We start from the raw sequence: 56,827 nt of genomic DNA, 5'->3' as shown, positions 1-56,827 counted from the left end.
CGTTTGTTCAAGCTATTATATCATAGTGATTTCTATTCTGTCTCGTACGTTTTCAGGTAGGTCTCCGCATTCCAAAGTGCCTCAGCTTCCGTCACATCGTCCAGCTTGATCTTCACCAGCCAGCCCGCTTCATAGGGAGACTGGTTGATCTGTTCCGGCTTGGACAGCAGAGATTCATTCACTTCCACGATGGTCCCGGACATCGGCGCATACAGCTCCGACACTGTCTTCACCGATTCCAGACTGCCAAGCGGCTCGCCGGTCTTCACGCTTGCTCCCGTTTTTGGCAGTTCCACAAACACAATCTCTCCAAGCTCATGCTCGGCAAATTCCGTAATGCCGATCGTTGCTGTATGATCTTGTCTATCTATCCAGAGATGTTCTTCACTGTACTTCAGGTTCTTGGGTGCATTCATGCAAGCACACTCCCGTCACATATTTGTACCGCCGTCTTCTCCTAGTCATGAGAAAAGAACCCTCGCCCCTGCTTTCGCAGCCAAGAGGAGGGTTCCGGTCCATATTGATGTCTGTGTTTTATTGTGCAGTCAGGTTCTTGTCGCCTGGCTTCCAGTTCATCGGGCACAGTCCACCAGACTGAAGGGCTTGCAGAACGCGAAGGGTTTCTTCTACACTGCGGCCTACGTCATTGTGGTTCACAACCTGATATTTCAATTCGCCTTCTGGATCAATGATGAACAATCCACGAAGCGCGATTCCTTCTTCTTCAATCAAGACGCCATAGTCTTTGGCAACGGATTTCGTGATGTCAGCTGCCAACGGGAAGCTCAACTCACCCAGACCATTTTGATCCTTTGGTGTGTTGATCCATGCACGGTGCGTATGGATGCTGTCGATGCTCACACCGAGAATTTCTGTATTCAGCGATTTGAATTGCTCCGCTGCATCACTCAGTGCTGTAATTTCAGTCGGGCACACAAATGTAAAATCCAATGGATAAAAGAACAGTACGAGCCATTTTCCTTTGTAATCAGCCAAGGAAGCTTGTCCGAAGTCCTTTCCGTTTCCTAGTGCGGTCTCCATTGAAAAATCAGGTGCCTGTTTGCCTACTAAACGCTCTGCCATGATTCCATACCTCCTTGATATTATGAACCGCAGTCAGACTGCAGCTGTTCATTGCGCCATACACAGCGACTTTCACGATGTAAATGGTAGCATTATGAAATCTGAAAGTCAATGATTAGACTTATTACTTATTTATAATCATTACATTTAAGATTATAGCACAGCCTTCTTTGTCAGACAAGGCCTTTTCGGAGATACCTGCTGTATTCATTTCTGCAATGAAAGTACGAAAAAAGCGAAAAAAAATAGCATCCTGCCTCCGTCCGGTTCGGTACGAATTCAGGGTGCTCCCTTACAATTTTGCACGGTTGACTTTCTTCACGCTTTTCGGTCTGTTCACTGTTTTCAGGCGAATGTCGGTTTATGATAATGAGCTTTCCGCTCATATACGACCGTTCCGACGGCTTCCTTGCCTTCTGTCGTGATGACGATGACCTTTTGCCTGCTGTTCCATTTCCCCTTCCTGGATGCTGCCGATGCATAGAGGGGAGAGCGGCGTGCGGCACTGCGTCTCAATGAACGTTTCATATGACATCTCCTCCAAAAAGGTAATGAATGGTGCTGATCAATTTATGATTTTCTTCCAGTTGTGCTTCAATGTGATCTCGGGACATCTCATGTTTGCCAGTCAGATGGATGACGACGAGGATATCCTTACCTACAGGATAGCATATCAAATACGTCTTCACAATGCCATTGTTGAGCAGTACAAGGCGTTCCAGGCTCTTCTGGTAGGCGTCCATAATATGAATTCTCGGCTGACTGTCGTCCGGATGGTCATTGACGGAAAACGGGTAGAATTGATTTCGCCCGACATTGCCTGCGACCTGTTCGAGTCCTTCTGAACCTTTGGCCCGCCATACCGCTGCTCCGGCCACCCGGTATCCTTCAATCGCCCGATAGGCGCCTCGCATGGCATCATATAAATATTCATATTTCCGTTTCGGGTCTCTCATGAGGTCTTTCACAAAATGCAGAAAAAAATGATGCAAAGACTCGTCCCTCTCCATCTCTGCCTGTGCCTTCTTCCAGGCTTCAAGCGGATCAGGAAATGCACCCTTCTCCTGGATGATCGCTCCGATCTTCATGCACGCGACACTGACCGCAGCATTGACATTGTGGTCTGAACGGCGATGCTCATAGCTGAGTGTCGTAAGGCCCTGCATGTCAGACAACAGATGAAAATCGGTCACGGTCTCGTCATTCCACGTCCGTTCAGCTGCATCCGGCACCAGAAAGAATACCCGTCCCCTACGCAGACGTCCCCAGAACAGTCCCATTTCAAATACGGTGTTATCTCTGGGTGCGACGACCAGTCTGCCTCTGTGAAGCACGATATCATCCGGTGAAAAAATGAAGACGGCAAAATCACTGGCATTCAGCCTTTCTTCCAGATCATCCATGGTATCGTTCATCGGCTGAAACGTGCCTGCGTACCAAGGTGATACTTCTGCAAAATGAACGAGCGCCTCATGAACGGCTGCGGCAATCTGGATCGATTCCCTGGCAGAACCAATAAATAATCGCGGCTTCGGTAATTTCATATATCGCTGAGCCCCCATGAAAAGATGTGCTCATCCAAATATACCATATTTTACATGATAGTGCGCTCTGAATTCATCCTCGCCCTCAGTAAGTCACCTAAAAAGGAGCCCTGATCTGATGATCAAGACTCCTCGAAAATGTCATACCTATATAAACGGCTTAGGATGAAGCCATCGCTGCGATAATCAGGTCGCCCATTTCCGTTGTCCCAATCGCTTTCGAAGGGTCAACAGCAATGTCACCGGTACGGTGTCCGGCATCCAGCACCTGCTTCACTGCCTGCTCAATGCGATCCGCTGCTTCATGATAGCCAAACGTCAGACGATACATGAGCGCGACAGACAAAATCGTCGCAATCGGATTGGCAATGCCTTTGCCTGCGATATCCGGAGCAGAACCGTGTACGGGCTCGTACAGGCCATAGCTGCCTTCACCGAGTGACGCAGAGGACAGCATACCGATGGAACCGGTCAGCATCGCGGCTTCATCACTCAGGATATCTCCAAACATATTTTCTGTTACGATCACATCGAAACTGGAAGGTCTTCTCAAGAGCTGCATCGCACAGTTGTCCACGAGCACATGCTCGAGTTCCACTTCCGGGTATTCCGGCGCGATACGATTGACGGTTTCTCTCCACAGTCTGGACGTTTCCAGCACATTCGCCTTGTCTACAGAAGCAAGACGCTTGCTGCGAGTCATGGCCACTTCAAATGCCTGTCTCACAATGCGCTCCACTTCGGTAACGTTGTATACGCACGTATCAACGGCTTCCTCGCCTGCTTCTCCCTGTCTGCGGAATTTCTCTCCGAAGTAGATTCCTCCGGTCAATTCCCGCACCACGATCAGATCCGTTCCCTCCAGCACTTCCGGCTTCAGGGTGGAAGCTTCCATCAGACAGTCAAATACAACCGCCGGACGAATGTTGGAGAACAGTCCGAGCTCCTTGCGAATCCCGAGCAGGCCGGTTTCCGGACGAAGCTCCTTGGAGTTGTTGTCCCACTTCGGACCGCCTACTGCTCCAAGCAGTACCGCGTCTGCCCGTTTGCACATGTCCAGCGTGTCAGCCGGAAGCGGCGTACCTTTCTCATCAATCGCAATACCGCCAAACAAGCCTTCTTCAAATTCAAAACGAAGTCCAAACAGTTCCTCCGTTTTCTTCATTACCTTTATCGCTTCGTTCACGACCTCGGGTCCGATTCCGTCACCGGCGATGACGGCAATTTTCTTTACTTCAGTCAATGCATTCACTCTCCTGTCCATTCTACTAACTTCTGTTATAGCATGTTTGGACTTGTAATTCAAAGATATAAAATCTATTGAACTTATAGGAGATAGCTATCACCATCCGATACGTGCGATTTAGATCGGTACAGCGTGAATGGATGTGACCGAGAGAAGGTGTATATTTCTCCACTTACACGGACGATTCAGCCCTCAAGCTCAAGGTCAACATACTCGTGCTTGGTAAAGCAAAGAAAGCTTGGTATTCTATTAAGTAATTAGTTCCATTATTCGGTACAGTTGCTACAAAAGAACAAGTTCAGGCTAATTACAAACGATTAGTAGGTGATATTGATTACAGAAACTCAGAAATAGAGAGAGCGCAAAAGGTCATTGAGTACAACAAGACATATGGTTATGACTATTCCAATCAACAGATATATTTAGATAAAATCAATAAAATTAATGAGCAATACGGAGTTGGTTCTTCGGCTACAAAACAAACCGCTCAGCAAAATCAACAAAAGTTGTCTCAAGATTCCAGCTATCGCAACTCGGAATATCAACGAACTCAAGAAGTCATCCAAAATAGATCTGCAGCGGGCTTAGACACTTCAAAACAAGAAGCCTATCTTAACAAAATCACAAGCGTTGGAAGCACAATTGGTTACGGGACTGTAGCCACAGTAGAGGAAGCCAAGCAAAATCAGGAACGACTAAACAGTGACGATGCATATAAACAATCAGAAATTGAACGAGCAAGACAAGTCATTGAAAATAGAAAAACACAAGGACTCGATATTTCATCTCAAGAGGCTTACTTGAAAAAATTAGTCAATTAAGGAGACGACATTATGACAGAAAAAATAACATGGATACTCTCCCACCCCCCGGTTTCTGAAAATGAAATTCAAAAAGTCGAAGAAAAGCTGAAAGTAAAACTACCTAGCGATTATGTGACCTGCGTCAAAATCAACAACGGTGGAACACCACAGGATAAGGAAATCTTGGATTTCGCTGAAAAAGAAGGCGCTGTGTTTAATCGCTTACTAAGCTATCATCCTGAAAAAAGTACATATATTTTAGAAACTTATGAGGACATTCTAGACCGATTGGTGCCACATGTGTTCCCCTTCGCATCCGATCCGTTTGGAAACTTCTATTGCTTCGATTACAGACAAAATCCAAGCGGCAATCAACCCACCATCGTTTATTGGGATCACGAGATGACGTTCATTGATCCCTTTTATGCCCTCATCCCGGTATGCAGCTCCTTTACTGAGCTGCTCAGTATGCTGTACAGTGACTGAACTAATCAAGTAGCATGACTAAATCAAACACAGGATAAAGTAAATCCAATTTAAACTCTATCCTGTGTTTTTTCAAATCACATTTTTGACTCCGCGCACATACAAACAGGCAGGCCCCTGAATAAAAGGGCCTGCCTGTTTCACTTTTTACATTCGTTGCATGTTGTTAACGGCGCTAAAGAGGGCTTTCACCGAGGAATTCATGATGTCGACGTCGACGCCACAGCCCCAATGCACGACACCCTTTTCATCGGTAATGCCGATATACGAAATGGCTTGTGATTTGGAACCAAGCTCCAGGGCATGCTCTTTGTACACCAGATTGGAATAGGTGATGCCAGCATGCTCTTGCAGCGCATTGCTGATCGCATCCAATCGGCCGTTGCCCGTACCTGTCAATTCCTTCACTTCTCCATTCATCTGAATGGTCACCGAAGTCTGGAAGTCTTCCTGATTCAACAGGCGGAAATGTTCAAAGGCAATCGGGGTCTGTACGTTGACGTACCCTTCCTTGAAGATGTCATAGATTTCTTCAGGCTGCAATTCCTTCTGTTTCCGGTCAGAGACACCCTTCACGAGGTAACCCAAATTCTCGCGCATGGCCATAGGCAAATCGAGACCATACTGCTGCTGCAGGATATATCCAATCCCGCCTTTCCCGGACTGACTGTTAATTCGGATGATATCTCCTTCATACTGTCTGCCAATATCCAGCGGATCAATCAGCAGATAAGGAACATTCCAATGTTGCGGTGTCTCTTCCTCGCGCCATTTCATGCCTTTGGCAATGGCATCCTGGTGGGAACCCGAGAAGGCCGTAAATACGAGCTCTCCGCCGTACGGATGGCGCTCGCTCACCTTCATCTTCGTGAGACGCTCGTAGACACTCAGAATTTCCGGGATATTCGTAAAGTTCAGCTTCGGGTCCACCCCATGAGCGTACATGTTCAGAGCTAGGGTGATGATATCCACATTTCCGGTACGCTCTCCGTTGCCAAACAGCGTACCTTCTACACGCTGTCCGCCTGCCAGCACGCCGAGCTCCGCATCCGCGACGCCGGTACCCCGATCGTTGTGCGGGTGCAAGGAAACGATCACATGATCCCGATAGTTCAGGTTCTCGCTCATGTATTCGATCTGGCTGGCATACACGTGCGGCATGGACATCGAGACGGTGGCTGGCAAATTGATGATGACTGGCTGGTCTGCGGTTGGTCGCCATACATCCAGTACGCGGTTGCAAATATCCAGCGCGAATTCGATTTCTGTGCCCGTGAAGCTTTCAGGCGAATACTGGAACTGGAAGTTCCCTTCGGTTTCCGCCGCACATTCCATCAGCAGCTTGGCTCCGTTCACCGCAATGGCAATGATTTCTTCCTTCGATTTGCGGAATACCTGTTCACGCTGGGCCACAGAGGTGGAGTTGTACAGGTGCACCACTGCTTTTTTGGCGCCTTTGAGCGATTCGAAAGTTTTGCGAATAATATGTTCCCGCGACTGGGTCAGAACCTGGATGGTCACATCGTCGGGGATGAGATTTTGCTCAATCAGCGTTCGCAAAAAGGTGAATTCCGTCTCTGACGCTGCCGGGAAGCCCACCTCAATTTCCTTGAAGCCGATCTCCACCAGCATTTGAAAATATTCCAGCTTCTCTTCCAGATTCATCGGAACGATCAGGGCCTGGTTGCCGTCTCTCAGATCGACGCTGCACCAGGTTGGCGGCTCAGTAATGTATTCCTTTTGTGCCCACTTCATGCTGGACACCGGTGGCATAAAATAGCCTCTTGCGTACTTGTCTACGTTCTTCATTGTGCCATCCTTCCTTTCGTTGTCCATCGTTGTCCATTCAACAAAAAAGCCTTCCGTCTCCATGAATTCATAGAGACGAAAGACTTGTGTATCTTACGCGGTACCACTCCAGTTCATATCACGTATGATATGCGCTTAGCGGACAGGGACGGGCAGGCTGCCAAATGATGCACCTGTATCATCCTCGTATCCTCCTGTACATAACGGTCAGGGGCCGGCTCTGCTTACTGGTTCATTTCAGCGAGCTACTCCAAGGTGAGTTCAGATGATCCTCGCGGCTGCTTCACACCGGCCAGCAGCTCTCTGGGCACTTGGAACGTCCTACTAGTCCTCTTCCACGTATTTGAAGTTTGCAGTTTAAAGCATTGGATTACTTACAATTCTACTGTACATCCCGCTACTTCGCAAGTGGTCATGCTGAAGTCGGGATCATGAACAGCAGCGCTGCTTACTTCTTGATCCAGTGCATCAGCTCACGAAGCTGGGAGCCTACTTGCTCAATCGGATGGTTCGCTTCATTGCGGCGAGTGGCCGTCATGAAGGCATTTCCGGACTGGTTCTCAAGGATAAAGTCACGAGCAAATTTACCTTGCTGAATGTCTGTAAGCACTTCTTTCATCGCTTTTTTGGTTTCTTCTGTAACCACGCGAGGTCCTGTCACATAGTCACCATACTCAGCGGTGTTGCTGATGGAGTCTCTCATCGTAGCCAGACCGCCTTCATACATCAGGTCTACAATCAGCTTCAGCTCATGCAAACACTCGAAGTAAGCCATTTCAGGCGCATATCCTGCTTCTGTCAACGTTTCAAAACCAGCTTTGACGATAGCGCTCATGCCGCCGCACAAGACAGCCTGCTCACCGAACAGGTCGGTTTCCGTTTCTTCTTTAAAGGAGGTTTCGATGACGCCAGCGCGTGTACAGCCGATTCCTTTTGCATACGCCAAACCAATGGCATGTGCATTACCTGTCGCATCTTGCTCGATCGCGATCAGTCCCGGTACACCGAAGCCTTCCACGTATGTGCGGCGAACCATGTGTCCTGGGGATTTAGGCGCGACGAGGAAAACGTCTGTTTCGCTGTCCGCTACGATTTGACCAAAATGCACGTTAAAGCCGTGGGAGAACATCAGCGCTGCACCTTTTTTCATGTTTGGCGCGATTTGCTCCTTGTAGACTTTTGCCTGAATCTCATCCGGCATCAGGATTTGAATGACGTCTGCGCGACGTGCTGCTTCGTCAACGGTCAACACTTCGAAGCCGTCATTTACCGCTGTGTCCCAGGATTTACCCTGACGCAATCCGATTACGACATTTACACCGCTGTCACGCAGGTTTTGTGCCTGTGCGTGACCTTGGCTTCCATAGCCGATGATCGCGATTGTCTTTCCTGAGAGTACGCTTAAGTCTGCATCTTGTTCATAGTACATTTTAACTGCCATTGTATTGTTTCTCCTCCTTTAATGTAACCCCTTTTGGCATGGGTACGAAAGCCAACAAAGCACGCGCCTCATTCCCTCTCGTACCCACCCAAAAGCGGGCAAGTACACGTGCTATGCAATCGAGTGTAAATGATGAATGTTCTGACAATGAGTAGCAAGATCAGATTTTAGGCTGCAGGCCTCTGATCATCGCGGTGACACCCGTTCGGGAAAGCTCTTTGACACCATAAGGCTTGAGCAATTCCACCATGGCATCGATTTTGGCCGAGTCACCGACAACCTGTACGATCATGGTATTCATGCCTACATCGACGACCGCGGCACGGAACGTTTCGACCACGCCCAGAATCTCGGAACGCTCTGAGGCATTGGCTCCGACTTTAATCAGTGCGAGCTCGCGAGCGACCATCGGATTGGAACTGAGATCAATTACCTTGATGACATCGATCAGCTTATACAGCTGTTTCTCAATCTGTTCCAGGGTGTGTTCGTCACCGCTCGTCACGATGATCATGCGGGACAAGCCCTTCTCCTCGGATTCGCCTACCGTGATGCTCTCAATGTTGTAGCCTCTTCTCCCGAACATACCGGCGACTCTCTGCAGAACACCCGGCTGATTGTTGACCAGGACGGATATCGTATGCTTTTGTTCTCTCATTCCGAATCCCCCATTAGCATCGTATCGATGGTATTTCCTTGCGTCACCATTGGATACACATTTTCGCCTTTATGAACGACAAAATCAATCAGAACCGGCCCGTCTGTTTCCATCGCTTCCTTCCAGACTTTCTGTGCCTCTTCCTTGTTGGTGGCCCGCAAACCTTTTACGCCGTAGGCTTCTGCCAGCTTGACGAAATCGGGGCTGCCCGCCAGGTCGATATGGCTGTAGCGGTTGTCATAGATGATCTCCTGCCACTGACGAACCATGCCCAGTACCTGATTGTTGATGACTACAATTTTGACCGGAATGTTGTGAATCGCACAGATGGCCAGTTCCTGCGAGCACATCTGCATGCCGCCATCGCCGTTTACGGAGATAACCAGACGATCTTCATTCCCCATTTGTGCCCCGATAGCGGACGGGAATCCGTATCCCATCGTACCAAGTCCACCTGAGGTGATCCAGGAGCGAGGCTGGTTGAATTTATAATATTGGGCGGTCCACATTTGATGCTGGCCGACATCGGTCGTCACAATGGCTTCCCCATTTGTCGTCTCATTCAGCATTTCGATAACGTATTGTGGCTTGAGCCCTTCTTCACTGTCCTGGTAACCAAGCGGGTAATCTTTTTTCATCTGGGTGATTTTCGCTACCCACTCGTCATTGTTCGCTTTTTTCGCTTTCTTGTTGACGGCTTTCAGCACTTCCTTCACATCACCTACACACGGGATGGAGGTAGGCACGGTTTTGCCGATTTCAGCCGGGTCCACATCAATGTGAGCGATTCTGGCATTCGGCGCAAATCCCTGTACCTTCATCGTTACGCGATCATCGAAGCGTGCTCCGACCCCTATCAGGAGGTCACAGCCCTGAAGCGCCTTGTTCGAGGTATAGGTGCCGTGCATGCCCGGCATACCCATCCACAGCTCGTGTGCGCTCGGGAAACCGCCGAGGCCAAGCAGCGTCGTGGTAACCGGGATATGGGTCTTGTTGACGAATTCCAGCAGTTCCTCATGAGCACCAGATGCGACGACGCCTGCGCCTGCGAGGATAACCGGACGCTCGGCCTGTTCAATCGCTTCGAGCAATCGTTCGACCTGCAGCTTGTTCGGTTTGACTGTTGGATTGTATCCGCGAATATGAACATCTTTCGGATAATAGAAGGAAGTGACTTGTGCGGACACATCCTTCGGAATGTCAATGAGAACCGGACCCTTCCGTCCTGTATTGGCAATGTGGAAGGCCTCATGGATGATTCTCGGCAAATCTTCTACGTTGCGTACCAGATAGCTGTGCTTGGTAATCGGCATCGTGATACCTGTAATATCTGCCTCCTGGAATGCATCGGTTCCAATCGCGGTCGTCGCGACGTTGCCTGTAATGATGACTAAGGGTACGGAATCCATGTAAGCTGTGGCAATACCGGTTACCAGATTGGTTGCTCCCGGACCGGATGTGGCAATACACACCCCGACCTTTCCCGTGGAGCGGGCATAGCCATCTGCTGCATGAATAGCACCCTGCTCATGGCGGGTCAGCAAATGATTGAAATGCGGATTGCTGTGCATGGCATCATAGATATACAGGACAGCGCCACCCGGATAGCCAAATACACATTCTACCCCTTCAAGAAGCAGGGAGCGAAGCAAAATTTCTGACCCGTTGATGTTGTCTGGCTGCATGAGCTCTTTGCGCAGTTCCTCTGTCAGTACACCGGACTTTTGCGTTTCTGTCTGAGCAGTCACATCATTTCCTCCTCTCAATTTTCCCTTGCAATGATTGAGACCTCGATCTGTTTATCGTTATCGAACCCCGGACAAATCAAAAAACCCCTCTCATCCCGCAATCTGGTTGCGTTCGGGACGAAAGGGGTTGAGCTTCCGTGGTACCACCCATGTTTGCTGAAATCTCACGATAACAGCCTTAGAAGGTAGAGCAGTTGTGTCTACCTTCGCACGATAACGAGTGCGAACCGATTTTCCCTAATAGACTTCAGCGCTTCCAATCTGTGTGGCACTAAAGTTTTTCAGGAAAACAGCTCCGAGGTGAGCTCGTCAAGTAAGGGTTATGACGATGGTTTCAGCAGCTCCATCGCTCTCTGTCCATAATTGCCTTAATGACTTCGTCCTCATCATAGCCGATGTCAAATTAGTGAATTAGTTAAAATGTATTATATCGGCTGGAGCCGTAATAGTCAATGGGCTTGTTGAAATTGGCACTCAATTTCACAAACATTTCTGTTCAAGATTGCCAGGTATGCTGTTCTAGACATTTTCATTATTTTTCTGATTCAGAGAATTTTTCAATCTCAGGTTCTAATCCTAGCTCTTTAATCAGACGAATGAATTCATCTGCGTCTTCAAGCTTTTCCAATTCTTCTTGGCTTTTCAATTTCAATATGTGTTCAAACTGATTTTTTAGTTCCGTATATCTCTTATAGGCTAAAGTCGAAATAGAATCATTACGTACCTGATTTTTCGTTAAGTTTGCATATAGTTTAAAGTATTCCGCCTCATTAAATTCCCCCTGTACTAAAAAATATCTATTCAGATTTTGCAAATATGCATAAAGAAAAACGAGATCGCTCTGCATATTTTTTGACGTTCCATCCCAATCCGCATTTAGTAATCGGTCATCCAGTACGTGATACACACTGATGAGATCTCCCATCACATAATGTGTGTACTTGTCATGAATGGACTGATTCCTGTACCCAAAAAAACATACCGCTAAAAGAATCGCTAGCATTAAGGGTATGATTATGCTTCGAAGCTTTTTCAATCTATCCATTCCCTTCTTCTGATTCGCCAGACCCAACACTTTCCTAGTCTAACCATAAAATAATATGATGACCTAATGGTAACAGTCAACAGAACGGACTTGAATACGGATTCTTTCATTGAGATCGATATGTACCTGGAGACATGCAAAAAATCGCCATTCTGAATGTGATACACACATCAAAATGGCGATTTTTTTATAATCATGAAGAACGTTATTACGCGTTCAGTTTTTGCTTCGCTACACCTGCAAGATCAGCAAATGCTTTCTCGTCAGTGACAGCAAGATCAGCCAGCATTTTGCGGTTGATCTCTACACCAGCCAATTTCAGGCCGTGCATCATTTTGCTGTACGTCAGGCCATTGATGCGAGCCGCTGCGTTGATCCGAACGATCCACAGCTTGCGGAAGTCGCGCTTGCGCTGACGACGGTCGCGATATGCGTACAGCAGGGATTTCATAACCTGCTCTTTTGCTGTTTTAAATAATCTATGCTTGGAACCGAAATATCCTCTAGCAAGCTTTAATACTTTTTTACGACGACGACGTGTAATAGTACCGCCTTTTACTCTTGCCATTACGTTCTACCTCCCAGATTTCCTTCTTATTTCACGTAAGTAATAAGTTGTGCAATGCGCTTCGCGTCTCCGCTGGCCACGAGGGTGCCTTTGCGAAGTTTACGTTTTACAGATGGAGATTTCTTCTCCAGAATGTGTCTTTTGAATGCATGGTTTCTTTTGATTTTTCCAGTACCGGTCTTTTTAAAACGCTTTGCAGCGCCGCGGTGTGTCTTCATTTTTGGCATCAGACTGATCCTCCTAATAAAATTAAACTTAACCTTTTGGTCCCAAGATCATAATCATGCTTCGGCCTTCCAGCTTCGGTCTGCGCTCCATAACAGCATGTTCTTCCACTTCTTTAGCCACACGAATAAGCACCTTTTCCCCAATCGAAGCATGGGTAATCTCACGACCACGAAAACGGATGGAACATTTGACTTTGTCCCCACTGTTCAGGAACTTAATCACATTACGAAGCTTCGTTTGCAGGTCATGTTCTTCAATCGTAGCGCTGAAGCGTACTTCTTTCAGGTCCACGATTTTTTGATTTTTACGGGCTTCCTTGTCCTTTTTCTGCATCTCATAACGGTACTTGCCGTAGTCCATAATGCGGCACACCGGCGGTTTTGCAGTGGGTGCCACCGCAACGAGATCAAGATTGGACTCTGAAGCTAACTGAAGGGCTTCACGAATCGGCTTAATGCCAAGCTGATCCCCATTCGCGTTAATCAAACGAACTTCTCTCGCACGAATATCTCCATTTACCAAATGATCCTTACTGATAACTTGCCACCTCCAGGAATTAAAAAATGCATGTACGTAAACGCAAAAAAATGTGAGCGTCACCGCCCACATTTCTACACACAGGATTATACAGACAGTATCTGTCACTGTCATGTATCATTCGTTTCCTTTACCGTGTCAGAACCAGCCAACGTTTGTCGGTCAGGTGAGAAGCGGGCGCTTCTACTTGCGATTTGTATGATGCATACCGATACATCATATCATCAGTTTGCATGGATGTCAACAAAATCCGTTGGCACTTGATCTCTGTTGGCAATCACTTCGCGGTAGCTCTTGAGCAGACGCTCAAAAATGGCGTCCCAGCTCTGCTCCATGGCGTAAGCTCTGGCCTCTGCAGACATAAGCTCACGAAGCGTCACATCCCGGTACAACTCCTCAACCGAGGCCGCAAACTGCTCCGCTTGCTCCGGCGGGCACAACATGCCGGTTTTGCGGTGCTGTATATTGTCCTTGACGCCTCCTGCATGGGCGCCGATAACCGGTGTTCCGCACGCCATTGCCTCCAGTACCACATTGCCGAACGTTTCGGTCGCAGACGGGAACAGGAATACATCCGCCGCCGCATAGAGCTTGCTGAGCGGTTCCCCCTTCACAAAGCCAAGGAGCTTGACATTGGGATCATGCTCATATTGCTCCAGCAACTCCTTGTACAGCGGTCCGTCTCCTGCCAGTACGAGCTGTGAATTGGCCCGAATGTCTTCAGGCAACTTGGCGAACGCATCGAAGAGCACATCGATCCCCTTCTCCGGTGCGAGACGTCCCACAAAAAGAATCATAAATTTATCCGGATCCACGCCGTGTGCCCGCAGCACGTCCTGACGATCAACGTAAGGATTGAATTGCTTGGAATCAATGCCTCGGGACCAGATCTCCAGATGCTCAAAGCCGCGCTCCTCCAGGTACGTTTGCGTCGATCTGGAAGGCACGTAGATTTTTTCGCAATCCTGATGAAACCACGTCATATATTTCCAAAGGATGCTCTCCACCCAGTTAATCTTGTAATAACCGAGATACTGATCAAAATGCGTATGATAGGAGGCTACAAGTGGAATGCCATGTCTCTTGGCATAGCGTTGTCCGTACAGTCCCATGTTGAACGGGGTTGCGACATGGATAATATCTGGCTGCAGCTCTTTTAATGTACGTCGAATATGAATCGGGTTAGGTATTCCCAATCGGCACTCCGGATATAATAGAAAAGGAATACTATGGAATCGCTCGACGATATTTTGGTCGATCCCGTCGTTTGTCATTTCATGGGAAGGCGCAAATACCTTGCAGGATATCCCCTTGTCATCGAGAAAATCCACCCATCTCCCCAGTGTCTTGGCAACTCCATTCACATCGGGTATATATGTATCCGTAAACAGAGCTACTTTCATACAACAACCTCCCCGCAGTATTCCTGTTGATCTCTTCTCCGATCCGATTGGGTACAGGAAGGAGACCAGCATGAAATTTGGATTGCTTATCTACATTATAGCTTTATCATATCCGGTGTATGTTATCTTAGCGTAATCTTATCATTAATTTTTTGGTGAACAAAATTTTATGCAGGATTAACATTGTTCTTACAATCCTATGTTAAAATAAAGATAAGGATAGATTCCATCTATCAATCATGCATGCAGCGCATACAAATGGAGGGATGGCGATGAGCCGAGTTGTCAACTGGCTACAATTCCATGATCAACGACTCTTTTTCTGGTTTAATCATAAACTCCAGCACACCATTATGGACCGCATTATGCATGTCATCACTCATTTGGGTGGTGCAACATCTACCATTGCGATTTCCCTTGCTCTTATCTTGTTAAGTCCTGCTCCCTATCATCTCGTCGGATTGCAATGCCTGGCCGCGCTCGCAGTCAGTCATATTCCGGTTGCGATTTTAAAACGAAAATACCCGCGACTCAGACCCTATTTGGTCTTACCCAAAACCAATATATGCCGAAACCCGCTCAAGGACCATTCTTTTCCGTCTGGTCATACGACGGCGATCTTTTCGATTACCATCCCGCTGATGTGGGCATATCCGAGTCTGATTTTCATCCTGCTTCCGATTACCGTCATCGTGGCCGCATCCCGTATGATATTGGGACTGCACTATCCGTCCGATGTGATTGCAGGTGCGTTTGTCGGAACCGTGGCGGCCGCTGCAGCGATTCAATTCATTTCCTGATCTGCCAAAGTTTTTCGATGGTTTTGAAGGTTGTTCGATGTTTGACGAAATTTGTGAGAAATAAGGAACCGGCTGCCTGCTTGCAGCTGGTTCTTTTTTATGACGTTTCGACTTCGGACTGAACGGACTGAAGACGTTTCTCATGATCCAGCAACGCTTTTTTGCCCATTAGCACTTCACATTGATGAATCCGAACGCCCTGCTCTACAAACTTGCGCTCATACTCTGTATACACATGTTCTTCCGGCTCTCCTTCACGATGTAGATCCAGGTGAATATTGCGCATGCGAAGGCCGCAATCCGCAAAGGAATTCAGGGAGAATTCAAAGAGGGTAACGGAATCCGTTCGGAGCTGCAAAATGCCGTCGTCATTCAGCACCTCCGCATATTTGCGCAAAAATCCTTCGTGCGTCAGTCTTCTTGGCGCATGCCGTTTCTTCGGCCACGGATCGCTGAAATTAAGGAAAATCTTCGCAATTTCATTTTCAGCAAAGATGTCTGTGAGTTGCTGCACATTGACCAGCAGCAGAGCAAGATTGGGGATCTGCTCTTCTTCTGCCTTGCCGTGCACTTCCCTTGCTTTTTCGCTCGCCTTACGAATTAACTCATCATACATATCAACGCCGATAAAATTGATCTCCGGAAATTTTGCACTCATTTCACTGATAAAATTTCCCTTCCCCATACCCAATTCCACGTAGGTGGGGCGGTCATTGCCAAAGAAAGCATGCCAGTTTCCTTTATGTTCCTCGGGCCTGAGCTGTACAAGCCCTGTCTCATTCTCCAAGTATTGCCTAGTGTCACGACGTCTTCGTAGTCGCATAGATGTATATCCTCCAACTGTTATATTAACGGTTTGTTCGTTCCGTAAATCTCCATCTATTTTGCCCCGATTTCGTTTTTTTGTAAAGACGGTCCTAAACAAACAAAAAGGCGCCTGTCTCAGACAGACACCTCAGTGACATCCTTGCGTGCATCCCTGCTCCGCAAAAGGACATCCTATATCAGGGTCATTTTCCATTCCTGTCGTCTCATTTAGTGCAAGGCTTCATTTACATCCTTGATCTGATTCATCAACTTCTTGCGCGCTCCCAGCTTAATATGCGGCTCTCCGTTGAAGCGAATTCCCGTCAGTGCGATAGCTTCCTTCACAGTTAGTTCCACCATGATCTTTTCTTCGCCCTTTGGAACCTTTACTTGAGAATCCATATCTGATCACCTCTTTCATATCGTTCATTCTTTCCTACTTTCACTTTAACCAACTTTGCAGTGAATCATGCGTATGGAAACAGAAACGAATAGATGCGTCATGTTCTACACTTATAATATAACAGTTTATGTGAGGTATTTCAATAGATTTTTTCGTAAACTTGCATGGTTTTATGATCTTTTTTTCTGCTTTTTCCTGCGGAATCTTGTATAATGTATTTCAATATGATCATATATTTTATTTAGCAAAGCTAACTATAAGAGGTGACCCATTATATGCATGCTGAACCACAGGAGATTCCGTCCTCCACGACCTGGATGGATGCCTTTTTTCACGTTAACACCTGGCTGAACAAGAGGCTGGAGGAAGATCTGGCGAAAGCGGACTTTCCCCTTACGTCTGCGCAATTTCATCTCGCTCGTCTCCTGCACTTGCACGGCCCCCTTACCATCGGGGAGATCGCAGACATGCTCTCCTGCACCGCGCCAACAGCTTCGGGCATTGTGGATCGGCTGGAAAAACAGAACCTGGCCTTTCGTGCCCGGCTAAGCAAGGACAAGCGGATCGTATACGTGTTGCTGAGTGAGCAAGGCAGCGCGGATCTGTCTGCTTTCATGCAGCGATGGACAAAGCAGATGGAAGCTGATATCACGACATGGACGAATGAAGAAACGCATCTTGCATGGAAGCAGGCTCTGCTCGCGATTCATCAGAAACAGTCCGCTCCTCTATCAGCAGACCACGATTGACATGAGCGGCTAAAGGGCCGCAGACTCCCTGCGCGTTCCATTCCACAATAAATGAAAAGTCTGATACAATGTATAGCAGTTCAGACACAAATCGTGCACGTGGACAAGACAACAAGCTGCATGGCATCCGTCCGTTGCCATTAGCCATATAGTTGGCAGGCTTCATCCGCTGAGGTTCATCCGTGTTCACGAATCGAATATATTTTTGTTTTCTCAACCACAATCACTTGTCATAACAAAACTAACAAATTAAAATAAGGTGAGGAGTTTCCTTTTTATGCATACCGAACAGGCCTCTTCAGAACCATTGCTCTGGGGAGACAAGCGGTTCCATACGTGGAACACAGAAATGAAAGCCCAATTTGGCGAAAAAGTATTCAAGGTGATGCTGGATGCAGGCTTCACCTGTCCGAATCGGGATGGCACGATTGCATCAGGAGGCTGCACGTTTTGCAGCGCGCGGGGGTCAGGTGACTTTGCGGGAAGCCGTCGAAACGATCTGGTCACCCAGTTTAATGAAGTCCGGGACCGACAGCATCAGAAATGGCCCAATGCCAAGTATATTGGCTATTTCCAGGCTTACACCAATACGTACGCGCCGGTCGAGACACTGCGGGAGTATTTCGAGGTGATTCTGGAACAGCCGGGCGTCGTGGGGTTATCCATTGCGACCCGTCCGGATTGTTTGCCGGACGATGTGGTGGAATACCTGGCTGAACTCAATGAACGAACGTATCTATGGGTCGAAATGGGGCTGCAGACGGTGCATGAATCCACCTCCACGCTGATCAATCGCGCCCATGATACCCAGTGTTACCTGGAAGCCGTCGAGAAGCTGAGAAAGCACAACATTCGTGTGTGCGCCCACATTATATATGGCCTGCCGGGAGAGACCGAGGACATGATGCTGGAAACCGGAAAGGCAGTCGCCCAAATGGATGTACAGGGGATCAAAATCCATCTGCTGCATCTGATGCGCAAAACCCCAATGGTCAGACAATGGAAAGAAGGGCTGGTGGAATTCCTCGATCAGGATACGTATATCAAGCTGGTCGTGGATACGCTGGAACAATTGCCACCCGAGATGATTGTCCATCGCGTCACAGGAGATGCGCCGCGAGATTTGCTTATCGGTCCAACCTGGAGCTTGAAGAAGTGGGAAGTGCTTAACGAGATTGACCGCCAGTTCAGGGAGCGCCACACCTGGCAAGGCAGACTGTGGAAGGGGTAAGCTGACCATGGGATTCGTATCCGTACTCAGCTATGCCCAGCAGCTCGTGGCCCGAAAGGTGCAACCCGGACATGTCGTCATTGACGGTACAGCAGGCAACGGCCATGACACGATTCACTTGGCCAAGCTGGCCGGTCGCACAGGTCATGTCTATGCCTTCGATATCCAGGAACAGGCCCTCGCATCAACGAGGCAGAATCTGTCTGCTCACCAGGGGTTGTCTGATCGGGTTACGCTGCTGCAAGCGAGTCATAGTGAAATGTCGCTGCATATTCCCTCGAAGTGGCATCAGCAGGTTCAGGCCGTCATGTTCAACTTCGGCTTTCTGCCTGGCTCCAATCAGCAGATCGTAACCTTGACGGAAACGTCCATTGCCGCATTGGAGGACGCTTTCTCATTGCTGAAAAAGGGCGGCATCCTGACTGCCGTACTCTATCCAGGACATGCCGGAGGAGACGAAGAGGCACATGCCATCGAAAAGTGGGCGACGGCATTATCCTCCTCTGTGGCCCAGGTCCTGAGCTATCGCATGATTAACTCACAAGGCAACCCGCCCTATTTGATCGCTGTCGAGAAGAGAATCGCCTCCAGTAGGGATGACTAATCGAAATGAAAGGGAGAGAGAAATGAAGCCATATCCGTTAAAGTTTGAACCGGAATTCAAAGAAAGAGTCTGGGGAGGTCGCGGACTTGAAGCATTTGGATTTGATTTGCCTGAGGGTGCCATCGGAGAAGCATGGGTCATTGGAGATCATGCCAATGGCACAACCGCTGCAGCCAATGGCCCACTCGCGGGCAAAGGACTCGACGAGATTCGCAAGGCATTTGGAGAAGAATGGTTGGGTGAAAATGGAGCCAAGAGTAAAAACGGCCGATTCCCGCTCCTGATCAAATGGCTGGACTGTCAAGATGATCTGTCCATTCAGGTTCACCCAAATGACCACTATGAAAATTTGGCAGAAGGGGAGCTTGGCAAAACGGAAATGTGGTACATCGTCCATGCGGAGCCCGGTGCCAAGATCATTTACGGATTGCAGCCAGAAGTCGATCGGGACACCTTCGCTAAAGCCATTGCCGAAGATCGTATCCTGGATACGTTACAAGAAGTTGAAGTACAGACCGGCGACACGTTCTATATCCCGGCTGGAACCGTACATGCCCTTAAAGCAGGCGTCATTGTCGCAGAAATTCAGCAAAACTCGGATACAACCTACCGTCTGTACGATTACAATCGTCCTGGACTGGATGGCAAACCGAGAGAACTGCACATTGGGGACTCCCTGAATGTCACCGCTTATGGGGATTCCGGTGCTACACGCAAACAGACTGATCTGTCAAAAGCACATGAATGGCTAAACCTCGCCGTTTCTCCCTATTTTGTGACCAACAAGGGACTTGTCGACGGAGCGTGGACAATTGAGCAAGTGAGCGGGACGTTCCAGATCATCATGGTCTGTGAAGGCAACGGCCAGATTGCATGGAGCGGACAAGATGATGCGGATTCACTGGACCTGCAACCTGGAGATGCCCTGCTCATCCCGGCCAATCTGGAAAGCTATACACTGTCTGGCAACATGACCGTCCTGCAAAGCCATCTGCCGACGTCTTAATCCATCGTCCTGATTCATTTATTAAAATACTAAAAACCAAAAAACCGTTCCCTGATCGATACAGACATTGAAGGCTGATTGGCTCGCCTTGCTGATCGATCGGGAACGGTTTTTTTATCGTTCTCGTTCATTGCATATAGGTGATTGAATCTGAATGTGAATCGTCACTTCTCAAGCTCTCATCTCGACGATTCACTTCCGGGAATTAACTGACGGTGTGTGAACCCCTCTTCTCCCTGATGATCTCATACGTGGGCAGATCGCCCCCTACCTGATACAGGACGAGCAGGATATCGGAAGTCGAGACATCGATCACTCTGTCCTGCTGCCAGGCGGACCAGTTAAATCCAAGCTGCTCTACTATCGCATGCTTGTGCAGTTCCTTCTCATTGAATCCGCGGGCGACAAAATCGGCAGACACACGTGCAGGATGCTCCGCAATACGCTTCATCCACTCAGCTTGCTCCGACTTGTCCATGCTGCGGTCCCACCACATTTTGCGAGGCTTGTATTTATGGTTAAGCAAGTAATCGAGTTTCATCATTCCTTCGATCACTTCCAATTGCGTAGTGTCCCGGCTTCTGAGGAATTCCCTCAGTCTGGTGAACAAATCTTCCAGCTGGTGCCCGATACGCTGCCAACCCCGATACTCCCAGTAATCGCCAAATTCCTGAAAGAAATCAAAGGGAGACGGAAACACCTGTTCAATCAAATAGATGAGCGTGTGGTCCATACGGTGGGCATTCCAGTATTTCTCCAGTACATCCTCTACCCGCTTGATCCGCACAATATCCGAGAATGGCAAGACATCATTGCTCAACATTTCATACGGCGGCTGATCCATATACACATAGCCATGGTCGCCTGCCCGCTCTCTCAGACCCGTACCCCGCAGCATTTTCAGAAAGCCCAGCTGCAATTCCTCCGGACGCAGTGCAAATACTTCATTGAACGTTTGCTTGAACGATGCATAATCCTCTTCCGGCAATCCGGCGATGAGATCAAGATGCTGATCAATTTTTCCGCTCTCCTTGATCTTGGTGACCGTACGGCTCAGCTTGGCAAAGTTCTGACGTCGCTGGATGATCTCGTTCGTCGCCTCGTTCGTAGACTGGACGCCGATCTCAAACCGGAAAATACCAGGTGGTGCATGCTCGGCCAGATAATCCAGCACTTCCGGACGCATAATATCTGCGGTGATCTCAAACTGGAACACACAGCCCTGATGATGGGCGATGAGAAATTCAAAGACCTCCAGCGCATAATCCCGCTTGATATTAAATGTTCGGTCAACGAACTTGATCAGTTTGGCGCCGGATTCAATCAAATACAGCAAATCTGCCTTTGTACGGGCCATGTCAAAATAACGAACCCCGACCTCGATACTAGACAGGCAAAACTGGCAACTGAACGGGCAGCCCCGACTCGTCTCGAAATAGACCACCCGTTTGCCGAGCTCGTCCACATCACTGGCAAAGCGATACGGAGAGGGAATGTCATTCAGGTTCAGCTTCGGTCTGCCCGGGTTAACGATAATCTCATCCTGCTTGCGATAGGCCAGACCATAGACGAAGTGGTACTTCTGCGTCGTTGTCAGCTCCTGGAGAAAATGATGGAACGTCTCCTCTCCTTCTCCTGCCACGATAAAATCGACTTCCGGCAGCTTTTCCATCCACTCTGCCGTATCATAAGAAACTTCCGGGCCGCCAAGCACGATCTGCAGGGATGGCTTGATCTTCTTCATCATACGAATGACCCGAATCGTCTCTTCGATATTCCAGATATAGCAGGAGAAACCGAGCACATCCGGCTCTTTCTCGAACAAGTCCGATACGATATTCATCGCAGGGTCCTTGATGGTATATTCGGCCATTTCCACTTGAAAATCTGCCTCACAAAAGGCCTTCAAATAACGAATCGCCAGATTCATATGAATGTATTTGGCGTTTAACGATGCTACGATTACGTTCATTGCTTACCCCATCTCTCTTCATTCACGTATCCACTTTCGGTACATTGCCCACCAGCATGGTGGTGACAATGCCTCCATTTTACCACAGACACGGGAAGGGCTACATGAAAACATCCTCCTGGCAACATAAAGAAAAACTCCCCTGCCTACATGAGCGGGGAGTTCAAACCTTCTTTCCAGCTTTCTGTTTCTTTGATCATCTGCATATCGAATTGGGCCATTTCGTCCTGCACACCTTCATGGTCCACATTCTGTTGGGTTAAGTGACGTGCCAGTTGCTTTCTTTCTTCCGCCCACTTCGCGGTTCGGTACAAAATCATGCTTTCGATTCCCTCCTGATTTTCATCTTCCTTCATCATACAAGCAAATTATTATATGACGATAAACAAGTTGTTAATGCTTGGTTAAATTTATTCTTTCCGAAAAAGGCCAATTTATTTCTACCCAAAACGAAAACAGCTGAATCATCCGCCCACATATTTGTTTTTCAGCCCTGTCATGATATAGTTCAAGGTAACCATATACGGCGCAAAATCGATGACGAACATCCCGAAGAACTGAACTGGAAAGGCTTGAATACTGATGAACAAGCAACACAACCGATTCGAAAAAAGAAAAAATCATAAACAGCGTCCCGCCTCCAAACGGCCTGCTTTCGCTCCGCGAGATTCAAACTCGCAAGTCTCACAGTCCAAATTGTCCAGCCCTCGTATAGCGGAGCAATTACAGACTGGCGACCGCATCACCGTCGAGGTGAAGAAGATTGGAATCAACGGCGAAGGGGTGGGCTACTATGAACGCAAAGCTGTCTTCATTCCCGGCGCGCTCCCCGGCGAACTCGTTCAAGCGCAAGTTGAAAAAGCCTTGCCCAACTACATTCAGGCCAAGCTGCTTTCCCATAAGCGAACTTCTGCAGAACGCGTCACCCCACCCTGTCCGGTCTATGAGGCTTGCGGTGGATGCTCCATGCAGCACACCCGATACGAAGAACAGCTTCGCGCCAAGGAAAACGTGGTACGGGACGCGTTCTCCCGCTACACCAAACTGACGGACCTTCCGCTACGGCCGATCATCGGGATGAACGATCCCTGGGCCTATCGGAACAAGGCACAGATGCAGGTTGGCTTCCACCAGGGAGCCGTACAGACGGGCTTGTATGCACCTGGCAGCCATCAACTGGTGGATCTTAGCGGATGTCCTGTGCAGCATCCGGATATCAACGCCCTCATTCAGCGAGTAAAAGAATGGCTGAAAGCCTATCAGGTATCCATCTATCAGGAACGCAAACGAAAAGGCCTGCTGAGAAACCTGGTCGTTCGCATCGCCTACACCACCGGGGAAATGCAGCTTACGTTCGTGACCAGTGAAGCACATTTCCCGCAAGCCAAATCTCTCGTTGCGGCGATACGCCGAGAGTTTCCGAAGGTTGTGGGCATCGCCCAAAATATCAATCCGAAGAAAACTTCGATTATTTTCGGAGATCAAACTACGCTGCTGTGGGGCAAAGAGACGTTGCAGGAAAAGCTCGGAGATTTGAAGTATGAGTTGTCGCCGCGTGCTTTCTTCCAGCTTAATCCGGCGCAGACGCTTCATCTGTACCGAGCTGCAGAAGAAGCCGCGCAGTTAACAGGCACGGAAGAAGTGCTTGATCTGTACTGCGGCACTGGCACGATTTCCCTGTGGCTGGCCAGATCCGCGAAGAAGGTAACCGGCATCGAACTGGTGAAGGAAGCGATCGAGGATGCGAAGGCAAACGCCAGGCTGAACCATATCGACAATGCGGTATTTATAACAGGAAAAGCAGAGGAATGGCTGCCCTCTCAAGTGGCAAAGGGCTATAAACCCGATGTGATTGTGGTCGATCCTCCGCGCACAGGCTGTGACGATGCCCTGCTGAAAGCCATCATTCAAGCCAAGCCCAAACGAATGGTCTATGTTTCCTGCAACCCTTCCACCCTGGCAAAGGATTGTGCGGTCCTGTTGAAGAACGGTTTCCAACTGGAATGGCTCCAGCCAGTCGACATGTTCCCGCAGACCGCGCATGTGGAGTGTCTAATATTGATGGTTCGAAAATGAGATGTGACAGGTTGGCTCAAAACCTTCAAATTGTAAATCTGCTTTATGGGTTGCCAAACGAAATAAGTTCGTAACAAGTTATTTACACCTTTTTCCAATTTATTGGTTGCGGTGCAATCCCGCACTTCCTCGAAGCGATAACTGTACTTTTGGGTGGGAAACTGTGGTTTGTTGGTTGTCTGCTAGCAGGCTTACATTCCTCCAACATCTCTACTGTACTGATTTTCATTAAGATGAATTCAGAGGTGGCTTGGATGCTACTCAACTCTGTGCCGATAGTTGTTTTAGCCCTCGTTGTTTTCGCGGGGAAGAAATAGTTAACCGAGTTTGGGTTTGAAGACACGAGGGTCATCAATAACATGTGTTGCTATGAGGAACATCTGAAATAAAGAAGCCTGCCGAGTGGCAGGCTTTTGACGTTTTCACAATTATGAGAAAGCAGAAAGTGGAATTAAGTGCTGATGATGCGATGCTAAATCTGCAGATTAGCTCTTAATTATGTGCCTGATAACATATCTTAAAATATTGCTTAGGAAGGAGATAGAATTATCGCTTTCCTCTCTAACTATTTCGCAGGATTTTGTAACATTTTGGAGAATTGGTAAGAGATCACTTTATGAACTAGGAGGTTATCCCGCATGGACATTACAATGATGATAATAAGTTTGATATCGATGATAGCAACGGTGATTTCTTGTGTCGTTGCAGTAAAAGCTAAAAATGAAGTAAAACGAATTAGTTTGATGGTGAATACAGGACAAGTACATGAAAGTAAGGTAGACAACAAAGGTGATATTGAGATTAGCAATACTGGTCAAAATACTGGAGTAATGGCAGGGATAACTACTGGAGGCATCAAAAATAATGCTAAATAGAAAGCCAGCAACTTCGGTAGATAACGATGGCATCAATCATGGAATAATGGCAGGGACTGTTAATGGTTCAGTTGATAATAGTAGTAACTTTATTGTTATGCTACCTGAGAGACAGAAGAAACTGCCTTCGATAATTCCCAAAATCATAGAAGTACTTTCTGAGATAACAGTCCTATCTGATGAAGAACTCGATCAACGCTATAAAGTTAGCGAAGAAGATTTAAGACCCTTCAACATCCCAGATAAAATAACCCATAATAATTTGATTAAATATAGAGGAGTAATTATTGAATATAGTTATTATGGTCGAATATGTGAAGAGGCTTTTAACATCACCGATAATCACGTTATGGGATCAAAAAGTAAGATATTAAAAGACATTAAGCATCTATATAATGAGTATAAGGGGCAATTGTTGGTTGAGCATCAGGAAGATGAGTTAGATGATCTTGAGATTATCAGAAGGAATGCCGATTACATAATTGATATGGTTAAAGGTGACTTAAAGCAGAGGATACTAGCAGACGATAATACTGCTATTGTATATGAAGATATTGAGGATGGATTAATTAGAGTACTATGTTATGCATTTGTTGAGTGTAAAATTCTTGAAAAGCCATAGGTGATATTTGTGATTATAAACGTGGATAGAGAACCTAAATTTTCATTATACTACATTGGCGCTGTTATATTAGAAGAACTGAAATTAAACGGTAATATGCTTACAATTGACTATTTATTTGAAATTATTCGCTCAAAAGTAGATAGAAATCTACATGTAGATTTTTTGTATTACTCTCTTGATTGGTTATTTTTGCTTTCATTAATTCGTCTAGAAGAGGATAGGGTTGTGTTATGTTAATAGAAAAACTTATCGTTAGAAAAACTGCACCGCAAAAAGAGATGATTCGGGAGATTCCCTTTAATCTAAAGGGATTAAGCTTGATTCTAGATAATACAAGTGATCGCTCTCAAGACAGCGGTAATAATGTAGGTAAAACTACAGCAATTAAGATTATCGATTTATGTTTAGGGGCGAAGTCAGTTAGTTCACTATATTACGATCCGGACACGAGAAGTGAAAACTTAGCAATTAAAGAACTCCTAAATGAAAGTAAGGTCGAAGCAGAATTAGTGCTACGAAAGCAAAATAAAAGAATTAGGATAATAAGACAACTTTTTAATAGAGGTAAAAGGATAATTGATGGTAAGGAATATACTCAGGATGAGTTTTGGGAAGAATTAAAAATCATTATGTTTAACTTGAAAGAACCATATCCAACACTTAGGCAGTTAATACCCAAATTTGTAAGAGTAAATGATTCTACTGATGAAAGTATCATTAAGTTTTTGACTGCAACTTCAAATGATACATACGATACGATATATTTATTTTTGTTGAAAATTTTAAGGAATGACCTATTAAGTGAAAAGGATATGCTTTCAGTTAGACTTAAAGAATGTGAAAATAAGCATAAAATGCTAGAAAAGGATGTTCATATTACATCACTAGATAGCTTGAAGCAGAAAAATGAACTGGTTGAAAAAGAGCTTGCGGAACTATTATTAAAAAGAAAACAGCTCAACTATATGGACACATATAAAGATGAGTTAGAAAAACGTAGATTGCTTACAGCTCAGATTAATGTACTAGAAGAAAAGTCACAGTTAATAGAATTTGAAGTAACCTCGATTAAGAAAAACATTTCTAAGTTAGAGGGGGAAAAAAACAATGTTGATTTAAAACAGTTGAGGTATTTATACAACGAAGCAAAGGAGTATATGGGGGAATTAGCAAAAACGTATGACAAAGTAGTGAGTTTTCACAATGCTATGATCCAAAATAGAATCAATTTTATTATAATGCAGCTTGAGTTAAAAGAATCTGAGTTAGTAGAGGTACTGACGAAAAGAGATGCTTTACTTGAGGAAAAGAAAAAATTAACAATAGATATGTTAGATGAAGGATTGCTAGAAGAACTAAATCTTTTGAATACTAAGATAGAGAAACTAAATGTTGAAAAGGGCGAGATAAACCAATCTATCAAAATACTTGAGGGTGTTGATAGCGAAATTAAAGATATATCAGTTAAAATGAAGGAGATTAACGATCAATTAGATCCAGATAGCATTAACAAAAAAGTTAGTATTTTTAACAAATATTTTTCCGCTTACTGTGAAAAACTCTATGGTGAAAAGTATTGGTTTGTTTACAACAGCAATTGGAAAGAGCAAAAGAAGTTTCCTGTATCACTTGATTCGTTTAAAGGCAGAGTTGGAACTGGGATGAAGAAGGGTGTAATTGTAGCATTCGACTTAGCTTATATGAAATATGCAGAAGAGATGGATATAAGTGCCCCTCAATTTGTAATTCACGATAAACTAGAGAATACTCATATAAACCAGTTGAAGACAATATTTGATCTCTGTAATGAAATAGATGGTCAATACATTATTCCTATTCTGAGAGAACGTGTCGGTAAAGTGGATGTGGAATTTATTGAAAAAGTTAAAGTTTTGGAATTAAGTTCGGATGATAGATTTTTTAGATTGAATTAATTAAAATATTCCTCATATGAGGGGTATCTTTTTTATAGTTTCTTATAGAATATAATATCAATTCTGCTTGCTCAACTGAGTGTCGCTCATTGGGAAATAGTATATCGATGCCATATTACCTACTCAGGGTTGTCATCGCTCGAGCTTTTGTCAGAGTTTATAAAGTTCGAGATATCTATTTCAATTTGCTTTCCTTTAGAGGAAGTCATTGGTAAAATAGTTGTGTAGAAAGGGGGGGAGAAGAAATGACTTATGATGAATTTATGAATATTATCTCCGAATCTGATATTATGGATTGGATTTATGATGATTCTGATGGTAGGTATGTTTATAAAAATGGCATTGCAATAACAATGCAACGTGATAGAGAAGATCAGACTGATTTTGAAGAGGCTTGGGTTGAAAGATTTATTCATCATCCAACAGCTACAAGACAAATGGTTTATCTTCGTTATATGGGAACTACTATTGATATTTTTTATACAGCATCAGTTGATGAAGCAAGAATGAATATTCCATATCCAACTCTGGATGATATGACAATCTCAAGACAGCAATACAATATTGGAAGAATTGTTAATCTGATAGAATGTCAAGTTATTGACAGATATGATGAATATTTGCGGATTGCAGGAATTACAGTCAGAGAATAAAATCGTTGATCTTATCTCGCTCAACATTAAACTTGAGAAATTTCACCTCCAAGGTAACATGATACAAACTTGTTCCTTGGGAGGTTTTTCATGTGATTATGGTTTCTCAGGCTTGCCATGATGTACGCGAATCGTATAGCAATTCACTCGTCGGCATCGAATTGGACGATACCCAGACCCAAATGTTCCTTTCTATAGCTCGTAAGCATTGCAAGCTCGCTCTTGAGCATAGTCAAGCAAGCACGACTCGGAAGCGGCGGCAGGAAATCATCGAAGAAATTAAGAGCTTACGATCAATTCGCGACGATCTAATCGCGAAATGGCGAAAACAGTCAATTTGATTTGCGTAACTGGTGATCAATCGAGTGAACCGAAACTGGATATTGAAAACCATCCCCTTCTACGGTAAGATCAGCAACAATTTACCTTGGGAGGGGATTTATTATGGAGCAGCCTTTACCAGAATGGCTCAGAATAGCGTTTGAGGCACGATTTTTTGAACAAGCTAGATTAGCTGGAAACTCGCCTGTAATCGAACCATTGCGGCTAAGGCAAATCGAACTGGAGAAGCAACTGAAAGCTGAATTAGATCCACGGCTGTATCAACTTATCCTCGAATGAGTGGAGACTCTAAACCATCGTCATGCACTCGAAAAAGAATTGATGTATAATGCTGGGGTTGAAGATGGACGTTCCATTTGGCAGCATCTCCTGAACAACGTCCCAAACTGACTCAATCATCGAGTAGAGCCACTATCTTTAGTTTTGAAGGCTCTACTGTTTCTTCTCTTTAATCAGATCATTTCCGTTAATGCCAAGAAGTTCGTAAGCTTCCTGAATCATAACTCTGTCTTTATCAAATAACTGATGGGATTTATCATGAATTCCGCTTTCCAATGTTACATGCTTTATGTTTTGTACCATAAATTCGAAATTGCAGAGAACAGCAATTTTATTGGCACTCCTTAATAACTTTTGCTGAAATAGAACAGCCTTCTCAGCAACTTCAGGCGAGTATACAACAGGTTCTCCATCAGCAGCTAGCACGTCACGGTGATCCACTCATTGCGCACTAATGATGAATTGCGCTGAGTTTGTCCTGATGCCATTGTCAGTTTGATTTTCCTTCATGACTTTGTTACCCCACACATACATTCCTTGTACATTTCACATCGCTGAAATCCCTGCCGTTGCTTTTCCCGACTTGATAAAAAATGCCGGATCATCCATCGCATTCATGTTGATGTCATGATAGAGAAGTTTTTATTGTTCAATTCGACATTTAATTCACATATCACACAAAAAGAGGTATAATGCGGAAGGAAATGATCAAATTTTTCTTCCAGGAGCTGATGAAATGAAATCGATTTATCGCAAGCGCAATACAGTGGCCTTTACAGCTATATCCTACTTTGCACTGGCTGCCGGATTCGCCCTCTTCGGCATCGGCGTGTTCAATGCGGATTGGGCACTGAACGTAAAAGGCTACTATATTCTATGTATTGTGCTCATTACGATGTGCTGTATCGTCGTGCAGAAGGTGGCGCGCGACAATGTGGAGGACAAGGAGCTGCAGCTTGAAAATCCTCGACACCGGAAAAGAAATACACCCGCTTTCACCGGCATGTCCTACGCAGGTCTGGCCATCGGCTACGGCATGTTTTTCATCGGAATGTATAATGCCGATTTTGAACTGAATGTAAAAGGTTATTACATAGCCGTCGTTCTCCTGATCTCCTACAGTGCAATCGGGGTGCAGAAGGTCGTTCGGGACAACGCGGAAGATCAGGACATCCTGAATGAGCAATCGAGCAGCAGCAACCTGCAGCAGGATACTGCCAGCTAACACATACGGTTCAAACAAGGTGTTACCGTCATCCTTCTCTTCTACCCCTTCCTTTACACAACCTGACACACCATGTATAATTCATATTGTTTTTGGCTATATCCTTATCATTTACATTGGGAAGTGGGAGATGAACGTTGGGAACGCAAACAACACAAGTTCTGAATGAGAAATCTGTACTTACTGCCTTAGAGCAATCGCTTGCCATGATTGAATTCAACACAAACGGAGAAGTGCTGTGGGCGAATGAACTTTTCGCTCAGGCGCTTGGCTATACCATAACGGAATTGACGGGGGTACATCATCGGCAATTCTGTCTGGAGGAATATGCCAGCAGCGCGGAGTATGAAGCGCTGTGGAAGGATCTGCGTGCCGGAAAAATGTTTCAGGAGAAGATCACTCGAGTGACGAAAGACAACCGAGTGCTGATTCTGGAAGCAACCTATATGCCCGTTCGGGATGAGCAGGAACAGGTCGTGGCAGTGCTAAAGGTTGCCACAGATATCACAGAGCGGGAAGCGGCCAAAGCCCGTGTATCCGATGAACTCAAAGAAATGGCCAAGGTACTGCTTGCGCGAACGGACGAAGGGATCGTACATAATCAGCGGGTAGCTGCCGCGATCTCTCAATTAGTCGAAGACAATGAAGCGAGCCTTTCCTCTCTGCATGATCTGGAACAGCAAAATATTGCGGTGCGACATATCGTACAAACCATCCGGGAATTTGCTTCCCAAACCAATCTGCTTGCCTTGAATGCAGCTATTGAGGCGGCCCATGCCGGAGAATATGGACGGGGATTCGATGTGGTCGCCACCGAAGTGCGAAAACTGGCTAATCAAGTTCATGTTGCGGCAGAAGAAATTCAGGCTACCGTCGAGGGCATAGCCAAGCATGTGGCCAGAGTCAGCAAGGGAATCAAAGCGTCGCAAGGCACCATTGAGCAAAGTCAGACCCAGATTCAGCAAGTCGTAGAGGAGTTTTCCGGTATCGGGGAATCCGCCAGCAAGCTTGATGCCCAGACCAAAACACTGGGCGAGATCATCTAACCACAACAGGATCAGTCTGGATTGACGAAAAAAGAGAGGGACTTATCGTACAGCGCATACGATGTCCCTCTCTTCCTGTCTTTACCCTACCTTACCTGTACACTTATACGAGACGGTCACCCAATACATAGACTTCCGTTTGCGGTTCTCCATCAAGAAGCTGAGCCAAATGCCCGGACTGTTCCTTGAAAAAATCCGTACTGCCATGCTTGTCCAGCGTTTCCTTGCTGGCCCACTTCTCTACAAACATAAACTCGTTGGACGCCAGACTAATCTCCGTCAGTTCATAACTGACATAGCCCTCTTCCTTGACCGTGTTGTCCACCAGCTTTTGAGCAAGCTCCAGCAACGCTTCCCGTTTATCCGTCTTTACCTTGAATCGAACCATGACAAGCAGCATCTGCTTATCCCTCCTGTCACTTTCATGTTGTTGTACAATGCCAGCATACCGATTTCTCAGCAGCGAAGCAAATCGCTGCCGATCTTTCTTTTATCTTCTGCATAGGCAAGAAAAGAGGAACGCCCATGGTATATACCGTCATACTCCTGGTTATTCTGTCCGGATTTCTTCATGCGTTGTGGAATTTGTTTACGAAAAAAAGCACCAACAAGTTTGCTTTTTTATGGCATGCCCAGCTTGTGGCGATGATCGTCTTTTTACCATGGGCGCTAATGGTGGGCACCCAGGAGTCCTACACCCTGGTCAGTGTTTCTCTGCTGCTTCTATCCATGCTGGTGCATGCAATATATACCGGCTTGCTCGCCTATGCCTACACCATTGGCGACATGTCCCAAGTCTACCCGATCATGAGAGGCACCAGTCCGTTGCTCGTACCTGTCATCGGGGTCACCGTACTACATGAACAGCTTTCCCTGTTCGGTTGGCTTGGCGTGCTTCTCATTGTGATGGGGATGTTCTTGCTAAGTGATCTGACATATTGGAAGCGCCCACGACTCCGCCGTCAAGCAAGCAAGGCGCCGCTTGTCGCACTGGCGGTAGGCATCTGCATCACAGCAAATCTCGTGATAAACAAGATCACGCTGCTTTATTTTCATCCCGTTGTCTTGAATGGAGCCACTCACCTGGGCAATTTCATCGTACTCAGCTGGGTACTCTATCGATTGCGCACTCCGCATATCAAAGCTGAGTTTCGACTCCATTGGCGAACCATCCTGCTAGGTGGAGTCATTGCGCCAGGCGGGTACTTGTTGTTTCTCTACGCCCTTTCACTGGCTCCCGTCTCTCAGCTCGCTCCGATGAGAGAGATCGGTACCGTGTTTGGTACGATCATGGGCATCTGGATATTGGGAGAACGACAGGGCAGCAAACGAATCATCTCTTCCATATGGGTCACGTCCGGTGTTCTCTTATTAGGCCTGTGGGGATCTTGAGCTCAGGTCTCTTGCTCCATCCAGTCTGCGACCTGCATGGAAGAAGGATCGCCAGCTTGTCGAAGTCCGGCAATCGTTCGTTGTTTGCGCTCGCTGGTATGATGCTGATTCAGCTTGAAGTTGCCTTCCAGCCGATGTACCTGAATTCGAAATCCCATGACCATCTCCATCAAACGCTCATTTTCTTCACTAGATAAATCCGTACGCCACGGGGAGGCGAATCGGCTTTCATTTTGCTCAATGGATGCCTCCAGGATGGCAATCAGCTCATCCCGATTATCCACACATTCAAAACGTCCGTAAGCATGAACCGCCGTATAATTCCATGTCGGGGCGGTCTGCTTTTCTCCGTACCAGGTGGGAGAAATATAGGCATGTGGCCCCTGAAACACTACCAGTATCTCCTCCCTGATCTTGGACCAGTGGGGATTCACTTTGGCCATGTGGCCCAAAAGTTCCAGGGTATGGTTCTCCCCTCGCTTCACAACAAAAGGCAGATGGGTGGCCCACGGACCCTCCTCCGTTTGTGAAAACAGAATGCCAAAACTGTATGTGGTTATAAAGTCAGCCAATTTTTCCGGATCGTTCACCTGATTGACTGCTGGTATGTACATAGCGCACCCTCTCCTCTATTCCTTGTAAATGATTTTTTCCATTCTATCCCGCCATTCGTTTTCGCTGTTTATCCTTTTTCTATCATACCGCAAATTGGGCTGTGCAATCATTTCGCCAATTCGGAAGTACGATCATCCATTAATTTGGGATGAATAGATGATTCATCTTTGCTTCATCTACCGATGAGCGCATCGGTTTAACTGCCATTTTATGTTATGCTATTCCAAAATGGAACTCGCGGAAAGGGGGTGACGGACGATGAGAAGCGAAGCAGATATGTATAGACTCATGCTTGGCGTAGCCAGTCAGGATGAACGGATACGAGCCGTGTACATGAATGGTTCCCCTACCGATGCGCTTGCACCTAGAGATCACTTTCAGTAGCCTAAAACCATGAAAAAGATGAAGACGATGATCGAAGCCTAATCCGGCAGGAAACCTTCTCTGCTAAGCAAAATCTGATCCTCCGTAAAATCACCTTGAAACAGCGGATACACCTTTTCATGCATGCCTTTGCCGTACCACTGCTCCAGACCCATCTCTTCATATATCTGACGGATCTTCAATTGTTCGGTGCGCTTGCCTCCACTGCCATCCCCAGCGTAGAAATCATCAATGCAAACCCGATCCACGATCTCTGCAAGTTTCTTCGGAAAAGATGGACTGAAGGGCAACAGCGGGGCAAGGGTGGCCTGTGCGGGAAGACCCGATTCTGAGATTTGCTCCAATGCCCGCAGTCTCGCAGGAATCGGTGGGGCGGCGGGACTAAAGGCTTTGCGAACACGCTCCAGATCGGTTTCGATCGTCATGCTGATACGGATACGATCTTGTAGTTGCTGAAATAAATCGATGTCACGGGTAACGAGGGGACTGCGCGTCTGCACAAACAAAAAGTCCGGCTTTTCCTCTACCAGCACTTCCAGCAAGGACCGTGTAATCCTCGCCTGGTATTCCACAGGCTGATAGGGATCGGTACTGGAAGACATGAAGATCGTCACCTTGCCCTTTTTTCTCGCCTTGCGCATGTCGATTCGCAATTGCTCCGCCGCCTCTTCCTTCACCTGCACCCACGTGCCCCAGGGCTGACCACGAAACAGGCCCACAGGCATCCGGCGTACATAGCAATATGAGCAGGCGAATGCGCATCCCGCATATGGATTCAGCGAGTGCGTGTACCCTTCAAGAAATCCGCCCGTTACGGTCAAAATTTGTTTCGGCTGCTTATAGCTGATATCCACCTTCATCTGCCCACGGCTCCTTTATACCTCTTATGCATGTCATCCTGGTCATGGAGGTCATGCTTATCGTACAGATTAACCCTGTTATCTTATGTATGCGTCTATTGACCTACCCTACAGAATTCGTACCAAACTTCGGTTACTGACCGTTCTTTCAAAATTGGGACTTTTCAGACCGTAAGGTCTCTTAGGCCAAAAGGTCTCTTAGGTGCATCCAAATACCAGCTTTCAAAAGGAGAAATGAGATATGGAAGCTTCTCTATTAGCAAAAGCAAAAACAGCAGCCAGCGATGCTGCCGTAGCAGCGGGTCAGATAGCCAGACAACATTTTGGTCATGAAATAATCAGCACGGAGAAAGACAAGTTTGGAGATCTTGTCACCCACGTGGATCATTTGGCTGAACAGAAAATATTGACCATCCTCATGCAGCAATTCCCGGATCATCACTTGTACAGTGAAGAATCCGGTCATGTGGGTCCAGACAGCGAATGGATGTGGCTCATCGATCCGCTTGACGGGACCCATAATTATGCCGTTGGCCTTCCCTTATACGGGGTGGTGATCACGCTGCTCTATCAACAACAGCCACGGCTGGGTGTCATCTATGATTCCGTCCTCGATCGCCTGTATATCGGAGAACAGGGGCACGGCACAACATGCAACGGGGCCCCGATTCCATTGAAACCTCTTCATTATCACAACAGACTGAAAGCCCCTACGGCGGGATGGGTACAAGGGTATCAGGTTCAGCAGGACCCCATTGCCAAACGAATACGACATCAGATGGAAAAGCAATGCAAACGTGTACTCAATCTTTGGGCTCCCTCCCTGCTGTGGGTCATGCTCGCTCGGGGAGACCTGGATGCCATTGTGGTCTATCAGACAGAAGAAGAAGACTTGTACGCGGGGGTTCTAATCGCACAGGAAGCGGGAGCCGTGATCACCGATTTCCAAGGAAATTCCTTTACGGGGATGCTGGATGAGCCCTGCCTGGTAGCCGCCCTGCCTGATCAGCATGAGCACATTCTTCATCTCGTACAAGCTGTTTTAGGATCAGCCTAATCCAGATGAAGGGAAAACAGGAGTCAGATAAGAACAGCAGAAAGGAGCAGGGATGCTGTATTCACGCATCCCCTGCTCCTTTTGCTTCGATCTATTTACAATCTCCTCTTGCTTTCTCTCTCTGATATTCGGTCATTTCTGCTTGTCACTTTCACGCTGCCTGGTGGCAACTAACGAGCCCATCGGTTAAACACGGGCTTCGCTCGGCAAATCCCTTACAGCTCAAACTTGTTGACAGCTTCCTTCAGGTCGCCCGCCATGCTGGACAGCATGAGAATAGCCGCATTCATCTCCTGAACGGATGCACTTTGCTGTTGTGCAATCGCTGCCACTTGTTCTGCTCCCGCAGCCTGTTCCTGTGTCACACTGGAGATTTGCTGCATGGAACCTGATATACCGGTAAACGAGTCTCTCGTCTGCTGCATCGCTGACATGAGTACCTCTGTTTTCTTCGCAAACTCCTTGATGCCCTTAAAAATGACGTTCAGATGCTCATATGTATCCTGAATGGAATGGTGGCCCTGGTTCACCATATGATGACTGCGCTCAATATGCTGCACCACTTCCTGGCTGTCTGCTTTCGTATTCAGGATTCGTTCCGAAATGGATTGGGCCGCCCTGGACGATTGCTCCGCCAGCTTCTTCACCTCGCCCGCTACCACGGCAAAGCCCTTGCCATGCTCACCGACCCTGGCTGCTTCAATCGACGCATTCAAGGCCAGCAAATTGGTCTGCTGCGAGATCCCTACAATCAGGTCGATGATTTCCACAATTTCCTCGGAGCGCTGGTCAAGACGGGAAGCGGTCTGCTGCGACTGCTGCATCGTACGCTTGATGTCATCCATTTGTGAGATGGTTGACTCCAGTAGGGTTTGACCCGTTTCCGCGCTGCGGGCGACGTGACTTGCGATCGTCACCATTTCCGCGGATTCGTTCGTGACCGTCTGCAGCTCCTGATCCATATTCATGACCGTATCGGTACTGAAGGAAACGGAAGTGACGACTTCATTGATGCCCTGATTGATCTGGGTCATCGAATCGGCTACCTGCTCGGCTCCCCGCTGTGTTTCCCCTGCCGAACCTCTCAGCTTCTGACTGGATTCTGCAATTTGAATAGAGGAACTGGACATGTGAGAAAGCAAGGTGCGCAAGCTTTGCCGCATCGTGGTAAATGCTTCTGCCAGCTTTCCGAATTCATCACTTCTGCGGTTCTCAACATTGTATGTAAAGTTGCCTGATGCCATATATTGCGACGCTTTTACCAGTTCATTCAGCGGCTTGATGACCAGCCGACTAATGAACAGCGCAATCAGGATGCCTACGACCAGAACAGAAATGGTGATAGTTACCGTCAGCGTTGTCGCCTGCTCGGTCGTTTGCGGAATGACGGTCGCATCCAGATCAATGCCCGCAATCGCGGTCACCGTCCCGTCGCTTGCTTCGAGTGGAATAAACACAGATTTATGAATGCCGTATTCATCTTCATAAATATCACTGATCATGATCGTCTTCTCACTGACTGCCTGATTCATTTCTTCCGTAAACGGGTATATAAGCATATAGTCATCTGGAACGCCTGTCAGCAAAATGATACGGTCCGTATCCGACTGCTTTTCCAAAATGTACACATTTTCCAACTCATATTCAGCTTGCAGCTGATCCAGTTTGCCTTTGAGGACTTGGTAAGGCTCATCCCCGATGCCCTGAATCTCATCATAGCGGTACGGCAGCTCTGCAAGTTCTGAGGACAGGATCTGAATATTGGTATGCAACCGTTTGTCAAACTCCTCTACCAGCTTGTCCGCCAAGCGATTGTTGGTCACATAGGCGGTAATGGAAAAAGCGAGCGACGTGAGAATCAGCAATCCAATCAAGCTCAAAATCATTTTGACCGCCATGCGGCTGCGAATCGGGTGGAACAATTTTCGAATGGTGTTCATGCATTACACAGCTCCTCTCATATACATCAGTTGCTCCCAATTCTTAAACGTTTCTGCTACCCTCTCCTTTACATATTGAATGATATCCGGTACGTCCTTGCGTTCCGTATAAGGAGAGATGATAAAAACCTTGCTGGCATATAAAGACAACGTTTCCCCTTCTGCACTTCTCACATTCAGATGCTTTTTGGTATCCCCAAAAAACATCTCATTTCGTCGTTCCCCGAGACGTTCAAACAGCATCTCGTTCAGCATATTGTTGCGCTTCAGATCGTAAATCGAACACGTTCCCGAGATTTCCTGCTGATATCTCGGCGCACCTTCGGGATAGATTCGGAACAGTGTTGTAATGCCCGGATTATCTGGATTCACAACCTCCACGCCTGGAATTTGTGCTAACCCCTCCCGGACGGCGCAGCTCACTTCAACAAACTGTCCCAGAAGACGTTGATACCCCTCAATGCCAAAAGCCGTCAACGCCGCCATCATCGATACCGCACTGGCCATACGCGAGCATTCCAGTGTATATCCCGTATGATATTGACCGTAGCCACGGTGACCCACATAAGGCGTTTCCTCCGGCGCCAGATCCATCGGTTCAAGATCAGCGGCATCCTTCACGAGAAACAGGCTGGTCACATAGGGGGTCTGTCCGAGTTTCTGGAAATCAAAACAGAGAGAGTCGGCCAACGCCAGCTTATTCAGCTTGCCTGAGATTTGCTCTAGTGCTTGCAGCGCCTGCGGCGTGAAGCCAAGCGGATTATGTTCAAAGTCATAGGTATTGAAGAAAGCGAAGAAGCCACCCAGAGCGGAATCCGCATGAATGTGCGGACGTCTGAGACCATGTGCATTTGCTATTTTTTCTGAAGTCTCATAAACCTCAGCGAGATCGTCTATGCCCATCGCGTCGGTCGTGCCAGTTGTTGCCACGATGTAAATCGGCACCCCACCGAGTTCGATCACACGTTTCATTTTTTCTTTCAAATCCTCCATGTTCATGGAAGAATCCGTATTGCAGGCAACCTTGACTAGCTTGTCACGTCCCATTCCAACCGCTTCTACTGACTTCAGCAGACTATAATGGGCAGCCTCACTCGTAAACGCATACAAATGATTGGGAATCCCTCTCTCCATCGCATAAGGGGCAAACTTGGCAATGGCAGCTCGAAGCCCCGTGAACACGGCACCCTGTCCTCCCCATGTCGTATATCCACCGCTCTTCGTGTGATCATAGCCAATGAGCTTGGACATCATGCTGATGACACTGACCTCTGCTTCTGCGCCTGCCGGACCGTAGACGTCCCACAGATTGTTCCCGTTCAGGAGCATCGCAGCCATCATGCCGACAATGCCGGGTGTACTGGCCATCGGTAAAATATTGGTTATAAAACGTTTGGTATGAAAAGGATGATCCTTCATCAGATCAATCAGTTTCTCGTTAACCTGTTCCATGGAGCCTGAACGATATGGAATATGGCTGTTCTCAATCAGATTCTGATAGAATTGCTCGCCCCGCTGCTTGTCTCCCTTCAAGTGCACGCGATCCGGATCTTTTAATGCATCCATGCCTGACAGTAATTGTTCGATCCATGAAACGATTTGTTGCCGGTCCTCCACGTTTCCATCGGTACTCGGAAAATAACGCTGCATGCTAGTTTGTTCCATTGTTTCCATCATCTCGACTCCTTTCTGATTGTCAAATCTCTCTAAATTAAATAAACTATAGCTAGAGAGACAGCTATAGTTCACCTGCAAACGAATGCAACTGGCTGACATGCCTGTTCAGGCTAAGTCCCTATAGCTTTGCGTCCCTGCTTTTCAACAGGTTTGCCTAATACCATATTCGATTGTATGTTGTCAAATAAAATTATGTAGTATTTCACAATCGTGAAAAGCATCTTGACAGCGCCGAGTAAGTATATTCTACTATGTTTCATTTCATTTTTCTAGTACATTTTTCTCGATTTTGTTTATTTCGTATGCCAAATTTGAAATTTTTGCGAAAGGGGTTTCATTTGTGATCCATTCGATTGCACTAACAACGCAAAAGCGCGATCAGATGCTGGATATTACGCGTGATGTCCAACATCTCCTCGACAAAGAAAAAATTTCAGACGGTGTCTGTATCGTCTATTCGCCCCACACAACAGCAGGGATATGCATCAATGAGAATGCAGATCCCGATGTAGTCCGCGATGTATTGATGCGTCTCGATGAGGTTTTCCCTTGGGAACATCCGAAATATCGACACGCTGAAGGCAATACAGCTTCCCATCTCAAGGCGATCACTACGGGCACCTCGCAAACTATCCTTGTCCAAAACGGGAAATTGGTCCTGGGTACCTGGCAGGGAATTTACTTTTGTGAATTTGACGGGCCACGAAACCGAACTTGTCTGATTCGGATCGCTGCGGACGCCTGAGCCAGCCTTTCCCTATTTCGATCAAAAAAAAGCCACCGCATCTGCTTCTCTTCCCTGATCCGGGAGTGAAGACAGACGGTGGCTCTTTATGTATATCGGATTCACGCATGAGGTGACCGTCTTGAAATCTGTACCTCAGCGCTGAACCGTTTCGATATCCGCCAAATTTTTTAATAGATTATTGCATAAGAACGTAATATGATCGTTTGCCAGCTTTTGAACTTCGTCATAGGTTTGATCGAAGCGATTGCAGTAGGTGACGAATCCGTGCAGAGACATAAACAGGCTCCACGGCAGCGAAAACAGGCTGATTTCAATCGAAGCGGTTTCTTCCAGCGCCGCATTAACGGCACGTGAGAACAAATCAAAGCACTTGGCCTGTTCGGTTCTGGAATAGCGACGCAGGTCATTGTCCTGAATGAGAAACATGATCTCGTACTGGAATTTGTTTTGCAGACCAAACTGGATAAATTCCTCCATCATGATCTTCAGCCGTTCCATGGCACTGTGCTTGCCATCATTCAATATTTTCATCTGCCGATTAAACAAATGGGTAAAATCATCGACGACCAGGTTATAGAACAGTTCTGCCTTGTCCTGAAAATGATAGTAAAGCGATCCATGGCTATACCCTAATTTTTTGGCAATTGCGCGCATCGAGACCGATTGATATCCTTTCGTTGCAAAAAGCTCTCTCGCTACCTCTACAATGATTTCACGATTCAATTCTTGCTCTACAGCTTTTCTCGCCACTTTCCCACCTCACCCTTTATTTATTCACAAAGCTTCAAGGGCCACATTGCGATCATGATCCAGGTATATGGATGCGGATGATGCAATCATACCCTGTCCTTGCGTCAAATCTGTCATCCAGGCCACAAAGGCCTCCGCCTGTTCCGCCAAAGGATAACAAGTCAGCGTCACCTTGTCTGTGAACTTTGTCTCTCCCATGTGCATCTGACGGTTGCGCAGTTCATTCTCCACCTTGCCATGCCAGGTGTAGTCAATGCAGATCTCAACAGGTGTATGCAGCACCCGGTAAATGTGCCCCGCAGACTCCAGGGCGGCGACAGCTCCGTCCGTATAGGCTCTGATAAGCCCCCCAGCTCCCAGCATGATGCCTCCGAAATAGCGGGTCACAACGATCGCGACATTTTTCATTTGCTGATTCTTGATGACTTCCAGAATGGGCTTTCCTGCGGTACCACTGGGCTCCCCATCATCTGACTGCTTCTGCACTTCATCCCGCTCACCCAGGCAGTAAGCAAAACAGTTGTGGGTGGCAGACCCGTGTTCCTTGCGAATCTCTTCTATAAATCGGACGGCTTCTTCTTCGCTCTCCACTGGCTTGGCGTGGCCGATGAATCTCGACTTCTTGATGACCACTTCTTTAAAGCCTTGATGCTTCACAGTTCTAAAGTACGGCAGCGTCATAAGCTAAGTCCTCCTTAAAGGTTGAAAAAGCGGCAGCTCACAGAAGTGAACTGCCGAGATGACTATTCGTTTTGGGCCAAACGAGCTTCCAGCTCTGCTTTTTCTGCTTCAAAGCCCGGCTTGCCCAGCAAGGCAAACATGTTCTTCTTGTAAGCTTCTACGCCCGGCTGGTCAAATGGATTTACTCCGAGCAAGTATCCGCTGATGCCGCATGCTTTCTCGAAGAAATAAGCCAGATAGCCGAACCAGTAAGGTGTTTGCTCTGGAATGGTGACGACCATGTTCGGGACCTGACCATCCACGTGCGCCAACAGTGTGCCCTGGAAGGCCTTCTTGTTCACGAAATCCATGGATTTGCCTGCAAGGAAGTTCAGGCCATCGAGATTGTCCTTGTCTTCTCCGATGATGATTTCCTCTGCAACCTGATCCACCTGAATAACGGTCTCAAACAGATTGCGTGCGCCTTCCTGAACGAATTGTCCCATGGAATGCAGATCAGTAGAGAAATCAACGGAAGCCGGATAGATCCCTTTGTGGTCCTTCCCTTCGCTCTCCCCATACAGCTGTTTCCACCACTCGGATACGAAGTGCAGGGAAGGCTCATAGTTGACCAGGATTTCAATTGCTTTGCCTTTGCGATACAGTGCGTTACGAACAGCCGCATACTGATACGCAAGGTTCTCGGACAGGTTCGGATTGGCAAACTCTGTGGCCGCATCCGCTGCCCCTTTCATCATTTCCTCGATGTTAATGCCCGCTGCAGCGATCGGCAGCAAGCCCACCGCAGTCAGAACGGAATAGCGTCCGCCTACATCGTCTGGAATGATAAAGGACTCGTAGCCTTCTTCATTTGCCAGCTTTTTGAGCGCACCTTTCTCCCGATCAGTTGTGGCATAGATGCGAGCGCGTGCTTCTTCCTTGCCGTATTTCTGCTCCAGCACTTCACGGAAAATGCGGAATGCAATCGCCGGCTCTGTCGTCGTACCGGATTTGGAAATGACGTTGACGGAGAAATCACGATCCCCGATCAGTCCCAGCAAATGCTTCACATAGGTCGAGCTGATATTGTTGCCTGCGAAGTAGATTTCCGGCGTGTTGCGCTGCTCCTTCGGCAAATAGTTGTAGAAGTTGTGGCTCAGCATTTCAATGGCCGCTCTCGCACCAAGGTACGAACCGCCAATTCCGATCACCACGAGCACTTCGGAATCGCTTTGAATCTTCGCTGCGCTTTTCTGGATGCGTGCGAATTCCTCTTTATCATACTGGTGTGGAAGATCGATCCACCCCAAATAATCGGAACCTGCACCTGTCCCCTGATGAAGCTGTTCATGCGCCAATCGAACAGGCTCCGCTAAGTAATCCACTTCATGCTGATTCACAAAATTCAGCACATTTCTGTAGTCAAATGTAAACTGGCTCAATCCATTCTCCTCCGTTTCAGCAAAATCTTCATCTGTTTTCATTTTTCAATCGTGTATGCTCGGATCTCTTACTTAAAATCATACTTGATGCCCTGCGCAAATTGCAAGTGAACTGCGTCACAGACACCCTGTTTTCTTCCTTTGTTGAAAAAGAAGCGAGCACACAATTCGCAGGCTCGCTTCTCTTCTCTCTATGGAACCATTACAGCATTTCTTTTACGCGGCGCACGGCCTCTTCGACCGTAAAGCCGTATTCTTCGATCACTTTATTGCCTGGAGCAGAAGCGCCGAAGGTCGAGATGCCCATGATGTCCCCTCGATCACCCACATATTTTTCCCATCCGAGCGGGTAAGCCATTTCGATCGCCAGTCTGGCAGGTACATCCGGCAAAATAACCGAATCCTTGTATGCCTTCGACTGCTTCTCGAACAGTTCCCAGCTCGGCATGCTGACCACGCGGACATGGATATTTTCTTCTGCCAGCTTTTGCTGCGCTTTCACTGCCAGCTGCACTTCAGAGCCAGTAGCGAGAATCTGCGCCTGAGGCTGTCCATTGGCTGCGTCGGAGAGGACATAAGCTCCTTTGGCCATTCCGTCCTTGGCCAGCTCCGCTGATCCTTCGAGAATCGGCAGACCTTGACGCGTGAGCACCAATGCGACCGGACCATCGTTGTTTTCAACGGCATATTTCCACGCATAGGAGGTCTCATTGCCGTCAGCCGGGCGAATGACCTTCATGTCCGGAATAATGCGAAGAGCAGGAAGCTGTTCAATCGGCTCATGGGTAGGTCCATCTTCCCCAACGCCAATGCTGTCATGGGTCAGAACGTAGACAACCGGAAGCTTCATCAGTGCAGCCAGTCGGATAGACGGACGCAGATAGTCAGAGAATACGAAGAACGTACCGCCATACGGACGAACGCCACCATGCAGCATCATTCCGTTCACCGCTGCACCCATGGCAAATTCTCTTACGCCAAAGTAAACATTGCGGCCCTCATAGCTGTCCGGACGGAATACACCCAGTCCCTTCATGTGGGTATTGGTGGAGGATTCCAGATCGGCAGATCCACCCACAATCGTCGGTACCCGATTCGCCAATGCATTCAGCGCACTTCCAGAAGCCGCACGCGTCGCCATAGCTTTGTCTTCCGGGCTGTAGATAGGCAGATCCGCATCCCATCCCTCTGGAAGCTCATTGTTTATCGCTTGTTCGAACTGCTTGGCCAGCTCCGGATAAGCGGCTTGATACTTGGCAAACATCTCTTTCCAAGCTTTCTCTGCCTCTTCCCCTTGCTGTTTCACTTCCGCAAAATGGGCGCGCACTTCATCCGGTACGTAAAAGTCTTCTTCGCTCTCCCAGCCATAGAATTGCTTGGTCAGGACGGTTTCATCCTTGCCGAGCGGTGATCCGTGAGGACCAGCATGTCCACCTTTTCCGCCTTTGTTCGGGCTGCCGTAACCGATCACCGTTTTCACTTCGATCAGGGTCGGCTTTTCTGTTTCAGCCTGCGCCTCTTTGACCGCCGCATGAATCGCAGCCAGATCATTTCCGTCCTCAACACGCAGAACCTGCCAGCCATGACCCTCGAAACGCTGTGCGACATTCTCGGAATAGGAGAGGTTCAATTCGCCGTCCAGGGAGATGTCATTGGAATCATAAAGTACAATCAGCTTACCCAGCTTCATGTGTCCAGCCATGGAAGCAGACTCACTGGAAATCCCCTCCATGAGATCGCCGTCGCCACAGATGGAATACGTAAAGTGGTCAATCACTTTGTAATCCTCTTTGTTGTATGTAGCAGCCAGGTGTGCTTCTGCGATTGCCATCCCCACTGCCATCGCAATCCCTTGTCCGAGCGGACCGGTCGTCGCGTCTACCCCTGCGGTATGACCAAACTCCGGATGACCAGGCGTCTTGCTTCCCCACTGACGGAAGTTTTTGAGATCCTCTATGCTCAGGTCATAGCCGCTCAGGTGAAGCAGGCTGTACAGCAGCATAGAGCCGTGTCCGGCTGACAAAACAAAACGGTCCCGATCAATCCAGGATGGATTTGCCGGATTGTGTTTCATGAATTGCGTGAACAGCTCATAAGCCATTGGCGCCGAACCCATCGGCATACCAGGATGCCCGGAATTGGCCTTTTCGATGGCGTCAATCGCGAGTGTCCGAATCGTTGTCACTGCTAGTTGTTGCACATTTTGGTTCGCTGACATGTATAAATTCCTCCTCCAATTTTCGCTTGCACTATTGTATCATTTGCCGTGAGGCATTGCCACATCATGCGCTGAAATGCTGAAAAGTCCAACATTTTTGCCAATCATTTTATCGTACTCTCTGCTACGTGAACATGCACTGTTTGCACCTTTTCATGCATTATTGTACATAGATATGCATTTGTTGCACTAGATGAACACGATCGTTTTGTTCTCATGCACGAGGATGCGATCCTCCACATGCCACGATACCGCACGCGCCAGGACGATCCGCTCGATATGGCGACCGATTCGCTTCAGATCGTCCACATTGTCCCGGTGGCTCACCCGCTCCACGTCCTGCTCAATAATCGGGCCTCCGTCCAGTTCCTCTGTCACATAATGGGCCGTCGCGCCGATCAGCTTCACGCCGCGGTTGTGGGCCTGTGCATATGGCTTGCCCCCTACGAAGGCCGGAAGGAAGGAGTGATGGATATTAATAATCCGGTTCGGATAATGCTTCAGAAACTGCGGGGAGACAATCTGCATATACCGCGCCAATATAAGGGTATCGACATCTTCATCAATGATCTCCAGATGCTTGCGCTCCGCTTCTGCCTTTGTATCCGCCGTGACGGGGATGTAATGGTACGGAATCTCAAACGACTCCACCAGCTCACGCATGTCCTCGTGATTGCTGATGACCATGGCAATATCGGCATACAGATCCCCGGCGTGCCACTGCCACAGCAGCTCCAGCAGACAGTGATCTTCCTTGGAAACGAAGATCGCCAGCCGTTTCTTTTGTCCGGCCAGATGCACACTCCAGTTCATTTGAAACTGGTCTGCAACGGCCTGGAAGTCTTGCTTAAGCTTCTCGATGTGAGAAAGGATGTCTGGCAAATCGAATTCAATCCGTATAAAAAACATGCCGCCCTCAGGGTCCATCGTATATTGATCGGACTGGACGATGTTCGCACCCTGTTCAGACAGAAAGCGGGATACCGCCGCCACGATACCCGGGCCGTCCGGACAGGAGATCAGCATGCGAGCGCGATTTTTTTTGATTTCGTCTGTTTTGCTTGCTTTTGCAGGAATCGGCTTCATTCTGCTCCTCCTTTTTCAGCGAACCAGGCCGTCAGTCGATGGTTGATTTGTTCCTCAGTCAGAGACGGGAAAAGGTCTTCCTCCACCAACTGGTCATACAGCCGCTCCATCGGCTCTCTCGGGTCCGCCTTTCTCGCCTTCGCATCCTCCTTCAGCCATGCCCACGTGTCGAGCACGAATTTGCGTGGATGGATGTCTTTTTTCGTAAAGAAATGGTGGATTCGCTCTACATCTTCGAAGAATTCCGCGCCAAAGCGCTGCTCGGCTTCTCCGCGCAGCAACGCGATCTCTGCCTCATACATCGGTCTGGAGGTCGCGCTGTCCTTGCCAATCCACGGCGTCTCCAGAATCATCGGCAAATGTTGGAGCGAAGGATGGTCCACAATGTTCTTCATCGCCTGGAAACCGATCATGCCAGAACCCAGAGTGGCATGTCGGTCTTTGCCTGCGCCACGCATGTTTTTGCTGTCATTCAGATGCAGGACGGCCAAACGGTTCAGCCCGACCACATCGTCAAACTGTTTCAGCACCCCGTCCAAATCATTCACTACATCGTAACCGGCATCATGGATGTGACACGTATCCATGCATACCGTTAATCGCTCATGATGGGTCACTTTCTCTATAATCTGCGCAAGCTCCTCGAAGCTGCGGCCTATTTCCGTTCCTTTACCCGCCATCGTTTCCAGCGCAATGTTGACATCCGTTTCCCGAATGCCTTCCAGCACTTCATTCAGCCCTTCCGCAATTCGCTGCACGCCGAACTCGGCATCCTTGTCTGTGAAAGCGCCCGGATGGAGGACGATGTTCTTCACACCGATATAGTGTGTGCGATGAATTTCCTGCTGCAGGAAATCCACAGCCAGCTGGTATGTGTTGCTCTTGTAGGAGCCCAGGTTGATAATATAAGGCGCATGGACGACGATCTCTTCCATGCCGTGCTCCTTCATCAGCGCCTTGCCTTCTTCAATATATTGGTCTTCAATCGGTTTTCTTCTCGTATTCTGCGGAGCTCCTGTATAGATCATGAAGGAGCTGGATCCGTAACTTGCGGCTTCTTCCGCTGCGTTCAGCAGACCTTTGGCGGAAAAAGACACATGTGAGCCAATCTTCAACATCGTGCATGTCTCCTTTTCAATTCACTATGTTCTATTGTACTAAGATTAGGAAACAGTAGCAATGAACAAAGACGAATGCTACAATATTTGAGGAATATACGGTTTCGACATGGGAAAAAGAGGGGTTGAGACAGCATGCCGGAATGGTTTGCATGGTTTATTTTTTTCTGGGTATTTGTATTAGTGGGATTCATGGCCATCGGTGGCTATTTCATGTTCCGCAAATTTCTGAAAGTATTGCCTCAGGACGACGGAAAATCCAAGCTGGACTGGCAAAATTATTATGTAGAACAAAGCCGGGAACTGTGGACAGAGGATAGCAAAGAGTTCCTTGAATTGCTGGTCTCTCCTGTTCCCGGTCCGTTTCGAGATATTGCAAGGCATTCCATTGCCGCCCGGATCGGGCAGGTCGCACTCGAGCGCAACGCCGACGCTGTTACACGGGACGATTGCATAGAAGGCTATATACTGGCTACGCCGAAGCGGGATTACAAGAGTCTGACCAGCTTTCTCGACAAGCGTCAGATCGACTACACCCGATTTCGCCATCTGCTGAAATAACCCGTACCGTGGCTGTTTCCCCATCAGCACGGTCTCTGATTCACAGACTCCCCTTGATGCGAGCTGACTTCACCTGAAGCAGTCGCATCAAGGGGATTTTTATTTGTACTTGCCATTCCCGATAACCGGCCACATAAGAACACAAGAGGCATCAAACGGAATCAGATGAGCCCGAAGCAGCCCATTTCCTTGCTTGGAAGGCCAGATGGCGGGATGCGCATTACGGTTTCTTGTACGCCATAACCGTCCGGTACATGGCCCGATTTTTCAGCTTCAGGAACAAGCTGACCGCCGGAGAAAAGTTGGCTTCAATGATCCAGATTCGCCCGGACTGGTCAAACGCCATATCAAAACCGACGATGCGCAGACCCGGATAGTGAACCCCCAGCCGGTTAGCTGCACGAACGGCCAGCAGGTTGATGCGCTTCTCATAGCTTCTCAGGGCGGCCGTCTGAAGATGGGGCGACCTGCTGATGACCGTGCCAAGAGGAACGACATGGCCGCTGCTTCTTCTCACATTGGTGATCTTGTAGCCTTGCCCTGCAACCTTGGCCAGCTTGCCGGTTACGACCCAGTTTCCCCCTCGCTTGCGCTGCACCATGACGCGCAGGTCAAACAGCCTTCTGTTCACGGAGGCGAGCGGAATCGCTTTCTGAATAATCTGATGCCTCGACTGCCTGGCCACGAATGCATATCCATGGTCTACCGTACGCAGTACCCGTCTGGATCTTCCAGACTGGATCAGACACGCTCTTCCCCGTCGAGAGACAAAGAGCACCCCTTTCCCCCCAGAGCCATTGGACGGCTTCACAATGACCGATCCATGTCTAGCCAGCATGCGCCGGAAATGCGGTCGGCTTAACGGGACGGTTTCCGGTAAATGAACGGCTACCGTCGACGACTTCATCATGAACAGATGCTTGCTGTATTTACTTCGGCTCGGCCAACCCATCCGTATCGTCCCCCTTTTCGTTTCGGATCAAATCGTGCTCGACCACTTCGGTGATCCGGTTCGCTTCGTCTACAAAGACAACCGTAGGCTTGAGATTTGCCACTTCTTCCTCATCCATCCATCCCATGCTAAGAATAATGACGATATCCCCTGGCTGAAACAAATGAGCAGGCGGTCCATTCAGACAGATCTTGCCTGTACCCGATGGCGCCTCTAGTGCGTATGTTTTCCAGCGTGTGGCATTGCGCAGGCTGGTGACCTGAACCATTTCATACGGCAGGATATGAGCTGCCTTCATTAAATCCCGATCAATCGTAATACTCCCTACATAATCGAGCTCCGCCTGGGTGACGGTCGCGCGATGAATTTTCCCTTTGCACATATGACGCTGCACTATTTCTTCCTCCTGTCCTGACATCGGTGTGCTGGACTTGTCATCCGCCAGATCGACTGCAAACGAAATCAGCCGACATCCATCTGCATTGCAGTTCTCTGTATCGTATGTGGATACAGGTTCGCATTCTCTATGCGCACGCACAATTTGCGAAAAGTGGACAAATGCCGTGCAGGTGCAGCGCGGTGGTGGATACGTTAATTAAGAAATGGATGGATGTGCGTGAAGGATCGATGCAACAGGCTAAAAGGGGATGGAGGTTGAGGTTGAACATGAAAAGCTTGAAATTGACCTGTTCCTGCTGTGGCAGCAAGCGGGCATATCAATACGAGGCCAAATGCTCCTGTGGCGGCACCCTGCTCGTCACCTATGATCCGGAGCAGGTTCTTCAGACCATGACCAAAAAAGGGATGTTCACCCGAGAAGCTTCCATGTGGCGCTATCACGAGCTGCTGCCGATTCAGGATAAACGGCATATCGTTTCCCTGGGCGAAGGCTGGACCCCTCTGCTTTATATGAAAAATCTAGGAGAAGAAATAGGACTCGATCGTCTGTGGATCAAGCGGGAAGAACAGAATCCCACCGGCAGCTTCAAATCTCGCGGGTTTTCGGCTGCGGTATCGATTCTGAAGGAGAGGGGCGTGGTTCGGGCTGCGGTTCCTTCCAACGGCAATGCGGCTTCGGCGCTGGCTGCGTATGCGGCGCGCGCCGGAATGGAATCGGTTGTGATCGTTCCGATGGATTGCCCGGGTCTTATTGTGGCGGAATGTGAGCATTACGGCGCCAAAACATTCCGTATTGACGGCTATATTCATGACGCCGGACGGATGCTGGATGAAGGGGCAGAAGCGTTCCAATGGACCAACGTAGGCACCCTGCGTGAGCCTGGAAGGGTCGAAGGCAAGAAAACGATGGGGCTGGAGCTGGCTGAACAGTTCGACTGGTCTCTACCCGATGTCATTGTGTACCCGACAGGCGGCGGATCAGGGATTATCGGTATGTGGAAGGCATTCAAGGAACTACAGACTCTCGGCTGGATTACAGACCCGCTGCCAAGGCTGATCTGTGTCCAGGAGGACGGCTGTGATCCGATCGCACAGCATTTCAACAGGGCGCAGGCACGTTCCCATGACCCGCAACATATCGAACCCACCTCTTCCCCAACCGGGATGCGTGTTCCACAGCCGCCAGATCTTCCACTTCTGCTGCGTATTCTTCGCGAAACGAACGGCGCAGCTGTTACGGTTACGAGCAAGGAGATTCGGGCCGCTCAAAACCAGCTGGGTCTGCACGGCCTGTCTGCCTCACCAGAGGGAGCCGCCACACTGGCGGGATGCAAGCAACTCGTGGAGGCCGGAAATATCCACAAAAAAGAGAGGGTTGTATTGTTCAACACCTCTCATGCTCAAAAATATGTGTCGCACACTGCGAATGCGCCGATCGTGTCAAGCTATGCCGAGTTGAAAGCACACCTGCTCTCGTAATGTTTCCAGGGAGGGGCTGCTCACACAGCCTCTTTCTGATCTACGCTTTTTTCTCCGGTCAATCTCTGCCAACCCTTACATCCTTATTGTCCGGTACATGAATGTTGGACTGCGGTCAACCATGTCTCGCAGGCAGCACGGCTGTTATGGCAAGCTTGCACTCTGTTGGCCCAGTTCTGCTCTCCATGCCTGCACCTGTTCATATTCCTGATCGATCAGCTTCCGGAAATCTTGCTCCAGCTGATCATATTCACTGGCCTTTCTTCTCGAAATGGCCATCGCAATGCCATAGCTGAACGTATCCCATGATTTCGCCAGCTGATGTAAGCTGCTGTGAATTGCAAACCCGTTGCGCTCTGCAAATTCTGCCAGCTGCTCACGTGTTTTGATTAATATTTTCTGAAAGCCAATGATCTTGTAGATCTCATCGTGCAAATCCTGTTTGTCCGTCTCCAGGTATTGATCGCGAATGCAGTCAATAAAGTTCAGGCCTGCCTGAATGTTGGCTGCAAGCGAGTAGGCATCAAGTGCTTCACCCAGACATGACGCTTCACTCATCGCAGCAAGCCGGGACTCTGTCTCCCAGCGATTGACTACCGAAAAAGTGAGAAATGGCGTGAATGCATCGGAAAAACGGCGGTTGAATGGTGTATCGATTGCTTGCTGGACGTGTTCCTTGCTCACCTCATAATATTCATCATGGAACATGTCATAAGCCTGATAGCGATCTTCGTCCAGCATTTTAACCAGCAGTTGCAGGTTCCAGTGGTCATGATCATACGGGGCTGGATCAAGGACAGAATATCTGAGATTGATCGTCATCGGCAAGACAGACTGGTGCGACAGCACCTGATCGGCATAGGTAATCGCCTCGGCCGGACTCCCGATGTCCGGGAATCTCATCTCAATACCCACCCGCTTCAGAAAATGCTGAACCACCTGCTCAGGATGCTCGGTAAGCAGGAACGGGACCTGCGGCAAATGATCCAGCTTGAAGAACTGTGGTGACAAATACAAATATTCAAACGGAAAGCGCAAATCATGCACGTGTGTCAATGAATTGTAGACACTGGCCAGCACACAATTATAGGAAGACTGCAACTTCATGGCAAGCATGACCTCTCTTTCAAAATGGTGTTTTCTACATACGAACCCATTTCCATCAGAAGATGATGCTCATCCAAGAACATCTGCTCAAGCTTGTCGGTGATTTGCTGCAAATCCTGAGGGGATCTTCGAACCAGGGCGATCCCCAGCATGTTTTTGAAGGTGAGATGCAGTTCAGTCAATCTGTGCAGATGCTCCGCGTGGGGATAGCCCAGTCTGGACATCGCCTCTACAAAGATCATGCGGGAGCGGGAGATGACATCGTGAAAGTTACTGTATTTGTATTTCTCCATCGCATCCGGCTTGCGATCGGCAAACTGCATGAAGGACTCGGCATAGGCCCGCCCCTCTCGCAAATTGTGTGCAAGCGGATAGGCTTGCACGATGCCTGTATAGGTGCTCGCATCGACGCTGGCTGTCTGCAGTCTTTGCTGCACCGACTTGGTATCCAGCTCATACTCGATACAGAGAAAAGGCGTAAAACCCGTTCCAAACCGATAATTAAAGGGCGTATCGATCGCTTTCTGCAGATGTGAGATCCGCACCTGATAGCGCTCGTTTTCAAACTGATCAAACATCTCATAATGATCCTCGTCCAGTCTGCCCACGATCAAGTGATAGTGCATAATGTCGTTGTCAAAGGGAAGCGGGTCCAAAATGTCATAGCGCAGATTGATATTGACCGGTACAATCTCCCCGAGCTGCAAGCGCTGATCCGCAAAACGGATGGCGCCATACACATCCCCGACTTCCGGATACACGATCCGGGCACCCGCCTGTGCGACAAAGCGGTCGATCGTCACTTCTGGTGACTCAGGCAAGAGGAAGTGATCCCGGTAATAGACATGAAACATCTGCTGCTGCATCACCATGGATTCAAACTCAAAACGGTATTGGTGGTTGCAGGTCATGACATTATAGACGGATGCGAGCATACAGTTGTAGTTTGCCTGAAATGACATGAGTTCCCTCCCTTATGCGTGGGGCTTGGCGGCTGCTGCCGCTTCCTTGTAGGCTGTCGATCTGCCGGCATAATGTCCGACAATGGGTTTGACCCGTTCGTACCACTCCGTGAGCGATCCAGCCGTATGGGCAAAATCTGTGGGGATGATGGAAACGACCGTATCATGCAGATACGGAAGCCGGGCCAGTCGATCCAAACGATACAGATGGGTTAAATCCTTAATCTGGGTGGAAGTGATGGCTTCATCATTCATCTGCCATGCAGCGGGAGACCAGGGCAAAGCCACTGCCCGTTCTACCGCCTCCCGAATCTTCGGAGACAAGGTTCGGTAATCATAATTGGCGGCATAACGAAGTGCCTGCCGGGAAAACTGTGCATACCGTTCATCACTTTTCAGCAGCTGTACCGAATAATCGATCACTTGCTGCTCATCGATGACAGGTTCCGCTTCCGTCCAGTCGCAATCAACCAGGTAGCCGTCTTCCCCGTGCCGCACCACTTCCATGAAGCCATTCCAGGCGGTGCACACCACTGGCAGTCCCCACGTCTTGGCTTCGATCAGATTGTAGCCAAACGTTTCCCCGACATCGGTAGAGAGATTGATCAGCATATCCGATTCACGAAACAGCCTGTCTTTCTCTTCGCCTACCACGGCACCGGTAAACTGGACGTGTGCTTGCAATTGATGCTGCGTTATCAGCTCATCCAGCTCCTGTTTGTAGCTGGCGACCTGGTTCTCGTCATCTCCAGTAAATTCTCCCGCGATGACCAGCCTGACCTGTTCCACCTGCTCACGAATACTGGAAAAGCATCTGAGCAGGACATGCAGGTTCTTCACATCTTCGATCCGTCCGATGGAGAGCATTTGAAAGGAACGGGGACGAGTCTGTCGATCACCGGCCTCCATCTCCTGCAGATGAATACCCAGCGGAATCAGTTCGGCTTGCTCATAAACCGGAGAGATATGCGTCAGGGCGCGTTTACAGGACGCCGTACTTACGAGTAGGACATCCTTGGGCGTGATCCAGGGAGCCACACTCATCCAGAGCTTCATCCAGTAGGTCGAGCCGACGCAATGGGCAATGAAGAGGATACCGAGATCCAGCTTGGCTCGATCCCTGGCCATCATCAGGTACGGTATCAGAGTCGGGGTGTTCACGTACAGCATTTGAATCTCGTATTTGTCACACAATTCTGTCAATTCAGTGGCTACTTGATCCAGTGAGGCTGGCAGCTGCTCATTCAACGTTTCGAAGGAAGCTCCGAACAATCGACGAATGTACGTAGGCGGAATGGTCACGACATCGATGTAAGCACCGACATAATCCAGCCACTGCTTCTCGACCACACGCTGGTTGATGCGATACCACTGTCTGCCCAGATAGCCCACCTTGATCGCTTCTGTACTCATGCGACCATCTCCTGGACGACCCATAGCGAACCATCTGCGGACAATCGGTTATGCATTGGCCTTCTGCCCTTCCAGATAGGCGACCAGTTCCGACAGGTTCATTTTGCCGATGGCTTCAATATCTGTCTCCGGTACACGGGTGCCGTATTTCTCTTCCAAATTGACAATCAGTTCAAACATCGAAATGGAATCCAGATCGAAGGCCTGCTCGATGGGCAAGGCAGCGTCGGTTTCCGCAGGCACCTCCATGTTCATTTTCTCCTCACATACCTGCTTGATATAGGATTGCAGTTCGATGACTTGTTCGTTCATCATTTTCCCTCCCATTTAATAGTTAGTATTGACACACCTATCCTCACTCTATCGAATCCCCCTCTTATTGAACACTTCCAATATTGACATCCTTTTTGTTATTTCTTGTTTCTTCTACACTTTCCCTTTATTTTCTTATTCCATCGTGTTACAGCCCCCTCTCTGTCCCTTTCTGTCTATGTAGATGGGATACTTCAGAGATGGATGCAAGCTCTATTAGCTCATGGCAGTACGAGGACTTGAAATCCAACGAAGTTCTACAGCGTTAATTCGCGAGAGGTGTATAGCGGCAGCTTGTTTTTAATGAATTTGGCCATTTTGTTGGCAAGTCCAGGTTCTATCACCATAAAGATTAACGTTTTCTCCTCTTCACCTTCTGATGGGAGATAACGAATCAAGAGAAAGAAGGTGAATTTATGCTTATGCCCGATTGCGGCTATATCAGTAGAGGCAGCCCATCCAAACTGATTCCCAATCATCGGCCGCGTGAACGTAGCCTTGCTGTCAAAAATCAGATTCCTGCCCAGCACATCTTCCACCATTTTGATTTTGGTATAATCGAGATCCACAACCTTTGAAGCTTCCCCACTCACATTCATGATGAGCTTATCTGCAGTGAAGTGCATATAGGCTGGTGTATAGGGTTTAATCCCCGGCACTCCATACATGTGAAGCGTTTGGCCATACACCTTTGCTCCTTTTTGCTTCGCTTCTTTTTTCTCATTTCTCTTCAATTTCCATCCAATCAGCATAAGACCAACCAGGATGAATACCACGATATATTCCACTGAGCACCTCTCTTATGTCAGACATATGATTCATTTCCATTTTAATAGATGTCGCTAAATATTAACATGTTTAATTTTAGTGGCTAGAAATGACTTTCTTTTTGCGGTGCTAAGATGTCACACATTCAGGCTTTAGGCTTGTGAAACTGACAGAAGTAATTAATAAAAAAAGAACTTCAAATAGTTCACTACATAAAGTGATTTCTATTTAAAGTTCAAACACTACCTTTGCTTTTCGTTTTAGGTCAAGCAGTACATTTAACAAAATATGCATGATCTATTGATCCGTGATTTGTTTACACCTGTTTCCCAACCATGGGCATTTTTACGAGGCCATATACACATGGTCGCTGTGATGACCTGACCCGTTAAGTATTAAATTCAAATGTTCACACGAGTGCATGACAGTTAACAAGCGTTTCATCGTGGTTTTAGGAGTTCATATTTATGGGATACTCTTGGATGATCTCATCCTTTTCCACATCAATTAACACAAACTTATAATACCCTAGACCAAAGCCATCCTGATCATGTGGAATCAACGTTCCGACTACTTTTGAACGAATGCCGACAAATGGACGATCTCCGTTCAATTCCGCTCCACGCAATGACACAATTTCACGACCCGACGTTTCCTGATCTGCGGACACGATAAATTGATTCTCTTCAGCCTTGTACTCGATTGAATACGCTAGTGCGTCCAGATTGTGATTGTCACCGTCAAATTCTATTTTTTCTATTTCGTTCCTAATCTCCGCTTCTGATAACAGGGATATCTTCATATTTTCAAAATCAATCAGGTACGTATCAGCAAGTAGACCTTGCTTGCCATTCAATGAAAACTGCAAATTATGATCGATGAAATGTTGTGATGACTGTTTAAAGGCAATGGCTCGATCGATTTCATTATTTGAAATATTGTATCTTATCAAGTGATAACCAAATGCTGCATAGATATATTCGGATTCATTAGGATGCCACATAGACCAGCCGATAGAACCCCAAATAGCGGTTTTTAATTGTTCTCTAGCCACTTCCACATCCATAAAAGAGACAACATGATCCTGCTTGGACTCTTCTTGGTTTGCTTGAACTTGATCCTCATTTATGTTCAATTCCCCATTCGTACATGCAGTTAACATACACGCAAATAAGAGCACCACACTCACTATATACATAAATTTGTTCATTAACTTCGCTCCCTCTACCTAACTGATATCTGCTTTTTCTAATCAGTTGGTATATATTTCAAAAAGAGCGTATCATACTCATATTGTCGAAGTGAGGAAAATCTTGTCGAGAAAAAAATATATTAATTATAGCCCATTCATGATTCTCATCGAATGTTCAATCATCCATCAACTCATCAAGAATATCCATCAACGATAAGAAGAGAAATGTGATACGGATCGTTCACGACTAAGAAATCTAGTGGGGAACCAGTCGGTTGCTGTTCACTTATCCGATCGATGTATGTATAGTAAAAATGTCATTCTCCAAAAGATATAAAAAAGTGATTAGTTATGGTGATTATTATTAGAATTTGATAATTGATGAGTCTGTAAACTAGATTGTGTAAACTCCTAAATCTATTAAAATAGAGGTAGGAGAAAGGTTGGGATCTACACATGGGATTATGGACGAAAGAGCAGCTTCGCGCATTCATCAAAGAAAATAAGTT

The 56,827-nt window shown here is 47.7% G+C and carries 60 protein-coding genes, 1 riboswitch and 1 other annotated feature; of the genes, 22 read left to right on the top strand and 38 right to left on the bottom strand.

Annotated features, from left to right (window positions below; all coding sequences use genetic code 11):
• Positions 1 to 32: 32 nt before the first annotated feature.
• The 5 genes from gcvH to leuB form a co-directional block, all read right to left on the bottom strand.
• On the bottom strand, positions 33 to 416 hold the full coding sequence (gene gcvH / locus ACFSUC_RS06315) for a glycine cleavage system protein GcvH (protein ID WP_379928653.1): 384 nt from the start codon (positions 414 to 416) through the stop codon (positions 33 to 35).
• A 118-nt stretch (positions 417 to 534) separates the two neighbouring features.
• Positions 535 to 1,083 (bottom strand): peroxiredoxin, encoded by a 549-nt coding sequence (locus ACFSUC_RS06310; RefSeq protein ID WP_379928652.1) that lies wholly within the window; start codon positions 1,081 to 1,083, stop codon positions 535 to 537.
• A 345-nt stretch (positions 1,084 to 1,428) separates the two neighbouring features.
• Positions 1,429 to 1,611, bottom strand: coding sequence for a hypothetical protein (locus ACFSUC_RS06305; protein ID WP_379928651.1), 183 nt, complete (start codon positions 1,609 to 1,611; stop codon positions 1,429 to 1,431).
• Positions 1,608 to 2,627: a TIR domain-containing protein gene (locus ACFSUC_RS06300; protein ID WP_379928650.1), complete on the bottom strand. Its 1,020-nt coding sequence runs from the start codon at positions 2,625 to 2,627 to the stop codon at positions 1,608 to 1,610. The genes ACFSUC_RS06305 and ACFSUC_RS06300 overlap by 4 nt, the downstream gene beginning before the upstream one ends.
• Before the next feature lie 160 nt (positions 2,628 to 2,787).
• A complete protein-coding gene (leuB, locus tag ACFSUC_RS06295) occupies positions 2,788 to 3,870 on the bottom strand; it encodes a 3-isopropylmalate dehydrogenase (protein ID WP_379928648.1) in 1,083 nt (360 codons plus the stop codon).
• Between the two features lie 509 nt (positions 3,871 to 4,379).
• On the opposite strand from leuB, the gene ACFSUC_RS06290 reads away from it, so the two are divergent.
• Entirely contained in the window at positions 4,380 to 4,694 is a 315-nt protein-coding gene (locus tag ACFSUC_RS06290; protein ID WP_379928647.1) for a hypothetical protein, read from the top strand.
• 12 nt (positions 4,695 to 4,706) lie between these two features.
• Positions 4,707 to 5,162: an SMI1/KNR4 family protein gene (locus ACFSUC_RS06285; protein ID WP_379928646.1), complete on the top strand. Its 456-nt coding sequence runs from the start codon at positions 4,707 to 4,709 to the stop codon at positions 5,160 to 5,162.
• 147 nt (positions 5,163 to 5,309) lie between these two features.
• Here ACFSUC_RS06285 and ACFSUC_RS06280 read toward each other — a convergent pair whose 3' ends face one another.
• The 9 genes from ACFSUC_RS06280 to ACFSUC_RS06240 all read right to left on the bottom strand — a co-directional run bounded on the left by ACFSUC_RS06280 (position 5,310) and on the right by ACFSUC_RS06240 (position 14,599).
• Entirely contained in the window at positions 5,310 to 6,971 is a 1,662-nt protein-coding gene (locus tag ACFSUC_RS06280) for a 2-isopropylmalate synthase (protein ID WP_379928645.1), read from the bottom strand.
• Between the two features lie 68 nt (positions 6,972 to 7,039).
• Positions 7,040 to 7,318, bottom strand: a binding site (T-box leader).
• 101 nt (positions 7,319 to 7,419) lie between these two features.
• Complete coding sequence (gene ilvC / locus ACFSUC_RS06275; RefSeq protein ID WP_379928644.1) at positions 7,420 to 8,412, bottom strand: ketol-acid reductoisomerase; 993 nt, start codon at positions 8,410 to 8,412, stop codon at positions 7,420 to 7,422.
• A 160-nt stretch (positions 8,413 to 8,572) separates the two neighbouring features.
• Positions 8,573 to 9,070 carry an acetolactate synthase small subunit gene (gene ilvN, locus ACFSUC_RS06270; RefSeq protein WP_379928643.1) on the bottom strand — a complete coding sequence of 166 codons (498 nt, stop codon included), beginning with the start codon at positions 9,068 to 9,070 and terminating at the stop codon, positions 8,573 to 8,575.
• On the bottom strand, positions 9,067 to 10,818 hold the full coding sequence (ilvB, locus tag ACFSUC_RS06265) for a biosynthetic-type acetolactate synthase large subunit (protein WP_379928642.1): 1,752 nt from the start codon (positions 10,816 to 10,818) through the stop codon (positions 9,067 to 9,069). The genes ilvN and ilvB overlap by 4 nt, the downstream gene beginning before the upstream one ends.
• 532 nt (positions 10,819 to 11,350) lie before the next feature.
• Positions 11,351 to 11,725: a hypothetical protein gene (locus ACFSUC_RS06260; RefSeq protein ID WP_379928641.1), complete on the bottom strand. Its 375-nt coding sequence runs from the start codon at positions 11,723 to 11,725 to the stop codon at positions 11,351 to 11,353.
• Positions 11,726 to 12,071: 346 nt separating this feature from the next.
• On the bottom strand, positions 12,072 to 12,431 hold the full coding sequence (rplT, locus tag ACFSUC_RS06255) for a 50S ribosomal protein L20 (protein WP_379928640.1): 360 nt from the start codon (positions 12,429 to 12,431) through the stop codon (positions 12,072 to 12,074).
• Between the two features lie 26 nt (positions 12,432 to 12,457).
• Positions 12,458 to 12,658 (bottom strand): 50S ribosomal protein L35, encoded by a 201-nt coding sequence (gene rpmI / locus ACFSUC_RS06250; RefSeq protein ID WP_379928639.1) that lies wholly within the window; start codon positions 12,656 to 12,658, stop codon positions 12,458 to 12,460.
• A gap of 28 nt (positions 12,659 to 12,686) precedes the next feature.
• On the bottom strand, positions 12,687 to 13,181 hold the full coding sequence (infC, locus tag ACFSUC_RS06245; protein WP_379928638.1) for a translation initiation factor IF-3: 495 nt from the start codon (positions 13,179 to 13,181) through the stop codon (positions 12,687 to 12,689).
• Between the two features lie 239 nt (positions 13,182 to 13,420).
• Positions 13,421 to 14,599 carry a glycosyltransferase family 4 protein gene (locus ACFSUC_RS06240; RefSeq protein WP_379928637.1) on the bottom strand — a complete coding sequence of 393 codons (1,179 nt, stop codon included), beginning with the start codon at positions 14,597 to 14,599 and terminating at the stop codon, positions 13,421 to 13,423.
• Between the two features lie 272 nt (positions 14,600 to 14,871).
• On the opposite strand from ACFSUC_RS06240, the gene ACFSUC_RS06235 reads away from it, so the two are divergent.
• On the top strand, positions 14,872 to 15,399 hold the full coding sequence (locus tag ACFSUC_RS06235; protein ID WP_379928636.1) for a phosphatase PAP2 family protein: 528 nt from the start codon (positions 14,872 to 14,874) through the stop codon (positions 15,397 to 15,399).
• Positions 15,400 to 15,496: 97 nt separating this feature from the next.
• On the opposite strand, the gene trmB is transcribed toward ACFSUC_RS06235, so the two are convergent.
• On the bottom strand, positions 15,497 to 16,222 hold the full coding sequence (gene trmB / locus ACFSUC_RS06230; RefSeq protein WP_379928635.1) for a tRNA (guanosine(46)-N7)-methyltransferase TrmB: 726 nt from the start codon (positions 16,220 to 16,222) through the stop codon (positions 15,497 to 15,499).
• Positions 16,223 to 16,434: 212 nt separating this feature from the next.
• Positions 16,435 to 16,608 carry a hypothetical protein gene (locus ACFSUC_RS06225; protein ID WP_379928634.1) on the bottom strand — a complete coding sequence of 58 codons (174 nt, stop codon included), beginning with the start codon at positions 16,606 to 16,608 and terminating at the stop codon, positions 16,435 to 16,437.
• 276 nt (positions 16,609 to 16,884) lie between these two features.
• Between ACFSUC_RS06225 and ACFSUC_RS06220 the strand changes: the two genes are divergently transcribed.
• From ACFSUC_RS06220 to ACFSUC_RS06205, 4 genes are all read left to right on the top strand, one after another.
• Entirely contained in the window at positions 16,885 to 17,358 is a 474-nt protein-coding gene (locus ACFSUC_RS06220) for a MarR family winged helix-turn-helix transcriptional regulator (RefSeq protein WP_379928633.1), read from the top strand.
• A gap of 277 nt (positions 17,359 to 17,635) precedes the next feature.
• Positions 17,636 to 18,589, top strand: coding sequence for a TIGR01212 family radical SAM protein (locus ACFSUC_RS06215; protein WP_379928632.1), 954 nt, complete (start codon positions 17,636 to 17,638; stop codon positions 18,587 to 18,589).
• Between the two features lie 7 nt (positions 18,590 to 18,596).
• Positions 18,597 to 19,193, top strand: a complete 597-nt coding sequence (locus ACFSUC_RS06210; protein WP_379928631.1) for a class I SAM-dependent methyltransferase — start codon at positions 18,597 to 18,599, stop codon at positions 19,191 to 19,193.
• A 22-nt stretch (positions 19,194 to 19,215) separates the two neighbouring features.
• Positions 19,216 to 20,199, top strand: coding sequence for a type I phosphomannose isomerase catalytic subunit (locus tag ACFSUC_RS06205; protein WP_379928630.1), 984 nt, complete (start codon positions 19,216 to 19,218; stop codon positions 20,197 to 20,199).
• Between the two features lie 205 nt (positions 20,200 to 20,404).
• Here the strand turns inward: ACFSUC_RS06205 and ACFSUC_RS06200 are convergent, their stop codons facing one another.
• Positions 20,405 to 22,171, bottom strand: coding sequence for a B12-binding domain-containing radical SAM protein (locus ACFSUC_RS06200; RefSeq protein WP_379928629.1), 1,767 nt, complete (start codon positions 22,169 to 22,171; stop codon positions 20,405 to 20,407).
• Positions 22,172 to 22,317: 146 nt separating this feature from the next.
• Positions 22,318 to 22,491, bottom strand: coding sequence for a hypothetical protein (locus ACFSUC_RS06195; RefSeq protein ID WP_379928628.1), 174 nt, complete (start codon positions 22,489 to 22,491; stop codon positions 22,318 to 22,320).
• Positions 22,492 to 22,753: 262 nt separating this feature from the next.
• On the opposite strand from ACFSUC_RS06195, the gene rlmD reads away from it, so the two are divergent.
• The 7 genes from rlmD (at position 22,754) to ACFSUC_RS06160 (ending at position 28,955) form a co-directional block, all read left to right on the top strand.
• Positions 22,754 to 24,247 (top strand): 23S rRNA (uracil(1939)-C(5))-methyltransferase RlmD, encoded by a 1,494-nt coding sequence (gene rlmD, locus ACFSUC_RS06190; protein ID WP_379928627.1) that lies wholly within the window; start codon positions 22,754 to 22,756, stop codon positions 24,245 to 24,247.
• Between the two features lie 638 nt (positions 24,248 to 24,885).
• Complete coding sequence (locus tag ACFSUC_RS06185) at positions 24,886 to 25,122, top strand: hypothetical protein (protein WP_379928626.1); 237 nt, start codon at positions 24,886 to 24,888, stop codon at positions 25,120 to 25,122.
• On the top strand, positions 25,112 to 25,744 hold the full coding sequence (locus ACFSUC_RS06180; protein WP_379928625.1) for a hypothetical protein: 633 nt from the start codon (positions 25,112 to 25,114) through the stop codon (positions 25,742 to 25,744). Before ACFSUC_RS06185 ends, ACFSUC_RS06180 begins: the two co-directional genes overlap by 11 nt.
• Entirely contained in the window at positions 25,745 to 25,984 is a 240-nt protein-coding gene (locus ACFSUC_RS06175) for an ABC-three component system middle component 6 (protein WP_379928624.1), read from the top strand.
• Positions 25,978 to 27,681 (top strand): DUF2326 domain-containing protein, encoded by a 1,704-nt coding sequence (locus ACFSUC_RS06170; protein WP_379928623.1) that lies wholly within the window; start codon positions 25,978 to 25,980, stop codon positions 27,679 to 27,681. The genes ACFSUC_RS06175 and ACFSUC_RS06170 overlap by 7 nt, the downstream gene beginning before the upstream one ends.
• Positions 27,682 to 27,926: 245 nt before the next feature.
• Positions 27,927 to 28,334 carry a hypothetical protein gene (locus ACFSUC_RS06165; RefSeq protein WP_379928622.1) on the top strand — a complete coding sequence of 136 codons (408 nt, stop codon included), beginning with the start codon at positions 27,927 to 27,929 and terminating at the stop codon, positions 28,332 to 28,334.
• A 444-nt stretch (positions 28,335 to 28,778) separates the two neighbouring features.
• Positions 28,779 to 28,955: a hypothetical protein gene (locus ACFSUC_RS06160; protein ID WP_379928621.1), complete on the top strand. Its 177-nt coding sequence runs from the start codon at positions 28,779 to 28,781 to the stop codon at positions 28,953 to 28,955.
• Between the two features lie 153 nt (positions 28,956 to 29,108).
• Here the strand turns inward: ACFSUC_RS06160 and ACFSUC_RS06155 are convergent, their stop codons facing one another.
• Positions 29,109 to 29,396 (bottom strand): hypothetical protein, encoded by a 288-nt coding sequence (locus tag ACFSUC_RS06155; RefSeq protein ID WP_379928620.1) that lies wholly within the window; start codon positions 29,394 to 29,396, stop codon positions 29,109 to 29,111.
• Positions 29,397 to 29,691: 295 nt separating this feature from the next.
• On the opposite strand from ACFSUC_RS06155, the gene ACFSUC_RS06150 reads away from it, so the two are divergent.
• Together ACFSUC_RS06150 and ACFSUC_RS06145 are read left to right on the top strand one after the other, a co-directional pair.
• Positions 29,692 to 30,180, top strand: coding sequence for a YiaA/YiaB family inner membrane protein (locus ACFSUC_RS06150; protein ID WP_379928619.1), 489 nt, complete (start codon positions 29,692 to 29,694; stop codon positions 30,178 to 30,180).
• A 137-nt stretch (positions 30,181 to 30,317) separates the two neighbouring features.
• Positions 30,318 to 31,226: a methyl-accepting chemotaxis protein gene (locus tag ACFSUC_RS06145; protein WP_379928618.1), complete on the top strand. Its 909-nt coding sequence runs from the start codon at positions 30,318 to 30,320 to the stop codon at positions 31,224 to 31,226.
• Between the two features lie 103 nt (positions 31,227 to 31,329).
• Here the strand turns inward: ACFSUC_RS06145 and ACFSUC_RS06140 are convergent, their stop codons facing one another.
• Positions 31,330 to 31,626 (bottom strand): putative quinol monooxygenase, encoded by a 297-nt coding sequence (locus tag ACFSUC_RS06140; protein ID WP_379928617.1) that lies wholly within the window; start codon positions 31,624 to 31,626, stop codon positions 31,330 to 31,332.
• A 125-nt stretch (positions 31,627 to 31,751) separates the two neighbouring features.
• On the opposite strand from ACFSUC_RS06140, the gene ACFSUC_RS06135 reads away from it, so the two are divergent.
• On the top strand, positions 31,752 to 32,618 hold the full coding sequence (locus ACFSUC_RS06135; protein ID WP_379928616.1) for a DMT family transporter: 867 nt from the start codon (positions 31,752 to 31,754) through the stop codon (positions 32,616 to 32,618).
• 2 nt (positions 32,619 to 32,620) lie between these two features.
• Here the strand turns inward: ACFSUC_RS06135 and ACFSUC_RS06130 are convergent, their stop codons facing one another.
• A complete protein-coding gene (locus ACFSUC_RS06130) occupies positions 32,621 to 33,232 on the bottom strand; it encodes an FMN-binding negative transcriptional regulator (protein ID WP_379928615.1) in 612 nt (203 codons plus the stop codon).
• A 259-nt stretch (positions 33,233 to 33,491) separates the two neighbouring features.
• Here ACFSUC_RS06130 and ACFSUC_RS06125 point away from each other — a divergent pair, with 259 nt between their 5' ends.
• On the top strand, positions 33,492 to 33,617 hold the full coding sequence (locus tag ACFSUC_RS06125; protein ID WP_379928614.1) for an aminoglycoside 6-adenylyltransferase: 126 nt from the start codon (positions 33,492 to 33,494) through the stop codon (positions 33,615 to 33,617).
• A 38-nt stretch (positions 33,618 to 33,655) separates the two neighbouring features.
• On the opposite strand, the gene ACFSUC_RS06120 is transcribed toward ACFSUC_RS06125, so the two are convergent.
• Positions 33,656 to 34,477, bottom strand: coding sequence for an SPL family radical SAM protein (locus ACFSUC_RS06120; protein WP_379928613.1), 822 nt, complete (start codon positions 34,475 to 34,477; stop codon positions 33,656 to 33,658).
• A gap of 241 nt (positions 34,478 to 34,718) precedes the next feature.
• Here ACFSUC_RS06120 and ACFSUC_RS06115 point away from each other — a divergent pair, with 241 nt between their 5' ends.
• Complete coding sequence (locus tag ACFSUC_RS06115; protein ID WP_379928612.1) at positions 34,719 to 35,534, top strand: inositol monophosphatase family protein; 816 nt, start codon at positions 34,719 to 34,721, stop codon at positions 35,532 to 35,534.
• 215 nt (positions 35,535 to 35,749) lie between these two features.
• Here the strand turns inward: ACFSUC_RS06115 and ACFSUC_RS06110 are convergent, their stop codons facing one another.
• Both ACFSUC_RS06110 and ACFSUC_RS06105 read right to left on the bottom strand, forming a co-directional pair.
• Positions 35,750 to 37,474, bottom strand: coding sequence for a methyl-accepting chemotaxis protein (locus tag ACFSUC_RS06110; protein WP_379928611.1), 1,725 nt, complete (start codon positions 37,472 to 37,474; stop codon positions 35,750 to 35,752).
• A gap of 3 nt (positions 37,475 to 37,477) precedes the next feature.
• Entirely contained in the window at positions 37,478 to 39,148 is a 1,671-nt protein-coding gene (locus tag ACFSUC_RS06105) for a pyridoxal phosphate-dependent decarboxylase family protein (RefSeq protein WP_379928610.1), read from the bottom strand.
• 83 nt (positions 39,149 to 39,231) lie between these two features.
• Positions 39,232 to 39,316, bottom strand: a riboswitch (cyclic di-GMP riboswitch).
• Positions 39,317 to 39,491: 175 nt separating this feature from the next.
• On the opposite strand from ACFSUC_RS06105, the gene ACFSUC_RS06100 reads away from it, so the two are divergent.
• Entirely contained in the window at positions 39,492 to 39,896 is a 405-nt protein-coding gene (locus tag ACFSUC_RS06100) for a secondary thiamine-phosphate synthase enzyme YjbQ (protein ID WP_379928609.1), read from the top strand.
• 135 nt (positions 39,897 to 40,031) lie between these two features.
• Here the strand turns inward: ACFSUC_RS06100 and ACFSUC_RS06095 are convergent, their stop codons facing one another.
• The 6 genes from ACFSUC_RS06095 to ACFSUC_RS06070 form a co-directional block, all read right to left on the bottom strand.
• Complete coding sequence (locus tag ACFSUC_RS06095; RefSeq protein WP_379928608.1) at positions 40,032 to 40,649, bottom strand: TetR/AcrR family transcriptional regulator; 618 nt, start codon at positions 40,647 to 40,649, stop codon at positions 40,032 to 40,034.
• 24 nt (positions 40,650 to 40,673) lie between these two features.
• Complete coding sequence (locus tag ACFSUC_RS06090; RefSeq protein ID WP_379928607.1) at positions 40,674 to 41,330, bottom strand: YigZ family protein; 657 nt, start codon at positions 41,328 to 41,330, stop codon at positions 40,674 to 40,676.
• Positions 41,331 to 41,392: 62 nt separating this feature from the next.
• Positions 41,393 to 42,751 carry a glucose-6-phosphate isomerase gene (locus tag ACFSUC_RS06085; RefSeq protein WP_379928606.1) on the bottom strand — a complete coding sequence of 453 codons (1,359 nt, stop codon included), beginning with the start codon at positions 42,749 to 42,751 and terminating at the stop codon, positions 41,393 to 41,395.
• A 202-nt stretch (positions 42,752 to 42,953) separates the two neighbouring features.
• Positions 42,954 to 44,969: a transketolase gene (gene tkt, locus ACFSUC_RS06080; protein ID WP_379928604.1), complete on the bottom strand. Its 2,016-nt coding sequence runs from the start codon at positions 44,967 to 44,969 to the stop codon at positions 42,954 to 42,956.
• 189 nt (positions 44,970 to 45,158) lie between these two features.
• Positions 45,159 to 46,055 carry a formyltetrahydrofolate deformylase gene (purU, locus tag ACFSUC_RS06075; protein ID WP_379928602.1) on the bottom strand — a complete coding sequence of 299 codons (897 nt, stop codon included), beginning with the start codon at positions 46,053 to 46,055 and terminating at the stop codon, positions 45,159 to 45,161.
• Positions 46,052 to 47,173 (bottom strand): deoxyribonuclease IV, encoded by a 1,122-nt coding sequence (locus ACFSUC_RS06070; protein WP_379928601.1) that lies wholly within the window; start codon positions 47,171 to 47,173, stop codon positions 46,052 to 46,054. Before ACFSUC_RS06070 ends, purU begins: the two co-directional genes overlap by 4 nt.
• Before the next feature lie 135 nt (positions 47,174 to 47,308).
• Between ACFSUC_RS06070 and ACFSUC_RS06065 the strand changes: the two genes are divergently transcribed.
• Entirely contained in the window at positions 47,309 to 47,734 is a 426-nt protein-coding gene (locus ACFSUC_RS06065; RefSeq protein WP_379928600.1) for a DUF2621 domain-containing protein, read from the top strand.
• Positions 47,735 to 47,954: 220 nt separating this feature from the next.
• On the opposite strand, the gene ACFSUC_RS06060 is transcribed toward ACFSUC_RS06065, so the two are convergent.
• Together ACFSUC_RS06060 and panD are read right to left on the bottom strand one after the other, a co-directional pair.
• Positions 47,955 to 48,686 carry a YheC/YheD family protein gene (locus tag ACFSUC_RS06060; protein ID WP_379928599.1) on the bottom strand — a complete coding sequence of 244 codons (732 nt, stop codon included), beginning with the start codon at positions 48,684 to 48,686 and terminating at the stop codon, positions 47,955 to 47,957.
• Entirely contained in the window at positions 48,664 to 49,080 is a 417-nt protein-coding gene (gene panD, locus ACFSUC_RS06055) for an aspartate 1-decarboxylase (RefSeq protein ID WP_379928598.1), read from the bottom strand. Before panD ends, ACFSUC_RS06060 begins: the two co-directional genes overlap by 23 nt.
• A 272-nt stretch (positions 49,081 to 49,352) precedes the next feature.
• On the opposite strand from panD, the gene ACFSUC_RS06050 reads away from it, so the two are divergent.
• A complete protein-coding gene (locus ACFSUC_RS06050; protein ID WP_379928597.1) occupies positions 49,353 to 50,564 on the top strand; it encodes a threonine synthase in 1,212 nt (403 codons plus the stop codon).
• A 144-nt stretch (positions 50,565 to 50,708) separates the two neighbouring features.
• On the opposite strand, the gene ACFSUC_RS06045 is transcribed toward ACFSUC_RS06050, so the two are convergent.
• From ACFSUC_RS06045 to ACFSUC_RS06020, 6 genes are all read right to left on the bottom strand, one after another.
• The gene (locus ACFSUC_RS06045) at positions 50,709 to 51,671 is read right to left on the bottom strand and encodes a hypothetical protein (protein WP_379928596.1); all 963 of its coding nucleotides are present in this window, start codon (positions 51,669 to 51,671) and stop codon (positions 50,709 to 50,711) included.
• Positions 51,668 to 52,633: a hypothetical protein gene (locus ACFSUC_RS06040; RefSeq protein ID WP_379928595.1), complete on the bottom strand. Its 966-nt coding sequence runs from the start codon at positions 52,631 to 52,633 to the stop codon at positions 51,668 to 51,670. Before ACFSUC_RS06040 ends, ACFSUC_RS06045 begins: the two co-directional genes overlap by 4 nt.
• Before the next feature lie 12 nt (positions 52,634 to 52,645).
• Positions 52,646 to 54,046, bottom strand: coding sequence for a glycosyltransferase (locus ACFSUC_RS06035; protein WP_379928594.1), 1,401 nt, complete (start codon positions 54,044 to 54,046; stop codon positions 52,646 to 52,648).
• Positions 54,047 to 54,094: 48 nt separating this feature from the next.
• The gene (locus ACFSUC_RS06030) at positions 54,095 to 54,358 is read right to left on the bottom strand and encodes an acyl carrier protein (protein WP_379928593.1); all 264 of its coding nucleotides are present in this window, start codon (positions 54,356 to 54,358) and stop codon (positions 54,095 to 54,097) included.
• 257 nt (positions 54,359 to 54,615) lie between these two features.
• Positions 54,616 to 55,146 (bottom strand): hypothetical protein, encoded by a 531-nt coding sequence (locus ACFSUC_RS06025; protein ID WP_379928592.1) that lies wholly within the window; start codon positions 55,144 to 55,146, stop codon positions 54,616 to 54,618.
• A 431-nt stretch (positions 55,147 to 55,577) separates the two neighbouring features.
• Positions 55,578 to 56,336, bottom strand: coding sequence for a hypothetical protein (locus ACFSUC_RS06020; protein WP_379928591.1), 759 nt, complete (start codon positions 56,334 to 56,336; stop codon positions 55,578 to 55,580).
• Positions 56,337 to 56,827: the final 491 nt, after the last annotated feature.

Origin of the sequence: Marinicrinis sediminis, from assembly GCF_042685085.1 — a bacterium.
Classification (GTDB): domain Bacteria; phylum Bacillota; class Bacilli; order Paenibacillales; family KCTC-33676; genus Marinicrinis; species Marinicrinis sediminis.
This window is presented reverse-complemented; position numbering and strand designations above follow the sequence as displayed.

Coding starts and splice junctions, on each gene's coding strand:
- ACFSUC_RS06030 (WP_379928593.1), bottom strand. CDS start 54,358: ATGAACGAACAAGTCATCGAACTGCAATCCTATATCAAGCAGGTATGT.
- ACFSUC_RS06105 (WP_379928610.1), bottom strand. CDS start 39,148: ATGGAAACAATGGAACAAACTAGCATGCAGCGTTATTTTCCGAGTACC.
- ilvC (WP_379928644.1), bottom strand. CDS start 8,412: ATGGCAGTTAAAATGTACTATGAACAAGATGCAGACTTAAGCGTACTC.
- ACFSUC_RS06050 (WP_379928597.1), top strand. CDS start 49,353: ATGAAAAGCTTGAAATTGACCTGTTCCTGCTGTGGCAGCAAGCGGGCA.
- ACFSUC_RS06225 (WP_379928634.1), bottom strand. CDS start 16,608: ATGGATTCTCAAGTAAAGGTTCCAAAGGGCGAAGAAAAGATCATGGTG.
- ACFSUC_RS06090 (WP_379928607.1), bottom strand. CDS start 41,330: ATGACGCTGCCGTACTTTAGAACTGTGAAGCATCAAGGCTTTAAAGAA.
- ACFSUC_RS06120 (WP_379928613.1), bottom strand. CDS start 34,477: ATGAAGGTGGATATCAGCTATAAGCAGCCGAAACAAATTTTGACCGTA.
- ACFSUC_RS06115 (WP_379928612.1), top strand. CDS start 34,719: ATGGAAGCTTCTCTATTAGCAAAAGCAAAAACAGCAGCCAGCGATGCT.
- ACFSUC_RS06205 (WP_379928630.1), top strand. CDS start 19,216: ATGAAGCCATATCCGTTAAAGTTTGAACCGGAATTCAAAGAAAGAGTC.
- ACFSUC_RS06235 (WP_379928636.1), top strand. CDS start 14,872: ATGAGCCGAGTTGTCAACTGGCTACAATTCCATGATCAACGACTCTTT.
- ACFSUC_RS06140 (WP_379928617.1), bottom strand. CDS start 31,626: ATGCTGCTTGTCATGGTTCGATTCAAGGTAAAGACGGATAAACGGGAA.
- ACFSUC_RS06110 (WP_379928611.1), bottom strand. CDS start 37,474: ATGAACACCATTCGAAAATTGTTCCACCCGATTCGCAGCCGCATGGCG.
- rpmI (WP_379928639.1), bottom strand. CDS start 12,658: ATGCCAAAAATGAAGACACACCGCGGCGCTGCAAAGCGTTTTAAAAAG.
- ACFSUC_RS06070 (WP_379928601.1), bottom strand. CDS start 47,173: ATGTTGAAGATTGGCTCACATGTGTCTTTTTCCGCCAAAGGTCTGCTG.
- ACFSUC_RS06035 (WP_379928594.1), bottom strand. CDS start 54,046: ATGAGTACAGAAGCGATCAAGGTGGGCTATCTGGGCAGACAGTGGTAT.
- ACFSUC_RS06240 (WP_379928637.1), bottom strand. CDS start 14,599: ATGAAAGTAGCTCTGTTTACGGATACATATATACCCGATGTGAATGGA.
- ACFSUC_RS06215 (WP_379928632.1), top strand. CDS start 17,636: ATGCATACCGAACAGGCCTCTTCAGAACCATTGCTCTGGGGAGACAAG.
- purU (WP_379928602.1), bottom strand. CDS start 46,055: ATGAAGCCGATTCCTGCAAAAGCAAGCAAAACAGACGAAATCAAAAAA.
- tkt (WP_379928604.1), bottom strand. CDS start 44,969: ATGTCAGCGAACCAAAATGTGCAACAACTAGCAGTGACAACGATTCGG.
- ACFSUC_RS06170 (WP_379928623.1), top strand. CDS start 25,978: ATGTTAATAGAAAAACTTATCGTTAGAAAAACTGCACCGCAAAAAGAG.
- ACFSUC_RS06305 (WP_379928651.1), bottom strand. CDS start 1,611: ATGAAACGTTCATTGAGACGCAGTGCCGCACGCCGCTCTCCCCTCTAT.
- ACFSUC_RS06165 (WP_379928622.1), top strand. CDS start 27,927: ATGACTTATGATGAATTTATGAATATTATCTCCGAATCTGATATTATG.
- ACFSUC_RS06220 (WP_379928633.1), top strand. CDS start 16,885: ATGCATGCTGAACCACAGGAGATTCCGTCCTCCACGACCTGGATGGAT.
- ACFSUC_RS06045 (WP_379928596.1), bottom strand. CDS start 51,671: ATGAAGTTGCAGTCTTCCTATAATTGTGTGCTGGCCAGTGTCTACAAT.
- ACFSUC_RS06160 (WP_379928621.1), top strand. CDS start 28,779: ATGGAGCAGCCTTTACCAGAATGGCTCAGAATAGCGTTTGAGGCACGA.
- ACFSUC_RS06185 (WP_379928626.1), top strand. CDS start 24,886: ATGGACATTACAATGATGATAATAAGTTTGATATCGATGATAGCAACG.
- ACFSUC_RS06150 (WP_379928619.1), top strand. CDS start 29,692: ATGAAATCGATTTATCGCAAGCGCAATACAGTGGCCTTTACAGCTATA.
- ilvN (WP_379928643.1), bottom strand. CDS start 9,070: ATGAGAGAACAAAAGCATACGATATCCGTCCTGGTCAACAATCAGCCG.
- rplT (WP_379928640.1), bottom strand. CDS start 12,431: ATGGCAAGAGTAAAAGGCGGTACTATTACACGTCGTCGTCGTAAAAAA.
- trmB (WP_379928635.1), bottom strand. CDS start 16,222: ATGCGACTACGAAGACGTCGTGACACTAGGCAATACTTGGAGAATGAG.
- ACFSUC_RS06065 (WP_379928600.1), top strand. CDS start 47,309: ATGCCGGAATGGTTTGCATGGTTTATTTTTTTCTGGGTATTTGTATTA.
- ACFSUC_RS06200 (WP_379928629.1), bottom strand. CDS start 22,171: ATGAACGTAATCGTAGCATCGTTAAACGCCAAATACATTCATATGAAT.
- ACFSUC_RS06310 (WP_379928652.1), bottom strand. CDS start 1,083: ATGGCAGAGCGTTTAGTAGGCAAACAGGCACCTGATTTTTCAATGGAG.
- ACFSUC_RS06285 (WP_379928646.1), top strand. CDS start 4,707: ATGACAGAAAAAATAACATGGATACTCTCCCACCCCCCGGTTTCTGAA.
- ACFSUC_RS06020 (WP_379928591.1), bottom strand. CDS start 56,336: ATGAACAAATTTATGTATATAGTGAGTGTGGTGCTCTTATTTGCGTGT.
- ACFSUC_RS06210 (WP_379928631.1), top strand. CDS start 18,597: ATGGGATTCGTATCCGTACTCAGCTATGCCCAGCAGCTCGTGGCCCGA.
- ACFSUC_RS06040 (WP_379928595.1), bottom strand. CDS start 52,633: ATGTCATTTCAGGCAAACTACAACTGTATGCTCGCATCCGTCTATAAT.
- rlmD (WP_379928627.1), top strand. CDS start 22,754: ATGAACAAGCAACACAACCGATTCGAAAAAAGAAAAAATCATAAACAG.
- ACFSUC_RS06280 (WP_379928645.1), bottom strand. CDS start 6,971: ATGAAGAACGTAGACAAGTACGCAAGAGGCTATTTTATGCCACCGGTG.
- ACFSUC_RS06195 (WP_379928628.1), bottom strand. CDS start 22,491: ATGATTTTGTACCGAACCGCGAAGTGGGCGGAAGAAAGAAAGCAACTG.
- ACFSUC_RS06135 (WP_379928616.1), top strand. CDS start 31,752: ATGGTATATACCGTCATACTCCTGGTTATTCTGTCCGGATTTCTTCAT.
- gcvH (WP_379928653.1), bottom strand. CDS start 416: ATGAATGCACCCAAGAACCTGAAGTACAGTGAAGAACATCTCTGGATA.
- ACFSUC_RS06300 (WP_379928650.1), bottom strand. CDS start 2,627: ATGAAATTACCGAAGCCGCGATTATTTATTGGTTCTGCCAGGGAATCG.
- ACFSUC_RS06130 (WP_379928615.1), bottom strand. CDS start 33,232: ATGTACATACCAGCAGTCAATCAGGTGAACGATCCGGAAAAATTGGCT.
- ACFSUC_RS06060 (WP_379928599.1), bottom strand. CDS start 48,686: ATGGGTTGGCCGAGCCGAAGTAAATACAGCAAGCATCTGTTCATGATG.
- ACFSUC_RS06125 (WP_379928614.1), top strand. CDS start 33,492: ATGAGAAGCGAAGCAGATATGTATAGACTCATGCTTGGCGTAGCCAGT.
- ACFSUC_RS06180 (WP_379928625.1), top strand. CDS start 25,112: ATGCTAAATAGAAAGCCAGCAACTTCGGTAGATAACGATGGCATCAAT.